Origin of the sequence: Halomonas getboli (assembly GCF_023094245.1) — a bacterium.
GTDB classification, from domain to species: Bacteria; Pseudomonadota; Gammaproteobacteria; order Pseudomonadales; family Halomonadaceae; genus Halomonas; species Halomonas getboli.
The window spans coordinates 55,646-111,699 of the sequence record NZ_JALMEW010000008.1 but is presented as its reverse complement, the minus strand read 5'-3'; the positions used below and the strand labels follow the sequence as shown (position 1 = coordinate 111,699).

Below are 56,054 nucleotides of genomic sequence, written 5' to 3'. Positions count from 1 at the left end.
TCGTCAGGAGCGGGCCGCGGCGGCGCGCCGCTCGGCCCACAGGCGCTGCAGCCGAGTCCAGCCGAGCAGCCACAGCGTGGCCGCGGCGAAGCCCAGCAGCGTGCCCGGCCACAGGCCGAGACTGTCATAGGTCAGCGAGACCACCAGCGCGTACCACAGCAGCGAGCCCAGCCCCGCGGGGTAGTGCTTGATCACCGTGGCGGTGGGCGCGGCGCCCTGGGTCAGGTGCAGGATCACCAGGAACGGATACATGGTCACCGGGAAGGCCGCCATCACCCCGGCCCAGGCCGAGGGCACCACGTGGGCGAGGCCGGTGATCAGGAAGATGATGCCCGCGGCGAGGCCGGCGCGCAGTGCCAGGGCGGGCCAGGAGAAGCCGCCCTTGGGGCTGGCCTTGATGTCCGGCACGCGGCGATAGAGCCAGCTGAACACGGCGATGGCGACCAGCGTCGTCAGGGTGCCGGTGACGCGATCGAAGTCGATCCGGGTCAGTACCAGGCTGGTGGCCAGCCAGCAGGCGAGCCCGGTCAGGGTGCCGAGGACGATACCCGCCAGGCCGTCGCGACGGCCGCCGAGCAGGTAGCCGCCGCCCAGCGCCAGGGTCGCGGTGAAGCCGGCCAGGGTGTGCACCGCGCTCTCGGCGGCGAAGGCGGGCGAGAGCTCGAGGCCGATGAAGAACAGCGCGATGGCGGTGCCCAGCGGATAGCCGGAGAGCAGCCCGGCGACGCGGGTGCTGACGCGTTCGGCGATCATCGACAGGCCGAGCACCACGCCGATCGAGACCGCGAGCTTGGCCAGTTGCCAGGTAAGCGGAACGTCCATGTGATTTTCCTTATCCTAGGGGCATGTATCGTCGTGGAGAAAGCCATGGCCGAACACGATCTGTCGCCGCCGCCCCGGCCCGAGGGCTGCGAGCTGTGCGGCCGGGCGTCGCCGCTGACCAAGCATCATCTGATTCCCCGCGCCCTGCACGGCAAGGCGCGCTATCGGCGTCGCTTCGACCGCGCCGAGCGGCTGACGGCGATCCTGTGGCTGTGTCACGCCTGCCACAAGCATATCCACGCGGTGCTCGGCGAGCGCGAGCTGGCCGAGCATTATCGCAGCCGGGAGGCGCTGCTGGCGCATCCGGAGGTTCGTGCTTTCGTCGAATGGCTGGCCACCAAACCGGCGGGCTTCAAGCCCAAGAAGGCCGCCCGCCGGCGCTGATGTGGCGGGCGGGCGTCACACCAGCCTGAGCCCCTGGCGATCCGTCCAGGCGGCCTTGAGGGCGGCGTCCAGCGGCTCGCGAAGGTGCTCGGGCAGGGCGTCGCGGGCGGCCTCGTAGCTGTCCGGGTCGCGATTGCGCAGCCAGCAGTAGGCCCAGGCGCAGGCCTCGGCGTCGTCGGCCGGCAGCGGGCGGGCCGGCATCTGCACCAGCAGGAACAGTGCGGTGCGGCCGGCCCACAGCGGCACCTCGTCAGGCGCCTCGGGATCGGCCCAGGCGTCGAGGGTCGCGGCGTCGGGCGTGGCTTCCGGCTGGCCCAGCTTGGCCACCCGGGCGGTCTCGGCGAGGATCAGCGCCAGGCGATCCGGCGAGTCGCGGCCGATCTCCTGCCAGCGGGCGATGAGGCCGGGCAGGCCGCGGCGTACCTTGGCATAGAAGCCGCCTTGCGGCATGGTTTCAGTCATTGTTCATGGCCTCTGGGAGCAGGGAACGCAATGGAGTTCGATTTTGCCACGCCCGTGGAGCGACGCCACCCGCCCGAGGGCGACTGGCCGTCACAGAAATGGCATCAGTACGGCGAGGACGTGCTGCCGCTGTGGGTCGCCGACATGGATTTCCGCTCGCCGCCGGCGGTGATCGAGGCGCTGCGCGCCCGGGTCGACCACGGCGTCTACGGCTACGGCCGGGTGTCGGACGGCCTGCGCCAGGCGCTGTGCGACTGGAGTGCCGCGCACTACGGCTGGGCTATCGAGCCCGGCTGGCAGCTGTGGCTGCCGGGCGTGGTGCCGGCGCTGCACCTGGCGAGCCTGGCGCTGACCGAGCCGGGCGACGGCGTGCTGACGGTGACGCCGATCTATCCGCCCTTCCTGCAGGTGGCCGAGCGCACCGGCCGCCTGGCCCAGCAGGCCGCGATGCGGCCGCCCGCGGCGCCGGGCGACGACTGGCGGCTGGACCTCGACGCCCTGGAGGCGGCGATCACCCCCGAGACCCGGCTGCTGCTGTGGTGCCAGCCGCACAATCCCACCGGCCGCGTGTGGCGCGAGGACGAGCTCGACGGCCTGGCCGAGCTGGTCGAGCGCCACGACCTGATCGTGGTCTCCGACGAGCTGCACGCCGACCTGATGCTCGACGAGGGCGCGCGACACCGGCCGCTGGCCGCCGCTTATCCGCAGCTCGCCGAGCGGATCCTGACGCTGTGGGCGCCGTCGAAGACCTTCAACCTGGCCGGGCTGACCGCTGCCTGCGCGGTGATTCCCGATGCCGGCCTGCGGCGCCGTTTCGCGGCCATGGCCAAGGGGCTGCAGCCGGACGGCAACGTGCTCGGCCTGGTGGCCGCCGAGGCCGCCTATCGTCACGGCGATCCCTGGCGTCAGGCGCTGCTCGAGACCCTGCGCGACCATCGGGCGCGGCTGGTCGAGCGGGTGGCCCGCTGGCCGGGGGTGACGATGACGCCGCCCGAGGCGACCTATCTGGCCTGGCTCGACCTGCGTGAGGCACCGGCGCTGCAGGGCGCCGCCTCGCCCCAGCGGGCGCTGCTCGAACGCGCAGGTGTGGCGCTGTCCGACGGCGCGCCCTTCGGCCGGCCGGGCTTCGCGCGGCTCAACTTCGGCACCACCGCGACCCAGCTGGAGGCGGCGCTGGCGCGGTTGGACGGCGTGCTGGGGGCCTGACGCGCCGCCGCCGCCCTTCCGGGGAAGGGCGGCGGCGTCAGGCTGGCCGTGTCGGGCTCAGTAGAGCAGGGCGAACAGCTTGCGGCGGTAGGCGACGGTCAGCGGATGGTCGTTGCCCAGGGCGTCGAAGACCCGCAGCAGGGTCTTGCGCGCAGCATCGTCGCCGTAGGCGCGGTCCTGCTTCATCAGCGCCAGCAGCGCCTCGAGGCCGGCCTCGTACTGGCCGTCGGCCACCTGGCGCAGGGCGCGCTGGTACTGGGCCTCACTGTCGTCGCGCCCTTCCAGGGTGGCCAGCGCCTCGCGGGACGGGGCCTCCTCACCGAACTCGATGCTGGCGCGCACGCCGCGGGCCGGCGCGGCGTCACGCTCCTCCGGCGGCAGGGCGTCGAGCAGCGCGCGGGCCTCGTCCGGCGTGCCGGCGGCGACCAGAGCACGCGCCAGCTCCACCTTGTAGGGGCCGTAATCCGGCCACTGCTGGACCAGCTCGGCGTAGATCATGCGGGCGGTCTCGGCGTCGCCGGCCTCGAGTGCGGCGGCGGCCTGCTCCTCGGGGCTCTGCTGCACGCCCTCGGGCTCGGGGAAGTACTTGCCCAGCCACTCGCGGATCTGTTTCTCCGGCAGCGCGCCCTGGAAGTGATCGACCAGGCCGCCCTGGCTGATCAGCTTGACGTCTGGCACCGAGCGCACGCCCAGCTGGGCGGCGATGTCCTGGTTGTCGTCGATGTTGAGCTTGGCCAGCAGGAAGGCGCCGTTATACTCGCGAGTGAGCTTCTCCAGCACCGGCATCAGATTCTTGCAGGGCTCGCACCAGGGCGCCCAGCAGTCGAGCAGCACCGGCACCTGCATGGAGGTCTCGAGCAGCTGCTGGATGTTGCTGCGGTCGACGTCGATGATCAGGTCATCGCGCTGGGCGACCTGGCTGCCGCCTTGGGCGGCACCGGAAGCGGCGTCGGCCTGGTTGTCGGAGGTGAGCGGCTCACCGGTACGGGGATCGACGATCGGCATGGTGATCTGGCCTTGAACGGAATGAGTTTGCTCAGTAGATGCGGGCCCGAGGCGTCGACTTCAAGGGCCGTGGGCGCTCGCCGGGGACGCGGCGCTCGGTGCGGGTGGCGGCTATGCTGCCGGTAGGAAGACGATCGTCGCCGTGCCCCCGAGCGGCACGCTGTCGTCTGCCGCTGGCAGGGAGGAGTCGACGTGGGGAGATTCGTCGTTCATGGCGCTTCGGCCGAGTGTCGGCGGCCACGCTGGCTGGCCCGATGTCTGGCGCTGCTGCTGATGGCGGGCTGTGCCGTCGCGAATGCCGCCGAGGCGCCCGGCCTCTGTATGCTACCGGAGCTTCCGACCGATGAGCGCCCTCAGCCCGACGGGCCGCCCACCACGGTCGAGGTGGGCTGGGGCGTGGTCGACGTGCTCGATATCGATGACGTCAACCAGCAGCTCGAGGGCGACTTCATTCTGACCCTGGCCTGGGTCGACCCGCGGCTCGAGGGGCTGGAGGGCTGTCGCTTTCAGCGCACGCGGGTGTGGGGGCCGCAGGTCACGCTGTTCAATTCCTTCTCGCTCACCGCCCGACGCGCCAATCTGCTCGATCAGGTGGTGATCGGTCCCGAAGGGCGGGTGGTCTATCAGCAGCGCTATGGCGGACGTATTTCCACCTACCACCCGCTGCAGGATTTTCCCTTCGATCATCAGGCGTTCCACTTCCGCATCGGCTCGATGGAGTCGGGGCCCGAGCAGCTGAGGCTGACGCCGATGCCGGAGCGCACCTTTCTGTCTCGGCGGCTCAACATCGAAGGCTGGCGGATCACCGGGCTCGAGACCGCGGCGGCGATCGAGGCGGTGCCGGCGCTCAACGCGGAGCGCAGCATCTTCACCGCGACGCTCGAGGCCGAGCGGATCGCCAGCTACTACGTGTTCAAGATCGTGCTGCCGATGGGCTTCATCGTGATGATGTCCTGGGCGATCTTCTGGGTCCCGCCCCAGCGCTACGAGTTCCAGATCGGGCTCGGCGCCACCTCGATGCTGACCCTGATCGCCTTCCAGTTCTCGATGTCCGGCTATCTGCCCAGGCTCGGCTACTTCACCATCGCCGATCGACTGGTGGTGTGGGCGACGATCTTGGTATTCCTGGCGATCCTTAATGCGATCGTTACCGGAGTGCTGGTGACGGCGAATCGCGAGGCGGCCGCGCTGCGCTTCGATCGCCAGTGTCGCTGGCTCTTTCCGTTGTTGCTGTTGCTTGGCTGGGGCAGCGTGCTGTTATAGAGAAAATGAGCCGATGACCTTTCCGGGGTTGTGAAGAGCCGAGCCCGACGATGGGGCTTATCAATCGGCGAACGAAAAAGCCGATGTCCTGAGACATCGACTTTTCTCTGATATTTGGTGGCTGGGATTGGGTATGAACCGATGGCCTTCCCGGGCCTGTGAAGCGCCGTGGCCGACGAGCGATATGCCGGCATCCAGCACAAACGAAAAAAGCCGATGTCCTGAGACATCGACTTTTTCTGATGTTTGGTAGCGGGAACCGGTCTTGAACCGATGATCTTCCTGGGCTTATCAAGAGCCGAGCCCGACGACCGTTGTCTGCATTCAGCACAAACGAAAAAAGCCAGAACCCGTAGGTTCTGGCTTTTCTCTTATGTTTGGTAGCGGGGACCGGATTTGAACCGATGACCTTCGGGTTATGAGCCCGACGAGCTACCAGACTGCTCCACCCCGCATCAACGTGAGGCGTATTATACAGAGAACCTGACCTGCGTCAACCCATCCTCGACCGGCCTCCTGAGGCCTCGTGTTGTCCGCTCGACCTGGTCCATACTCGAGGCGGGCTGTCACGAAAATGACAGCCGGGCAGACGAGACTGTCTCGAGAGGCCGGGCCGCGCCCGGCCGCAGGTTGTATACCACCAGGGAGAGCATCAATGACAACATCCACTGCCGTAGCCTGGGTCACCGGAGGAACCGGGGGGATCGGAAGCGCCATCTGCCGTGCGCTGGCCGATGCCGGTTACCAGGTCGTCGCTGGATATCACAATCCCGATAAGGCCAAGGCCTGGCTGGAACAGCAGAAGGCCGATGGCTACGAGAATATCGCCCTGTCCGGCGTGGACCTTGCCGACTTCGATGCCTGCATGGCCGGCGCCAAGGAGATCCGCGAGACCTATGGCCCGATCAGCGTGCTGGTCAACTGCGCCGGCATCACCCGCGACGGCACCCTGAAGAAGATGAGCTCGGAGCAATGGAGCGAGGTCATCGACACCAACCTCAACAGCGTCTTCAACACCTGCCGCAGCGTGATCGAGGACATGCTCGAGCAGAACTACGGGCGCATCGTGAACATTTCCTCGATCAACGGTCGCAAGGGACAGTTCGGCCAGGTGAACTACGCGGCGGCCAAGGCCGGCATGCACGGCCTGACCATGTCGCTGGCCCAGGAAACCGCCACCAAGGGCATCACCGTCAACACGGTGTCGCCAGGCTATATCGCCACCGACATGATCATGAAGATTCCCGAAAAGGTGCGCGAGGCGATCCGCGAGACCATTCCGGTGAAGCGCTATGGCACGCCGGAGGAGATTGCCCGTCTGGTGGTCTTCCTGGCCGACCAGGAGTCCGGCTTCATCACCGGCGCCAACGTCGACATCAACGGCGGCCAGTTCATGGGCTGAGCCGAGAACAACAGGCGGCCCGACGAGGCCGTGTCCGGCAGGAGAAGAACGCGAGGCCAGTGGCCTCGCGTTCTCGTTTCGGAGGGGAGAAACGCCGGCTCGGGATCAGGGCGGCGGCAGCCGCATCAGTGTCTCGAGGGTATGGTCGAGCTCACCGACCTCGCGCTCCCACAGCGTCGCCGAGACCGGCCCGGTGGCCAGCAGGTCGATCAGCACGCCACGCAGCTCCTCGGCCCGAGTGGGGGTGTGGCCGAGGTTCTCGTTGAGCCGCTCGACCTGGATGGCCAGCCGCAACGGGTCGTCCTGGCGATGGCTGGTGTCGCCGGCCAGCAGCGCCAGATGGACGCGCAGGCGGGCCAGGCGCTCCTCGACCACGGTGGCCGGCGGCGGGTCGCGGCGGGCGGCGTTGCGCGCGTCGTGGGCGTCCTTCAGCGCGTCGGGCAGCTCGGCCGGGGCCGGCACGTCCCTTGCTTCGCCGCCGCGCTGTGCGGTCGCGTCCGCTTCGAGATGGGCGTCCAGCAGCGGGCGTGCCCGACGCCAGCGCTCGACGACTTCGGCCAGCTCCAGGCGCGCCAGGCGCTCGCGTCGGGCGCGCACGATGCCCGACCAGCGGCGTCGCATGCCTTCGCTGCGTCGCCCGGCGGGTAGCGGCTCCAGCGCCGCGGCTTCCTGGATGGCCTCGTCGAGTGCTGCCGTGTCGTCGCTGCGCGCGGGCTGCCAGGCGTCCATGCGGTCGATCAGCGCCTGCATGGCGTCGAGTCGGTCGCGGTTGCGCTGTGCCTGGTCGCTGCGGTCGGCATCGCGCTGGGCGAAGATCTCGTCGCACAGGTGGCGAAACTCCCGCCACAGCGCCTGTTCCTCGCCCTTGGGCGCGCGCCCAAGCTCGCGCCAGCGGCGCTGCAGGCCCTTGGTCTGCTCGGCGCGGCGCTTGGCCGGCTGCTCGCCGTCGCGCAGGGCCCGGGCTTCATCGATCAGCCCGCGCTTGGCCTCGGCGATTTCGCCGGCGCGCTTCTCGATCAGCGCCTGGAGGGCGTGGCGGATGCGGCCGAAGCGGCGGCCGATAGCCTCGGCCTCGTCGCGCGGCACCGGCGACAGCCGCCGCCACTGCTGGCGGGCGCGGTCGCGAATCTCGCGCAGCGCGTCCGGGTCCGCCGCGGCGGCGGGCTGGTCGAGCAGGTGTTCGAGCTGGTCGCACAGGGTCTGGCGAGACGCCAGGTTGGCCTGACGCTGGTGCTCCTGATGCTGGCGCCAGTCGCGCAGGCGCTGGTGAATGCGGTCCGAGGCGGCCCGGAAGGCGGTGGACTGCTCGCGGTTGGCGGCGGCGTCGCCGAGGTCGCGCCATTCCTTGACCAGCCGACGGTGATGGCGGTCGAGCTCGGCGTCGTCCAGCTCCTCGTCCTCGGCCAGGGCCTGGATGGCCTCGCACAGCTGCGTGCGCTTGGGGCCGGCGACGAAGCCGCGCCAGTCCCGCAGCTCGGCCAGTCGAGCGCCGAGTCGCTTGAGCCGGGCGGCCGGCTCGTCGTGGCGGGCCTCGGGCAGGTGGTCGACCTGCTGGCGCAGGCTCTGGTGGAGCCGGTTGGCGCCCTTGAAGGCCCCGTTATCGAGCAGCCGCTCCAGGCGGTCCAGGTCCTCGCCGACGCGGCTCAGGCGGGCCTCGAGGTCGCCAGGCTCGGCCTCTTCGCCGGCTTCGTCGGCGAGGCGCCAGCCGGCACGCTGGAGCAGCGGCGAGGGCGGCAGGTCGTCGGGCCAGTCGCATTCCTCGACGAGCTCGGCCAGCCGGTCGTCGTCGCCGTCGCGCAGGGCCTGTTCGATGGCCTTGGCACGCTCGTCGAGGCGCTCCCGGGCCTCGACGATGCGGCCGAAATCGGCCAGCGCCGCGTCGTAGCGCTGGCGCATCGTCTCGTCGGCCAGGTGCTGTTCGGAGAGCGCCTGCCAGCGGCTGGCCAGCAGCTGCTTCTGGGCGCGCAGGCTGGCGATGTCCTGATCGGCCAGGCGTTCGCCGTGGTGCAGGCCGTCGAGGCTGTCCTCCAGCGACTCGATCAGCGCCTCACGCGTCTGGTCGGCGTCCTCGCGACGGCGCTCGGCGGCGTCCTGGGCCTGCTCGTGGGCCTCGTGGTCGCTGAGCGTCTTGCGGCAGCGTAGGCAGGCTTCCTGGTAGCGGCGCTCCTGGTCGGCGTCCGGCAGGTCGGACAGGCTCGCCCATTCGCGCATCAGGTGGCGGAAGCGGCCGCCGTATAGCGGTTCCCAGGAAGCGTTGGCGAGGGACTCGAGCTTGCTCAGCAGCGCCTCGCGACGCTGACGGGCCTCGGCCAGCGAGGCGGCATCGGCGCGGCGTTGCTGCAGGCGTTCCCGGGCCTGGCGAACCACCTGGCGGTCGCGCTTGGCGCCCTGGACCAGGCGCTGCAGGCCGGCCTCGCTTTCCACCCGCGCCGCGGCGGCCTGACGCACGGCGGCGATGCCGTTGTCGCAGGCCTGGCGGATCAGGGCGTCCTCGTCGTCGAGCCGGGCCAGGGCGGCCAGGCGTAGCTGCTGGTTGTCGCCTTCCAGGGCGATGCGTTCGGCGAGCTTGGGATCGTCCAGTGTCTCTTCGACCCAGCGGATACGCCGGTGCAGCTCGAGATGCCCGTCGCGGCCGCACAGCAGTGACAGCAGCCGCTCGCGTAGTTCGATCGTGTCGCCCCTTTCGCGGCCGATATCCAGAAGCCGCTGCGGATCCTCGAGCCTGGCCAGCGCCTCGCGGCGCACGTTGGCGTCGTCGTCGCTGGCCAGCCGCTCGAGGTGGGCCAGCTGCGCGGGCTGATCGGGATCGAGGCGAGCGATGGCCTGGCGGCGTACCTCGGGGTTCGGGTGCTGCCAGCGAGGGGCGAACAGGCGGCGAAGGAGACCTGACATGGGAGATCCTGAGATGGGCCGGCGAGCCTGAGGTGACGGACCGGTGCACGGATGACGTGAGGCGCACCGCGCCGGCGCGCCATCTTGGAATTATCTAAGCATGCGTAGTGCCGGTAGAAAAGGGGCGTCATGGCCGGGTGTAGCTGTTACGAGACACTGACAAGGTGCCTTGGCGTGACTTATGATCGGTTGCGGGATCGGGGGGACTCGCATAGCTTGGAGGCAGATCCCCGACCATCATCCGACGTGGAGTTCGGCCATGAGCCTCAAAGTGGACAGGGATGGGATGGCTTTCACCTTCAAGGGCGGCATGCTGCCGATGACGGTCATGGAACTGGCCAGCGCCGACCCCGAGCGCATCCGCGAACAGCTTGCCGGCAAGCTCAGCCAGTCACCCGCCTTCTTTCAGCATACCCCGGTGGTGCTCAGCGTCGAGCAGCTCGACGAGCCGCACCTGGCGCTGGAGAGGATCTGCGCGGTGTGCCGGGCCCACAAGCTGCTGCCGGTAGCAGTGCGCGGCGGGGCGGATCCCGTCAAGCAATCGTCCTGGGCCCTGGGGCTCGGCTGGTTTCCCCCCCAGGAGGCCGGCCGGCCGCGCACCCTGGAAAGCGTGCCGACCTCCGACGAGCCGATGGAAGAGGCCCCCGTGGTGGAAGAACCGGCCCCGGCCGCCGGCGCGGTGGGTCGCATCTATCGCGGTACGGTCCGCTCCGGGCAGCAGGTCACCGCGCCGGAAGGCGATCTGGTCGTGGTGGGGGCGGTCAACGCCGGCGCCGAGGTGCTGGCCGGTGGCAGCATCCATGTCTACGGCGCCCTGCGTGGTCGGGCCCTGGCCGGCATCCACGGCGATCACGGAGCCGCGATCTTCTGTCGCGAGCTGCGCGCCGAGCTGCTCTCGGTGGCCGGCAACTACAAGCGGCTGGAGGACATCGATCCCCGGCTGCTGGGCACCGGCGTCCAGGTGCGTCTGGACGATGACCAATTGGGCATTGCCCCGCTGGATTGAGGCGCGGGCGACGATTCGGCGGCCCGGACGGGGCGCTCTTCCATTACACGACAGACAGGATGTGACACTTGGCCAAGATCATCGTTGTGACCTCCGGCAAGGGCGGGGTCGGCAAGACAACCAGTGCGGCCGCCATCGCGACGGGCCTGGCGCTGCGGGGCCAGAAGACCGTGGTCATCGACTTCGACGTGGGGCTGCGAAATCTCGACCTGATCATGGGCTGCGAGCGGCGCGTGGTCTACGACCTGGTCAACGTCATTCAAGGAGAGGCCGGGCTCAACCAGGCGCTGATCCGTGACAAGCGAGTCGACAACCTGCATATCCTGCCGGCCTCCCAGACCCGCGACAAGGACGCCCTGACCCTGGAAGGCGTCGAGACCGTGCTCAACACGCTGAACAAGGACTTCGACTACATCGTCTGCGATTCCCCGGCGGGTATCGAGCGCGGTGCCCAGCTGGCGATGTACTTCGCCGACGAGGCGATCGTGGTCACCAACCCCGAGGTGTCCTCGGTGCGCGACTCCGACCGCATCCTGGGGCTGCTGTCCTCCAAGACCCGGCGCGCCGAACGCGGCGAGGACCCGGTCAAGGAGCACCTGCTGATCACTCGCTACAACCCGAATCGGGTGGACAGCGGCGACATGCTCAACCTCGAGGACATCCAGGAGATCCTGGCGATCAAGCTGGTCGGGCTGATTCCCGAGTCCGAAGCCGTGCTGCGGGCCTCGAACCAGGGCGTGCCGGTGACCCACGACGAGGGCAGCGATGCCGGCCAGGCCTATGCCGATACCGTGGCCCGGCTGATGGACGAGGAAGTGCCGCTGCGCTTCCACGAATACCAGAAGAAGGGACTCCTGAGCCGCATGTTCGGAGGAGGTCGCAGGTGAAGCTACTCGAATTCCTGAAGCGCGAGCGCAAGAAATCCGCCTCCGTCGCCAAGGAGCGATTGCAGATCATCGTCGCGCATCAGCGCAGCCAGCGCGGTCAGCCGGACTACATGCCGCTGCTCGAGAAGGAGCTGCTGGAGGTGATCCGCCGCTACGTCCAGGTCGACGACGAGGCGGTCAACATCTCCCTCGACAGCGAGGACAACTGTTCCGTGCTGGAGCTCAACGTGACCCTGCCCAGGGGCTGAGCGGCGGCTGAGCCGTCGTTCCCCCTGTGCTAGGCTTGGGGGCCGTTTTCCACCGCCCGCTCGGAGAGCTCGCCCATGGCGAAGTCGCAAGCCGCCCCCCTGACCTTTCTCTGGCACGACTACGAGACCTTCGGTGCCGATCCGCGCCGCGATCGGCCCTCCCAGTTCGCGGCGATTCGCACCGACGCCGAGTTCAACGAGATCGGCGAGCCCATCGAGCTGTTCTGCAAGCCTGCCGACGACTACCTGCCGCAACCCCAGGCCTGTCTGATCACGGGCATCACGCCGCAGCAGGCGCGCCGCCGAGGCCTGCCCGAGGCCGAGTTCGCCGGCCGCATCATGGACGCCATGAGCCAGCCCGGCACCTGCGCGCTGGGCTACAACAGCGTGCGCTTCGACGATGAGGTCGGCCGTCACCTGTTCTATCGCAACCTGCTCGATCCCTACGCCCGGGAGTGGCAGAACGGCAACTCGCGCTGGGACCTGATCGACGTGGTGCGGGCCTTTCACGCCCTGCGCCCCGAGGGCATCGAGTGGCCGACCCGCGAGGACGGCTCGCCGAGCTTCAAGCTCGAGCACCTGACCGCCGCCAACGGCATCGAGCACGCCGGCGCCCACGATGCCCTGGCCGACGTGCGGGCGACCATCGCCCTGGCCAGGCTGTTACGTCGCTGCAACGCCAATCTCTTCGACTACCTGCTGGCCCAGCGCGGCAAGCGCCAGGTGGCGCGCCAGCTCGATGTGCCGGGCCGCAAGCCGGTGCTGCACGTGTCGCGGCGCTATCCGGCCAGCCGCGGCTGCAGCGCGCTGGTGATGCCGCTGGCCGAGCATCCCACCAATCCCAACGGGGTGATCGTCTATGACCTCTCGGTGGACCCAGAGCCGCTGCTGACGCTCACCCCCGAGCAGATCCGCGAGCGGGTCTTCGTCAGCAACGACGACCTGGCCGAGGGTGAGTCGCGCATTCCGCTCAAGGTCATCCACATCAACAAGTGTCCGGTGGTGCTGCCGGCCAGCGCGCTTAAGGACGTCGCCGGCCCCCGCCAGGGGGAGTACGGCGACATCGTCGAACGCCTCGCGCTGGACATGGCCGCCTGCCGCCGTCACTGGAAGACCCTGGCCGACCATCCCGAGGTGGTCGCCCGGGTCAGCGAGGTGTTCGCCGCGCCGCCGCCCGAGCCGCCCCATGATCCCGACCTGATGCTCTATGCCGGCGGCTTCTTCTCGCCCTCGGATCGGCAGCAGATGGAGCGGGTGCGGGCCACCGATCCCTGGGATCTGGTGGGCGCCGGCTTCGCCTTCCAGGACCCACGTCTGGAAGAGATGCTGTTCCGCTACCGGGCGCGCAGCTATCCGGACACCCTGACCGGCGAGGAGCAGGCGCGCTGGGAGGCCTTCCGCTGGGAGCGCATGAACGACGCCGCCGTGGCCGGCTTCACGCTCAAGGAGTTCGCCCGCGAGATCGACCGCCTGAACCAGGGCGCGCTCGGCGATCGCGAGCGCCAGATCCTCGAGGAGCTGGTGATGCACGTCGAGGCGATGATGCCGGCCCAGGCCTTCGGCTGATCGCCGGGGCGCGCCTTCGCGTCGGCGCCCTTTCCACCGCTCCTGAACGACGATGCCCGGCCGAATGGCCGGGCATCGTCGTATCGGGGCACCGTGGGAAGAAGGCTCAGTCGCTGCCGTCGGGCAGTGGCGGCAGGTCGGCCTTGAGTGCCATGACGTTGCTGGCGTCGTCGCCCGGGTCGTGGGTGATCTGCACCGTGTCACCGTCGACCAGGCTCGGCCACAGCGTGCGCAGCGCCTCGGGCGTCACCGTCAGCGCACGCTCGGCCAGGCGCTGGCGCCGGGTGAAGTCGCCGTCGTTCATGGCCAGCGCCTGCCACAGCCGGTTGGTGCGAGCCGAGAGGCTGGGGTCGCGGGTCAGCAGGTCGTCGTGGACCGCCTGGCGATAGGGCGCCAGGGCCTCGTCGTCGAGCTCGCCCAGGCGGTCGCCGAAGTCGCTCAGGAAGGCGTCGATGCGTTCCTGGATGGTGTCGCTGTCGGTGCTGGGTGACTGCACCAGCAGGCTCAGGCCCGGGGCGTCGAGCAGCGGCTGATAGCCGGCGTTGACCACGTAGCCGAGCTGCTGCTCGGTGCGCAGCTGCTGGTAGAAGGGCGTCTCCAGCAGGCGGCCGAGCACCGCCAGCCGCGCCTGGCTGGCCAGGGAGCGGTCCGGGCCCTGGAGGTAGCGCATCACCAGGTACTCGTCGCGCGCGGTATCGGGCGTCAGCGTGGGCAGGTCGCCGTCGGCCTGCAGCGTGGTCAGCTCGGGAATGTCCGAGGCAGTGAGCCGTGGCGACAGCGCCTCGGCCACCGCGCGAGCCTGGCGGGTCGCCGACTCGGCGTCCTGGTTGCCCACCGCCATGGCCTCCAGATGCAGATCGGCCAGGAAGTCGTCGCGGAAGTCGCGCAGCGCCTCGGCGTCCAGCGCCTCGCTGGCGGCCAGCAGCGTCTCCGGCGACCACTGCGGGCGGATCAGGGTCTCGGCCAGGGTGCGGCCGGCCTGGCGGTAGAGGTCATCCTGGGGTGCGTTGCGCCACTGCTGGCGAAGCTGCTGGCGGACCCGGGCGACGTCGGCGGCCTCGATCGTGCCGCTCTCGAGCTGTTCGAGTACCCGCTCGATCAGCGCCTGCTGGCCGTCCCGCCAGCCGGAGAACGACAGGGTAATGCCTCGGGCGTGGGCATAGGCCTCGAAGCCCTGGCCGGCCAGGCGGGCCGGGTAGAGCGCCTCGTTGAGGCTGTCCTGCAGCCAGCCGGCCAGCAGGCGCGACAGGGCGGCCTCGCGCGGGTCCTGGCTGGCGCCGGGGTGCTGCAGGCTGAAGCGCCACTCGACGCGGGGCGTGCCGAAGCTGGCGTCGCGCATCTGCCAGAAGTCGAACGCGGGCGTGTCGATGCGCCGCAGCGGCGCTTCGTCCTGGCCGTCGAGCAGCGTCAGGTCCTGGGCGATGTAGGGATTGGGCTCGGGCAGCGCCAGGCCGGACAGGGGCTCGGCGTCGCCGGCCTCGGGCGACACTGGCGACCAGGCCACGTCGAACCAGGGCGTCTGCTCGTCGCCCTCGACCTCGGGGCCGCTGTAGAGACGCAGCATGTTCGATGGGCGCAGGGCGTCCAGCCAGTCGTCGATGCGATCGGCGTCGAAGCCGTCCATGCGATAGGGGCCGTAGGCGACGTCCTCGAGCGGATAGCGGGCCAGGCTGGTGGCCAGGCGCATGGCGGTGCCCAGGGCGCTGCCGTGCTCCTGGAAGCGGAACTCCTGCTCGGCGAGGCGGGCCTGTTCGTCATAGCGCCAGGCCTCGACGCCGTGATCGCGGATCGCATCGATGGCGGCGAACAGGCTGGCCTGGATGCGGTCGCGGTGCTTCGCGCCCTCCGGCGTCAGGCTGATATCGACGCTGAACAGTGCCTGGTGGCCGTCGCCACGAGCGGTGCCGGCGGACAGGCCGTCGGCCCAGCCGGCCTTGCGCAGGGCGTCGAGCAGGCTGCCCTCGCCCTCGTGGCCGAGCAGGTTGGCCAGGTAGCCGGCCGGCTTCAGGCGATAGGCCGTTTCCGGGTCGGGGATCGGGAAGTAGAAGGTCAGCCGCTGATCGTCGCGCAGCGAATGCAGCTCGGCGGCGGCGGGCGTCTGCTTCGGGGTCGCCAGCGGCGCGTCGATCTCGGGGCGCGACAGGCCACGGTCGGGCACCGAGGCGAAGTCGTCGCGGACCAGGGTCTCGAGCTCGTCGAGCGGCTGGGGTGCGACCACCGACAGGTGCATGACATGGGCGCCGTAGTGCTGGCGGTAGAAGGCGATCACGCGCTGGCGCAGCGGTGTCTCGCCCTCCGGCCGGTCGGCCAGGGTGGCGTTGCTGCCCACCGAGAAGCGGGTGCTCGGGTGCTCGGGGTTCAGCAGCCGGTCGAGCACGGCGGCCTGGCGCCGACCGGGATTGCGCTTGCGCGCCTGATATTCGGAGTGCACCACCTGGCGCTCGCTGGCCAGTCGATCATCGTTGAACAGCGGGTCTACGAAGAAGTGGCTGAAGCGGTCGAGGGTGCCGTCCAGGGCGTCGGGGTCTACGGCGAAGAAGTAGTTGGTGTCCTGGGAGGCGGTGTAGGCGTTGTGCTGTCCGCCGTGCTGCGACAGAAAGCGCTGGTAGGCGTCGGCCTGGGGATAGGCCTCGGTGCCCAGGAACAGCATGTGCTCGAGATAGTGAGCCAGGCCGGCCAGGTCGTCGGGGTCCTGGGCGCTGCCCACGTCCACGTTCAGCGAGGCGGCGGCCTTGTCCGCCTCGGGGTCGCTGACCAGCAGCACGGTGAGGCCGTTGTCCAGCGTCAGCGCGCGATAGTCGCGCTGATCCGCGGGGCTGATGATGGGGGCTTCGGCGGTCGTGGGCGCGTCGTCGGCGCCCGCCGGGGCGGCGGCGAACGCCGGCAGCAGGGCCGCGGCCAGGGCGAGGGGCAGCGCCGGGCGAGGGCGGGGGTGTCGGGTCATCATCACTCCTTGGCGGTCCGGCGCAGCATCGGGCCGGTCGGGTGGGCGCAGGCGTTTTCCTGGCAGCCGGGGTCGTTCACTCGTCTTGATACCGGAAACGCGCCCAACAGTTCCCCGGGGGCCGGCTCGAGCAGCGCGTGTAGCGCCGCCGGCGGCGTCGCTGGATCGAGCCATGTCTCGGCCCGCGCGGCCGGGATCACCGCCGGCAGGCGGTCGGTGAGCGGCGACAGCAGGTCGTTGGCGGGCACCGTGATCAGCGCCAGGGAATCGTGAAAGGCGGTGAGATCGGTATGGAAGCGGCACCACAGGCCGGCCAGCAGCAGCGGACCGCGGTCGCCCCGGGTCACCAGGAACGGCTGCTTGGCCCGGGGCTGAGGCTTCCAGACGTAGATGCCGCCGACCGGCACCAGGCAGCGCCGGGCGGCGAAGGCCTCGCGGAACATGGGCCGCGCGGCGATCGACTCGGCCCGGGCGCAGTGCGGCGCGTGGTCGAGCACCTCCAGCCAGGGCGGCGTCAGCCCCCAGAAGGCGTTGCCCAGCCGTGGTCGGCCGGCCTCGAGGCGGATCATCGACAGCGGGCGGCGTGGGGCCAGGTTGACGCCGGTGATCGGTGCCTCGTCCACGCGCAGCTCGGGCACCAGGCGTGGGAGATCGAGCGGCGGGATGTAGAGACGACCGGCCATGAAACCTCCGCGGAATAGGGGCGTCAGGGTACCCAAGAGCACTCGGTCAGGAAAGCGTTGTCGGCGTCGGGCTTGCGTTGCTGTTCAGGCACGATATGCTAGCGGAAACAGTGTTTTTCTATCACATGGGGCCGGTGCGCGGCGTGATATGCGTCCTGTCTTCCCGGCCTGCGAGGATGTCGATGGCTCGTCCCAGACAGCACGCCCCAGAGGCGCTTCATGCCCAGGTGATGGCGGCCTGCGATGCCTGGCTGCAGGAGCGGCCCGTGCATACGCTGTCGCTACGTTCGCTGGCGCGTGAGGTGGGCTGCGCGCCCAGCACCCTGCTTAAGCTCTACGGCAGCTTCGGCAACCTGCTGCAACACGTGAACATCGAGTCGCTGGCGAGCCTGCGCGCCGCCATCGATCCGCTGCTCGACGAGGCGGCGCCGGACGATCGGATCAAGGCGCTGGCCCGGGCCTACTGGGAGTTCGCCCGCCACGAGCCGTTCCGTTGGCAGCTGATGTTCGACTACCCGCTGGCCCAGGAGGGCGAGCTGGATCAGCGCCAGAACGACATGATCGAGGCGCTGTTCCTGCGCGTCGAGACCACGCTCAAGGAATACCAGCCGACGCTCGGCGACCTGGAGGCTCGACGCCTGGGGCGTACCCTGTGGGGCAGCGTCCACGGTCTGGTGCAGCTGGGGCTCAACGAGCGCCTCGGCTACTGGCAGAGCGAGCCGCTCGAGGTGGGGGAGCTGCTCGATCAGCTGCTGACGACGTTGCTGGCCGGCCTGAAGGCGAGGCCCGACGCCTCTTGACCGCCCAGCTGGCCTGGGGGCTTCCCGCGCTGGCGGCGCTCGCCGCCCTGGGCTGGTGGCTGCGCTCGCCGCGTCGCGTGCTGCGCCGGCTGGTGTTCCTGGTCATTCACCTGCTGTATAGGCTGCGCTTCCGCGGCCGCCGCCACATTCCCGCCCATGGCCCCGCCCTGGTGGTCTGCAATCACGTCAGCTTCGTCGATGCCCTGGTGGTGGGCGGCGCCAGCCCGCGCCCGCTGCGCTTCCTGATGGATCGGCCGATCTACGAGTCGCCCTGGTTGCACTGGCTGTTCAAGCTGGTGGGGGCGATTCCGGTGGACTCCGAACGCCGCGACCCGGGCGGTCTGCGTCGGGCGCTGGACCAGGTCAGCCAGGCGCTGTGCGCCGGCGAGGTGGTGATGCTGTTTCCCGAGGGGCGGCTGACCACGGACGGCGAGATCCAGCGCTTTCGTCGCGGATTGGATCTGATCCTGTCGCGAGATCCGGTGCCGGTGGTGCCGGCGGGGCTCGCCGGGCTGTGGGGGTCCTGGACGTCTCACTGCGGCGGGCGGGCGCTGACCAAGCCGCCGCGTCGCTTCCGCGCTCGGGTGGCGCTCTATTTCGGCGCTCCGCTGGCGCCGGCCGAGGCCGATCGCGAGCGGGTGGAGGCGCGGGTCAGGGCGCTCAAGGGCGAGGCCGACGACTGGGTGGCCGGCCGGGCCTCGCGCTGAGTCAGGCCTCGGCCGCGGCGGGCAGGCGTGCCGCCTGCCAGCAGCGCGCCGAGGTGATCAGGTTGTCGCGCACCTCGAGGATCTCCATGCGCACCGGCCCGATCTGCAGGCAGGTGGGGCCGTCGGGGAAGGATTCCAGGTGCTCCAGGATCAGCCCGTTGAGGGTCTTGGGGCCGTCGGTGGGCAGCTGCCAGCCCAGCGACTTGTTGATGTCGCGGATGTTGGCGGTGCCGTCGATGACGTGGCTGCCGTCGTCTTGGGCGTGAATCTCCTGATCCTGATCGGCCACGTCGGTGGTGAACTCGCCGACGATCTCCTCGAGGATGTCCTCTAGGGTCACCAGGCCCTCCACGTCGCCGTACTCGTCGACCACGATGCCGATGCGCCGCTTCTGCTTCTGGAAATTGAGCAGCTGGGTGTGCAGCGGCGTCGACTCGGGAATGAAGTAGGGTTCCCGGGCCTCCTGGACGATGGCCGCCTTGGTCACCTCGCTGCGGGACAGGAAGCGTGCCGCGTTGCGCAGGTGCAGCATGCCGATGATGTTGTTGATGTCGCCCTTGTAGACCGGCACCCGGGTGTGCTGGCTGGTGCGGATCTGGGTCAGGATGTCTTCCAGGTCGTCGTCCAGGTCGATGCCCATCACCTCGTGGCGGGGCACCATGATGTCGTTCACCGTGACGTTCTCGAGGTCGAGGATCGACACCAGCATGGCCTGGTGGCGGCGCGGGATCAGCGGCCCCGCCTCGTGGACCACGGTGCGCAGCTCGTCACGGGTCAGGTTGTCGCCGCCGCCCTCGAGGGTCTTGACCCCGAGCAGCCGCAGCAGGCCGTTGGAGATGGCGTTGACCAGCCACACCAGCGGGTAGAGCAGCTTGAGCAGCGGCTCCAGTATGCGCGAGGCCGGGTAGGCGATGCGCTCCGGCTTTACCGCGGCGTAGGTCTTGGGCGTGACCTCGGCGAAGATCAGGATGGTGATGGTCAGCAGGCTGGTGGCGATGGCCGGGCCGGAGACGTCGCCGAAGAAGTGAATCGCGATGATGGTGGCGATCGAGGCCGCGAGGTTGTTGACGAAGTTGTTGCCGATCAGGATCACGCCGATCAACCGGTCGGGGCGCCCCAGCAGGCGCATCACGCGACGGGCCCGGCTCTCCCCCTCGTTGGCGCGATGGCTCAGGCGGTAGCGGTTGATCGACATCATGCCGGTCTCGGAGCTCGAGAAGAAGGCGGAGAGGCAGATGAGCAGCAGCAGCAGGCCGAACAGCAATCCCAGGGGGAAATCGTCGTTCAAGTCGAAGGGTCCTCAATCGCGTATCAAGGCTTGAGTTGTAGGGACGGGGCCGGGCGGTGTCAAGGACGCGCCAGCAGGATCTCGAGCACGAACTTGCTGCCGAAGTAGGCCAGCAGCAGCATCAGGTATCCGCCCAGCGTCCAGCGTACTGCGCGCATGCCGCGCCAGCCCTGGCGATAGTGGCCGACCAGCAGGGCGGCGAAGATCACCCAGGCGACCAGCGACAGCACCGTCTTGTGGACCAGATGCTGGGCGAACATGTTGTCGACGAACACGAAGCCGCTGGCGATCGCCAGGGTCAGCAGGATCATGCCGGCCCAGATCAGCTCGAACAGCACGCGTTCCATGGTGGTCAGCGGCGGCAGCGACTGGACCACGCCGCGGATGTGATGCCGGCGCAGGGCGTGATTCTGGACGCCGAGCAGCACCGCCTGGACGGCGGCGATGGCCAGCAGGGCGAAGGCCAGCGCCGAGCTCAGGGCGTGCAGGGCGATGCCCGGCGTCATGCCCGAGGCCTTCTCGGGGCTCGGCCACTCCACCGCCAGCAGCAGCACCACGCCGGCCAGGGGGAAGAGCCCGGTGGCGACGTTGAGCACCGGCTTGAACAGGCTGACCGCCAGCAGCATCAGCACCGCCAGGGCGCCGGCCAGCACCACGCTGGTGGAGAAGCCCGGCAGCAGCGAGTCGCCTCGGTCGAGCAGGCCCACGGCCAGCGGCAGGTGGCAGAGCAGTCCGAGGGTGCCGAAGCTGCGCACCATGGCGTCGCGCGGCGGCACCCGTCGTGCTAGGGCGAGGCCCTGCCAGGAGGCAGCCGCGATATAGAGGATGAAGGCCATGAGGGCCAGGGGGAGCGCGTACATCGATGGCTTTCCGTGTGCCTTCGCCAGCGTCCAGCTAAGGAGAAATGGAGCCGCCACTATACCGAATCCTCCGCGTGGCGCCCAGCGGAGTGGTAGCGGCTGCCATGGAGACTCGCGGCCACAAGGCGTATAATTTCGCCCCATTGTGGGAAAGTCCCGCCCGGTCGCGCCATGCCGGGGGCTGATGCGGCTTCCCAGGCCATCGTTTGCGGAGAGGCCCCATGTTTCAGAATCTCAGCGATCGTCTGTCCCAGACGCTCAAATCGATCAAGGGTCAGGCGCGCCTGACCGAAGACAACGTCAAGGACACCCTGCGCGAGGTCCGGCGAGCGCTGCTCGAGGCCGACGTCGCCCTGCCGGTGGTCAAGGCGTTCATCGACCGGGTGCGCGAGCGCGCCGTGGGCCAGGAGGTCTCGAAGAGCCTCTCGCCGGGCCAGCAGTTCGTCAAGATCGTCCAGCAGGAGCTCGAGGCGATCATGGGCGAGGCCAACGAGGGGCTGGTCCTCAAGGGCCGCCCGGCGGTGGTGCTGATGGCCGGCCTGCAGGGCGCGGGCAAGACCACCTCCGTGGCCAAGCTGGCGCGCTACCTGCGCGAGCGCGAGAAGAAAAAGGTGCTGGTGGTCTCCGCGGACGTCTACCGTCCGGCGGCCATCGACCAGCTGGAGACCCTGGCCAAGGAGGTCGAGGTCGACTTCTTCCCGTCGAGCAGCGACCAGCAGCCGGTGGCCATCGCCGAGGCGGCGATCAAGCACGCCAAGATCCAGTTCCACGATGTGGTGCTGGTCGATACCGCCGGCCGCCTGGCCATCGACGAGGCCATGATGGCCGAGATCCAGGCCCTCGAGAACGCCGTGTCGCCGGACGAGACGCTGTTCGTGGTCGACTCCATGACCGGCCAGGACGCCGCCAACACCGCCAAGGCCTTCCACGAGGCGCTGCCGCTGACCGGCGTGATCCTGACCAAGGCCGACGGCGACGCCCGCGGCGGTGCGGCGCTGTCGGTGCGCCACATCACCGGCAAGCCGATCAAGTTCATGGGCGTGGGCGAGAAGGTCGACGCCCTCGAGCCCTTCCACCCGGATCGCGTGGCCTCGCGCATCCTCGGCATGGGCGACGTGCTGTCGCTGATCGAGGAGGCCGAGCGCACCGTCGACAAGGGCAAGGCCGAGAAGCTGGCCAAGAAGGTCAAGAAGGGCGACGGCTTCGACCTCGAGGACTTCCGCGACCAGCTCCAGCAGCTCAAGAAGATGGGCGGCATGGGCGGCCTGCTCGGCAAGCTGCCCGGCATGGGGCAGATGGCCGAGATGGCCCAGGGGCCGGGGCCCGAGAAGGAGATGGGCAAGCTCGAGTCGCTGATCAACTCGATGACGCCCAAGGAACGCCGCAATCCCGACATCATCAACGGCTCGCGCAAGCGCCGCATCGCCGCCGGCGCCGGCCTGCAGGTGCCCGATCTCAATCGTCTGCTCAAGCAGCACAAGCAGATGCAGAAGATGATGAAGAAGGCCGGCAAGAAGGGCGGCATGCAGAAGATGATGCGCGGCATGTCCGGGATGATGGGCGGCGGCGGCCCGGGAGGCCCCGGTGGAATGGGCGGTCCCGGCGGCATGGGCGGCCCCGGCGGCGGCATGCCGTGGCGCTGAGGCGCCCGGCCCGCGCGCCAAAAAGGTTTCCAAGCCAGGGAGATTTCCGTAGAATGCGGCGTCTTCACTGGCGGGTCCGCGTTTTGTCGCGGGCCTTGTCGTGACCGAACACCCCGGCGGCGCACCCTCCGGCGTGCGGTCGATCCGACTGTCGAGGGCCTGGCCCCGACCGACAACCTCCGTAACTCAACCGAAGGACAGTCAACGCATGGTTACCATTCGTCTGGCACGTGGTGGCGCGAAGAAGCGTCCCTTCTACCACCTCACCGTGACCGATTCTCGCAAGTCCCGCGACGGCCGCTTCATCGAGCGTCTCGGCTTCTTCAACCCGGTCGCCCGCGGCCAGGAAGAGCGTCTGCGCGTCGACCTCGACCGCATTCAGCACTGGCAGGACCAGGGCGCCCAGCTGTCCGGCCGCGTTGCCGAGCTGGTCAAGGAAGCCCGCAAGCAGGCCTGATCGGCCTGATGCCCCGAATGTCTGAGGCAGGATCGCGATGAGCGCAGGCGTCGAGCCGAGCCCGGCCAACGAACACGTGGTGCTGGGCAAGTTGACCAGCCCCTACGGTGTGAAGGGCTGGCTGAAGGTGTATTCGTACACCAGCCCGATGGAAGGCATCCTCGAGTACGACGAGTGGGTGCTGCGCCATCAGGGTCGTCTCGTGCGCTATCGTCTCGTCCAGGGACGCCCGCAGGGCAAGGGCCTGGTGGCCCGCCTGGCAGGCGTCGACGGTCGAGATCAGGCCGAGGCCCTGGCCGGCGCCGAAGTGCTGCTGCCCACGGCCGAGCTGCCCGAGCTCGACGGCGACGACGAGTTCTACTGGTACCAGCTGGAAGGCCTGCGGGTGGTGACCCGCGACGGCGTCACGCTGGGCCGCGTCGACTACCTCTTCGAGACCGGCGCCAATGACGTCATGGTCGTGAAGGGGCGTGACGGCGACGCCATCGACGATCGCGAACGACTGCTGCCCTTCCTGCCCGACGAGGTCGTGCAGAAGGTGGATCTCGAGGCCGGCGTGATGACCGTCGACTGGGATCCGGACTTTTGAGTCGCAGCGACGCCTCACTGTGGGTCGGCGTGGTATCGCTGTTCCCCGAGATGTTCGAGGCGCTGACCCGTCAGGGCGTGACGGGCAGAGCGGTGGACAAGGGGCAGATCGCCCTGGAGTTCTGGAATCCCCGGGACTACGCCACCGACCGGCATCGTACCGTGGACGACCGCCCCTACGGCGGCGGACCGGGCATGCTGATGAAGGTCGACACCCTGCGCTCGGCCATCCACGACGCCCGCGAGCGGGCCGAGGACGCCACCGGGCAACGCCCGAAGGTGATCTATCTTTCGCCCCAGGGGCGGCAGCTGGATCAGCGCGGCGCGCAGGAGCTGGCGGAAGGCCCCCCCCTGGTGGTGGTGGCCGGACGCTACGAAGGCATCGATGAGCGGGTCGTTGAAGCCGACATCGATGAGGAATGGTCGATCGGCGACTATGTGCTGAGCGGCGGCGAGCTGCCGGCGATGGTGCTGATCGATGCCGCGGCAAGGCTGGTACCCGGCGTGCTGGGCCACCAGGATTCCGCGGTCGAGGACTCCTTCAACGACGGACTGCTGGACTGTCCGCACTACACGCGCCCCGAGGTGATCGACGGGCGACGGGTGCCGGATGTCCTGCTCAGCGGCCACCATGGCGCCATCCGGCGCTGGCGGCTCAAGCAGTCCCTGGGGCGGACCTGGCTCCGGCGGCCCGACCTGCTCGAGGGCAGGACGCTGAGCGCCGAACAGCAGGCCCTGCTCGAGGAGTTCATCGAGGAGTACGCACCGGCCGACAGCGACCAGGTCGGGGCGGAGGTGCAGGACGCGCCCTGAAGGAGCGGACCTGCGTCACCAACAGCACTCCCGCGCGTCGAGCCATTCGAGCGCCGGGATCACGATTCGCCGGCCATCCACTGCCGGACCGGTGAATCATGTATGTTATCGAGGAGTTATCGTCATGAGCAGCAAGAACAAGGTGATCCAGGCGCTCGAAGCCGAGCAGATGAGCAAGGAAGTGCCGGAATTCGCCCCGGGCGACACCGTCACCGTCCAGGTCAAGGTTAAGGAAGGCAGCCGCGAGCGCCTGCAGGCCTTCGAAGGCGTCGTCATCGGCAAGCGTAACCGCGGCCTGAACTCCGCCTTCACCGTGCGCAAGGTGTCCCACGGCGTCGGCGTCGAGCGGACCTTCCAGACCTACAGCCCGCTGGTCGACTCCATCAGCGTCAAGCGTCGCGGCGACGTTCGCCAGGCCAAGCTGTACTACCTCCGCGAGCGCAGCGGCAAGTCCGCCCGCATCAAGGAAAAGCTGGCCTGAGGCAACGCCTCACCGGCCAGCGGTGACGCGGCGTGTCAGTCCGCGTGACAGCGAAACCCCGTCACCGCAGCCGCGGGGCGGGGTTTTGTCGTTCAGGGGCCGAGGAGCGCCATGATGACCATCGCTGACGAGGCCCTGGCGCTGATCGAGGCCTGCCTCGACGACCTGTGGCTGGGGGAGGGCGCCAGCGACAACACCCTGGCGGCCTACCGCCGCGACCTGACCGCCTGGGCGGCCTGGCTCGACGGGCGCGGCGCCGCGCTGCTGGCGCCAGGCGCCGAGGCCCTGCCGGCCTGGCTCGACGCCCGGCGCGAGGACGGCTACAAGCTGCGCAGCAACGCCCGGCTGCTGTCGAGCCTGCGCCGCTTCTACCGCTGGGCGCTGGCCGAGGGGCGCATCGATCACGACCCGATCGCCGAGGTGAAGCTGCCGCCGGCCCGGCCGTCGCTGCCGGACACCCTGGAAGAGGACGAGGTGGAGCGGCTGCTGGCCGCGCCGGACCTCGCCACCGACCTGGGCCTGCGCGACCGCACCATGCTCGAGGTGCTCTATGCGGCCGGGCTGCGCGTCAGCGAGCTGGTCGGGCTGACCACCGACGCCGTCAACCTGCGCCAGGGCGTGGTGCGGGTGCGCGGCAAGGGCGACAAGGAGCGCCTGGTGCCCCTCGGCGAGGAGGCGCTGGACTGGCTGTCGCGCTACCTGCGCACCGGGCGCGCGGCGCTGATGGCCGATCCGTCGCGGCCGGCGCTGTTTCCCGGCCGCGGCGACGCCTGCCTGACGCGGCAGGCCTTCTGGCACCGCATCAAGGCCCACGCCCTGGTCGCCGGCATCGACCGGCCGCTGTCGCCGCACACCCTGCGCCACGCCTTCGCCACCCATCTGTTGAATCATGGGGCCAACCTGCGTGTCGTACAGCTGTTGCTGGGTCACAGCGATCTGTCGACCACGCAGATCTATACCCATGTCGCGCAGGCCCGGCTCGAGGCCCTGCATGCCGATCACCATCCCCGAGGTTGAATCATGAGACGTAGCTTCCCCGTTCTTGCCGGTGGCGTGCTCGCCGCCCTGTCGCTCCCCGCCCTGGCCCAGGATCCGGCCATCGCGCAGCTGACCGAGCATCTCGAGGTCGACGGCCAGAAGATGCCGGTGAAGAGCGTCGAGGAGACGCCCCTGACCGGCTTCTACGAGGTGCGCCTGGAGACCGGCGAGCGCTTCTACACCGACGTCCAGGGCGACTACTTCCTGGTCGGGGATCTCTACGAGAATGCCGACGACGGTCTGGTCAATCTCTCCGAGAAGGCACGCAACGCCGAGCGCGCCGAGCGCCTGGCGGCGATTCCCGATGACGAGCGGGTGGTCTTTCGCGGCACCGATGCGCCCAAGGCGAGGATCACGGTGTTCACCGACACCACCTGCCCCTACTGCCGCCATCTGCACGAGGAGGTGCCGCGGCTCAACGAGATGGGTATCGAGGTCGATTACCTGGCCTTCCCGCGCGGCGGCATGAGCTCCCAGGGCGGGCGCGAGCTGCAGCAGGTCTGGTGCGCGGACAACGCCAGCGAGGCGCTGACGGCCGGCATGCGCGGCGAGACCATCGACGGCGACGCAAGCTGCGACAATCCGGTCGAGGAACAGTATCATCTGGGCATGGCGCTCGGTGTGCAGGGCACGCCGGCCATCGTGCTGCCCGACGGGCGCCTGGTCCCCGGCTACGTGCCGGCGGAACGCCTGGCGACCATGCTGGGCCTGAACGATCAATAAGCGCGCGGTTCGGCGCGCGGCCCCGCGGGGCCGATCATCGCTGAGACACTTGCAGTAACGAGGGGAAAGACATTGAAACCGGTGAGAGTGGGAATCTGTGGCCTGGGCACCGTCGGCGGCGGGACCTTCAACGTACTGACACGCAACGCCGACGAGATCGCCCGTCGGGCGGGGCGTCCGATCGTCATCGAACAGGTGGCCTACCGTACGCCCAATCCCGAGTGTGACGTCACCGGCATCAAGACCACCCAGGACATCTTCGAGGTCGCGGCCAACCCCGACATCGATGTGGTCGTCGAACTGATCGGCGGCTACGACGTGGCCCGCGAGCTGGTGCTGACCGCCATCGACAACGGCAAGCACGTGGTCACCGCCAACAAGGCGCTGATCGCGGTGCACGGCAACGAGATCTTCAAGGCCGCCCACGAGAAGGGCGTGATCGTGGCCTTCGAGGCCGCGGTGGCCGGCGGCATCCCGGTGATCAAGTCGCTGCGCGAGGGCCTGGGCGCCAACCGCATCGAGTGGCTGGCCGGCATCATCAACGGCACCGGCAACTTCATCCTCACCCACATGCGCGACGAAGGCCGCGCCTTCGAGGACGTGCTGGCCGAGGCCCAGGCGCTGGGCTATGCCGAGGCCGATCCGACCTTCGACGTCGAGGGCATCGACGCCGCCCACAAGCTGACCATCCTGGCCTCCATCGCCTACGGCGTGCCGCTGCAGTTCGAGAAGGCCTACACCGAGGGCATCTCCCGGGTCACCGCCGAGGACGTCGAGCAGGCCGACAACCTGGGCTACATCATCAAGCACCTGGGCATCTCCAAGCGCACCGACGAGGGCCTGGAGCTGCGCGTGCACCCGACCCTGATTCCCAAGGAGCGGCTGCTGGCCAACGTTCACGGCGTCAAGAACGCCATCGCCGTGATGGGCGATGCCGTGGGCCCGACCCTCTACTACGGCGCCGGCGCCGGCGCCGAACCGACCGCCTCCGCGGTGGTCGCCGACGTGCTCGACGTGGCCCGTGACATCGCCACCGACCACCACTACCGCGTGCCCTACCTGGCCTTCAGCGGCATCGGCGAGAACGCCGACCAGCCGCCGATCCTGGCCATGGAAGAGATCAGCACCGCCTACTACCTGCGCCTGCTGGCGGTCGACCGCCCCGGCGTGCTGGCCCGCGTCGCCACCATCCTCTCCGAGGAGGGCATCTCCATCGAGGCGCTGATCCAGAAAGAAGCGACCGAGGGCGAGCTGGTGCCGATCATCCTGATGACCCACCGCACCCGCGAGAAGCAGATGAACGAGGCGATTCGCAAGATCGAGTCCATGGCCGACATCGCCGGTTCCGTCACGCGCATTCGCGTCGAGTCGCTGGAAGAGAACCAATAACCATCGGCCGCGCGGCTATCGCTGGCAACGAGGGACGCCGGGGATAAGCCGTAGAGGAGGTCCTGCGCCAGGGATGGCGTCGGTAGCGCCCAGGGATGGGTTCACAGCGCCTCCTCGAAGGCTTGTCGCCGGGGCAGTCCCGAGCGAGCAAAGGAATCGAACAATGCGCTATATCAGTACTCGCGGGCAGGCGCCCGCGCTCTCCTTCGAGGAGGTCGTGCTCACCGGCATGGCCAGCGACGGCGGCCTCTACGTGCCAGAGACCGTCCCCCAGCTGAGCCACGAGCAGCTGGCCGACATGGCCGGCTGCTCCTACGCCGAGATCGCCTTCCGGGTGATGCAGCCCTACGTGGGCGGCGAGATCGACGACGATACCTTCCGCGAGATCGTCCGCGACGCCTACGCCACCTTCAGTCACGACGCCGTGGTGCCGCTGAACCAGCTCGACGCCAACCACTTCCTGCTCGAGCTGTTCCACGGCCCGACGCTGGCATTCAAGGACGTGGCCCTGCAGCTGCTCGGCCGGCTGCTCGACCACTTCCTCCAGAAGCGCGGCGAGCGCGCGGTGATCATGGGCGCCACCTCCGGCGACACCGGCTCGGCCGCCATCGAGGGCTGCCGCCACTGCGACAACCTGGACATCTTCATCCTGCATCCGCATCAGCGGGTGTCCGAGGTCCAGCGTCGCCAGATGACCACCGTGCTGGCGGACAACGTCTTCAACGTCGCCATCGAGGGCAACTTCGACGACGCTCAGGCCATGGTGAAGGCCAGCTTCGCCGACCAGGACTTCCTGAACGGCACCCGCCTGGTGGCGGTGAACTCGATCAACTGGGCGCGCATCATGGCCCAGATCGTCTACTACGTGGCCTCCGCCGTGGCGCTGGGCGCGCCGCACCGCAAGGTGAGCTTCTGCGTGCCGTCGGCCAACTTCGGCAACGTCTTCGCCGGCTACATGGCCTACCGCATGGGCCTGCCGGTCGAGCGCTTCGTGATCGCCACCAACGCCAACGATATCCTGCACCGCACCCTGGCCGACAACGACTTCTCCAAGAAGGAGCTGGTCGCGACCCTGGCGCCGTCCATGGACATCGTGGTGTCGTCCAACTTCGAGCGCCTGCTGTTCGAGGCCTACCAGCGCGACGGCGCCGCCGTGTCCGAACTGCTCGAGCGCTTCCAGGACGAGCCCTCGGCGCTGGCCGATGCGCCGCTGGCGCGGCTGCGCGAGATGTTCGCCAGCCACAGCATCGACGATGCCACCATCCTGGAGGTGATCCGCGAGGCGCATCACCGTACCCAGGAGATCCTCGACCCGCACACCGCCACCGGCTATCGCGCCGCCGAGCGCGAGCGCGGCGACGAGAGCGTGCCGATGGTCACCCTGGCCACCGCGCATCCGGCCAAGTTCGCCGAGGCGGTGGTCAAGGCCGGTTTCCCGGGCGTGCCGCTGCCGCCGCACATGGACGACCTGCTGGAGCGCGAGGAGCGCTACAGCGTGCTGCCGGCCGAACTCGCCGAGGTGCAGAAGTTCGTCGCCGAGAACCGTCGGTAAGGCTCGGAAAACGGTAACCTGAATCGCCACCAGGCGAGGGGCGCCGGGGCAGGCCGAAGCGGAGGTCCTACGCCAGGGGTGAGGAGTACTGCTCCGAACGGGCTGGCCAGGGATGGCCAGCACCGGCCCTGCAAGCGGCGCAGGATGCGAGAGCGCTGCAGGGCGTCGGTAGCGCCCAGGGATGGGTTCACAGCGCCTCTTCGGTGGTGCGGCACCCCGAGGCCTGTCCCCGGATCAGCCCCGGTTGACTCCCATCTGATTGAATTCGCTACCCTATCCAAAGGAGTCGGGCTTGGATGCCGTGACCGATCCCCACGACCTGCATGAACGCCTCGAAACCCGTATCCTGCCGCGCCCCCGAGACGAGGCGCTGGAGGCCCGCGCCCTGGCGGAGGGGCTGACCCCGCTGCAGGCCCGCGTGCTGGCCGGGCGTCTGCCCGGCCATGCCGGCGAGCTCGCGCCGCTGGTGTCGCCCAGCCTGCGCCACCTGGCGCATCCCGAGCGGCTCAAGGACGCCCGCCCCGCCGCCGAGCGCATCGCCCAGGCGGTGGTCGACGGCGAGCACATCGGCATCCTCACCGACTATGACGTCGACGGCATCACCTCCCACGTGGTGATCCGCCGGACCCTGAACGAGCTGTTCGGCGTGCCGGAAGACAGGCTGCACAGCCTGATCGGCCACCGCATCCACGACGGCTACGGCATCAGCCTGCCGCTGGTGGAGCGCACCCTGAAGCTCTCGCCGCGGCCGAGCCTGGTGATCACCGCCGACTGCGGCAGCTCCGACGAGCCGCGCATCGCCCGGCTCAAGGCCGCCGGCATCGACGTGGTCGTCAGCGACCACCACGCGCTGCCGGTGGAGGGCCCGCCGGCCTCGGCCTTCGCCACCGTCAACCCGACCCGCGACGACTGTGACTACCCGGACCCGACCATCGCCGGCTGCATGGTCGCCTGGCTGGTGATGTCGCTGGCCCGTTCGGTGCTGATCGAGTGGGGCGTGCTGCCGACCGCCACGCCCAAGCTCTCGCCCTGGCTCTCCTACGTGGCGCTGGGCACCGTGGCCGACTGCGTGTCGCTCGGCGGCAGCGCGGCCAACCGCGCCGTGGTCACCCAGGGCCTGGCGCTGATCAACCGCATGGAGGCGGCCTGCTGGCGGACCATGGCCGAGCGGCTGGGCGCCGACAGCGTGCCCTTCGACGCCGAGACCCTGGCCTTCCAGATGGGCCCGCGGATCAACGCCCGCTCGCGGCTCGACGACCCCTACGCCGCGCTGCACTTTATGCTCGCCGAGCAAGATCATGTCGCGCAGCGCTATCTCGAGGTGCTCGATCAGGACAACCAGTCGCGCAAGGCCATCGAGGCCGACATGGCCGAGCAGGCGAGGGCGCTGGCCCGGCCGCAGCTGGCCGACAACGCGCCGGCGCTGGTGGTCTATCTCGAGGACGGCCATCCCGGCGTGCAGGGCATCGTCGCGTCACGACTGGTGCAGGCCTTCGGTCGCCCGACCCTGGTGCTGACGCCGGCCGCCCAGGCCGGCATGCTCACCGGCTCGGGGCGCTCCATCGAGGCGCTGCACCTGCGCGATGCCCTGCAGCGCACCTTCGAGCTCGCCCCCGAGGCGCTGCCGCGCTTCGGTGGCCATCGCGGCGCCGCCGGCGTCGGCGTGCCGGTGGACGAGCTCGAGGCCTTCCGCGCCGCCTTCCTGCAGGCGGTCGGCGAGCAGCTCGGCGACACCGAGCTGTTCCCGAAGGTCTTCACCGACGGCGAGCTGGAGCCCGGGCAGCTCGCGCTTTCCACCCTCGACGAGCTGGAGGCGCTCGGGCCCTACGGCCGCGAGTTCGATCCGCCGCTGTTCGAGGGCGAGTTCCTGGTGGAGTCGCTGCGCCCGGTGGGCGCCGAGGGCAATCACCTGATGATGGAGCTCTCCGCCGGCCCGGTGTCGACGAGGGCGATCTGGTTCCGGGCGCTGACCCCGGGCGAGGTGCCGGCCTTTGGCGTCGGCGACCGGCTGCACTGCGCCTACAAGCTCAACCGCAACCGCTGGCGCGGCCGTGAATCGCTGCAGCTGATGGTCGAGCACGCCAAGGCGGTATAGCCTGACGGGCTGCGGGCTGCGGGCTGCGGGCTGCGGGCTGAGGGCTGAACGGCGCCGGGAACAGGCCGAAGAGGAGGTCCGATTCCAGGGAAGGCATCGGTAGCGTACAGGGACGTATTCACAGCGCCTCCTCGGAGGCCTGCTCCCGGGAAAGCCGCGGCGTTGTGCCCCACGACGTTGAGCCCGGTACGTTCGAGAGCTAGTAGGTCGGCCATACCCCCGGGGTCGCCAGCTCCAGCAGGTGGCCGTCGGGATCGCGGCCGAATAAGGAGCACGCTCTCCCGAGAGCGGCCTCAGTAGGTTGGCCATACCCCCGGAGTCGCCAGCTCCAGCAGGTGGCCGTCGGGGTCGCGGTCGAATAAAGAGCACGCTCTCCCGAGAGCGGCCTCAGTAGGTCGGCCATACCCCCGGCGTGGCCAGCTCCAGCAGGTGGCCGTTGGGGTCGCGGTCGAATAAAGAGCACGCTCTCCCGAGAGCGGCCTCAGTAGGTCGGCCATACCCCCGGCGTGGCCAGCTCCAGCAGGTGGCCGTCGGGGTCGCGGAAATACACGCTCTCGCCGCCCCGCGGCCAGTGGGTGCGTCCCTCGATCTCGATGCCGTGCTCACCCAGTTGAGCCTCCCAGTCGGGCAGCGTCGGCGCGGCGATGGCGAAGGCCATGTGCACCCGGCCGGCGCCGTCGTGGGGCGGGATGGTGCCCATCTCGCCGGGCAGCACCACCGTCTCGCTGGTCTCGCCGTCGAGGAACAGCAGCAGCACCGTGCCGGCGCCGGCGTCATAGGCGGTGAAGCGATGGTCGGCGGTGAAGGGGCTGAGCCCCATCACCGTCTCGAAGAAGCGTCTGGCCCGGGGCATGTCCGTCACGTAGAGGGCCGTTTCCAGCACGCCGTCGAGTTCGGGCATCGGGCGTCCTCCCTTTGGCTTCGTCTCTTAAGCGTAGCGTCGGCGGCCCCGGGCGTCGGTCAGCGCTTGCCCCAGAACCACCAGGCGATCAGGGCGATCAGCGCCAGGCCGGCGAGATTGACGATCCAGCTCATGCGGACGACTCCTGTTTGCCGGAAGGTGAGGCCTCGTCGGGCGCGTCGGCACCCTGAGGGCGGAACCAGCGCAGGCGGCTGGCGTTGCCGACCACGGTGATCGACGAGGCCGACATGGCGGCGCCGGCGATCACCGGCGACAGCAGGCTGCCGGTCAGCGGATAGAGCGCGCCGGCGGCGATGGGGATACCGAGCACGTTGTAGCCGAAGGCGCCCACCAGGTTCTGCTTGATGTTGGTCAGGGTGGCGCGGCTGATGGCGATGGCGTCGGCCACGCCGTGCAGCGAGTCGCGCATCAGGGTGATGCCGGCGCTCTCGATCGCCACATCGGTGCCCTGGCCGATGGCGAAGCCGACGTCGGCGCGGGCCAGGGCCGGGGCGTCGTTGATGCCGTCGCCGACCATGCCGACCGTCTCGCCATTAGCCTGACGCCGCTCGATCTCGGCGTGTTTGTCCTCGGGCAGCAGCCCGGCGCGGACCTCGTCGATGCCGACCTCGTCGGCGATGGCGCGGGCGGTGTGCGCGTTGTCGCCGGTCAGCATCACGAGGGCCAGCCCCTCGTCTCGCAGGCGCGCAACGGCGGCCCTGGCATCGGCGCGCAGCGGGTCGCTGACGCCGAACAGGGCGACGAGCCGGCCGTCGACGGCCAGCTGGACCACGGTGCGCGCCTGGCCTTCCAGCGCCTCGACGCGCTCCTTGCCCGCGCCAAGATCGATGCCGGCCTCCTCGAGCAGCCGGGCGTTGCCCAGCAGCAGCGTCCGGCCGTCGGTCGTGCGGGCGCGCACGCCGCCGCCGGTCACGCTGGTGAAGTCCTGGATATCGGCCGCTTCGGCGTTCTGCGCTTCGGCGTGGGCGAGCAGGGCCGCGGCCAGCGGGTGCTCGGAGCCGCGCTCTAGCGCCGCCACCCAGCCGAGCGCCTCTCGCTCGTCGCCGGCAAGGACCTCGGCCTCGGTCAGCCGCGGCTTTCCCTCTGTCAAGGTGCCGGTCTTGTCCACCACCAGGGTGGTGAGACGGCTGGCGGTTTGCAGCGCCTCGCCGCTTCTCACCAGCACGCCGTGCTCGGCGGCCTTGCCGACGCCGATCATGGTCGAGATCGGCGTGGCCAGGCCCAGCGCGCAGGGGCAGGCGATGATCAGCACCGTGCTGGCGGTGACCAGCATGTGCAGCACGCGCGGCTCGGCGCCGACGTTGAACCAGATCAGCGCGGTGAGCACGGCGATGATTATCACCGAGGGCACGAAGATGCCGGAGATGGTGTCGGCGAGCCGGCCGATGGGCGGCCGCGAGGCCTGGGCGCGGGCCACCTGCTCGGTGATGCGGCCGAGGCGGGTGTCGGCGCCCACGCGGGTGGCGCGGTAGACCAGCCCGCCCTGGCCGTTGACGGTGCCGGCGCTGACCTCGTCGCCGGCCGCCTTGGCCACCGGGGCGGGCTCGCCGGTGAGCATGGACTCGTCGAGATGGCTCTCGCCCTCGATCACCTCGCCGTCCACCGGCAGGCGCTCGCCGGGACGCACGCGCAGCCGGTCGCCCTCGCGCACCTCGTCGATCTCGATCTCCTGCTCCCGGCCGTCGCGGATCACCCGGGCGGTACGGCTCTGCAGGTCGAGCAGGCGGCGCAGGGCGTCGCTGGTGCGGCCCTTGGCCTTCAGCTCCAGGGCGTTGCCCAGCAGCACCAGGCCGATCACCATCGCCGAGGCCTCGAAGTAGAGGCCCCGGGCCATCTCGGGCAGGGCCCCGGCGAAGGCCACCACCGCCATGGAGTAGAGCCAGGCGGTGCCGGTGCCCATGGCGATCAGGGTGTCCATGTTGGCCTGGTGATGGCGCAGGTTCTTCCAGGCGTTGCGGAAGAAGTGCCGGCCGGGGCCGGCCATGACGGCCAGGGTCAGCAGGCCCACCGCCAGCCAGTACCAGCGGCCGGCGCCGAGCGGCTGGGGATGGAAGACGAACATGCTGATCATCAGCGGCACTGCCAGTGCCAGCGACAGGGCGCTGCCGCGCATCCTGCGGCGATATTCCTCGGCGTCGCGCTCGGCGCGTACCTGCTCGGCCTGGCGCAGATCGAGGATCGGCTCGGCCCCGTAGCCCACCGCATCCACCGCATCGATCAGCGCCTGGGTGTCGGCGCGGCCGCGCACCTGGGCGGTGTGGTTGCCGAGGTTGACCGTGGCCGACTCGACGCCCGGCGTGCGCTCCAGCGCCTGCTGTACGCTCTTCACGCAGCCGGCGCAGGTCATGCCGGTGATCGACAGGCGCTGGGTGGTGGCGCCGTCGTCGTCGGGGGGCTCCGCTGTCGCTGTCGGCGCGGCTTCGGGCTCGGCGTCAGGCTCGGTCTTGCTCTGGACAGCGGGGGCCGGCTCGATAGATGACGTCTCGGCAGGATAGCCGGCGTCCGCCAGCACCCGATCCAGTTCGGCGTCGTCGAGCGAGGAGATGACCTCGAGGCGATGGTCGGCCGGCGTGCCGCTGACCTCGGCTGTGGCGTCTTCGGCCTGGATGGCCTCGCGCATGCGCTTGACGCAGCCCTGGCAGCTCATGGCGGGCACGGTGCGTTCGCGCGGGGCAGGCGCACCGTCGTCGCTATCCGCGGGACCGGAAGACGACTGGGCGGGATAGCCGGCGTCGGCCAGCACGCGATCCAGGGTGGCGTCGTCGAGGGAGGTGGTGACGTCCAGACGGTGCTCGGCCAGGGTGCCGACGACCTCGGCCGCGGCGTCTTCGGCCTGGATGGCCTCGCGCATGCGCTTGACGCAGCCCTGGCAGCTCATGCCGGGCACGGTGCGCTCGAGGCGAGTCGGGGTGTTCATGACGTTGTCTCCTTGGGCGTTGCTGACTCGGACGACGTCTCCAGCGGTTCGGGAAAGTTCTCGATCAGGCGGCACAGGCTGTGACCGTCCGGGGTGCCGTCGGGCAGGTCTTCCCAGGCGGCCAGCGCCTCTTCCATGCGCCCGGCCAGGGCCTCGAGCTCGCGGATCCGGTCGCGAATTTCCGGCAGGCGCCGGGCCAGCAGGTCGCGCACCAGCGGGCAGGGCGAGTCGCCGTGGTCGGACTGCTCGAGGATCTCGCGGACCTCGGCGACGCCGAAGCCCAGGGTGCGGGCGCGCTGGATGAAGCGCAGCCGGCGCAGGTCATCGTCGTCGAACAGCTGGTAGCCGTTGTCCGGGTCGCGCTCGGGGCGCAGCAGCCCCTCGCGGGTGTAGTGGCGTACGGTCTCGGCGGTCACGCCGGCCTGTCGGGCAAGTTCGCTGACCTTCATGACTGGGTTCCTGAGAGTGGGTATGTCAGGAGTGTAAAACCCTTGGGTAACACAAGGGTCAAGGCGTTTCCCGCCAGGTAAGAGCGGCGGCGAGAGGGGGTTTCCAAGCCATTGTTCTGTATGACAATGAAACGCTCGTTCAACCAAAGTATTAGAAAAAACTAGATTTAAACGGTCGTTTGTCCTTGATCCGCGGACGAGGTTCTGACGACACTGTCGGCAGCCGCTTCATCGCCATAACAACAGCAACGCCAAGGAGCCGCGCCATGCCCCTGCCTTTCACGTCTCACAAGCTCGCCGCCGCCGTCGCCCTGGCCTCCGCGGCGCTCGTTTCCGCCCAGGCCTCCGCCACGGGCTTCCAGGTGCGCGAGCAAAGCGCCAAGACCCTGGCCAACGCCTTCGCCAACACCGCCGCCGGTGCCGAGGACGTCAGCTTCATGGCCTATAACCCGGCCGCCATCGGCAATATCGACGGCAGCCAGGTGGCCGGCGGCGTGTCCTATATCGATGCCACCTTCGAGCTGCACGATGCCGATGCCTCGAACGTGCTCGGTGCGCCCTATACGGCCGGGGCATCCGGCGAGGGCGGTGAGGGGGCTGCGGTGCCTAGCTTCGCCGCCAAGACGCAGCTCAACGAGCGCTGGGACCTGGGCCTGGCGATCTACTCGCCCTACGGGCTTGCCACCAAGTACGACGAGGACTGGATCGGCCGCTATCACGCCGTCGAGACCGAGCTCGAGACGATCGATATCCAGCCGACGCTCAACTATCGCGCCACCGATCGACTCAACCTGGCGGTGGGGCTGCGCGCCCAGTACGCCGATGCGACGCTGTCCAACATGGTCGATACCTCCCTGCAGTCGCCGGCGCCGTACACGCCGTCGGGCGAGTACGACGCCCTCGCCGAGGTCACCGGCGACGACTGGGGCTACGGCTATACCCTCGGCGCCCTCTATCAGGCCACCGAGCGCACCCGCCTCGGCATCAGCTATCGCTCCGAGATCGATCTGACGCTGGACGGCGACGTGCGCTTCTCCTCGGACAACCCCGCGGTCGATGCCACGGTCGACGCGATGAATCAGGGAGGCTCCGCCGATCTGACCACGCCGGCCAACCTGAATCTGGGCGTCTATCATCAGCTGACCGATCGGCTGGCGCTGATGGCCAACGCCGAATGGACCGAATGGAGCAGCTTCGACGAGCTGGTGGTGGAATTCGAGGACGGCTCCAACAGCACCACCACCGAGAACTGGGACGATACCTGGGCCTTTTCAGTGGGGGCGAACTACGCGCTGAACCAGCAGTGGACGCTGCGCGGCGGCCTGGGCATCGACCAGACCCCGGTGCCGAGCGCCGAGTACCGCACCCCGCGGGTGCCGGACGCCGATCGCCGCTGGGCCTCCCTCGGCGCCACCTGGATGCCGACGCCCGAGCTGGGCATCACCGCCGGCTATCTGCATATCTTCGGCGACGACGTCGACATCGATCAGGACGGCAGCAAGCCCGAGAACGCCAGTCGCGGCAACCTGTCCGGCGAGTACGAGGTGGAAGCCGACGTCTTCGCGCTGTCGGTGGACTATCGCTTCTAACGCCCCGCGATTTGCCCGGCTCGCATAGAGACTAGGGATCAGAGCCCCGGCCAATGGCCGGGGCTTTTTCGTGCTCGGTGTGAGCCCCACCGTTCGGGACGCGCCCCTCAGGCGGCGTCGTCGTCGAGGAAGGCCGCGCGCATCAGCTCGCGGGTATAGGCCTCGCGCGGGGCCTGGAACAGCGTCTCGGTATCGCCCCGTTCGACGATCTCGCCCTGTTTCATCACCAGTACGGTATCGGCCAGGGCACGGACCACGGCCAGGTCGTGGCTGATGAACAGGTAGGTGAGGCCGTGGCGGCGCTGCAGGTCGCGCAGCAGCTCGATCACCGTGGCCTGTACCGAGCGGTCCAGCGCCGAGGTGGGCTCGTCGAGCAGCAGGAACTCGGGCTTGAGCACCAGGGCGCGGGCGATGGCGATGCGCTGGCGCTGGCCGCCGGAGAACTCGTGGGGGTAGCGGTGTCGCATCGCCGGATCCAGTGCCACGTCGCGCAGGGCCTCCTGTACCCGGATGTCGCGCTCCCGGTGGCCGAGCTCCGGCGCGTGCACGCGCAGCCCTTCGCCGACGATCTCGCCCACCGTCATGCGCGGTGACAGCGAGCCGAAGGGGTCCTGAAACACTACCTGCATGCGCGAGCGCAGCGGACGCATGGCCGAGGCATCCAGGCCGTCCAGCGCCGCATCGTCGAAGCGGATGTCGCCGCGGCTGTCGAGCAGGCGCAGCAGGGCGCGCCCCAGCGTCGACTTGCCGGAGCCGGATTCGCCGACGATGCCCACCGTCTGGCCGCGCCGGATCGACAGGTCAATGCCGCGCACCGCCTCGAAGTACGCGTTCGGGCGGAACAGGCGCTTCTTGAGGGCGAAGCTCACGCGCAGGTCGCGGGCCTCTAGCAGCAGCGGCGCGTCCTCGGCCACCGCCGTCTTGCGCCCACGGGGCTCGGCGTCGATCAGCATCCGCGTGTAGTCGTGCTGCGGGGCGGCGAACAGCGCGGCGGTCTCGCCGCTCTCCACCAGCTCGCCCTGACGCATCACGCACACCCGATCGGCGAAGTGGCGCACGATGCCGAGGTCGTGGGTGATGAACAGGATGGCCATGCCGTAGCGCCGCTGAAGGTCCTTGAGCAGCGCCAGAATCTGCGCCTGGACGGTGACGTCCAGCGCCGTGGTCGGCTCGTCGGCGATCAGCAGCTTGGGTTCGCAGGCCAGCGCCATGGCGATCATCACCCGCTGGCGCTGGCCGCCGGAAAGCTCGTGGGGATAGCTGTCGATGCGTCGGGCCGGCTCGGGGATGCCGACCTGCTCGAGCAGCTCCTGCACACGGGGCCGGGCGGCCCGGCCCCGGAGGCCGCGGTGGCGCTCGAGCACCTCGGCGATCTGGCGGCCGATGCGGTGCAGCGGATTCAGCGAGGTCATCGGCTCCTGGAAGATCATCGCGATATCGTTGCCGCGCAGCCGGCGCAGGCGTTTCGGGGCGGCGGCGAGCAGGTCCTCGCCCTCGAAGCGGATGGCCCCGCGGGTGCGGGCCAGGTCCGGGAGCAGGCCCATGGCGGCGGTGGAGGACACCGACTTGCCGGAGCCGGACTCGCCGACCAGGGCCAGGGTCTCGCCCGCCTCGATGCGATAGCTGATCCGCTTCACGGCGGGCACGGTGCCCTGGGGCAGGGCGAAGTCGACGCACAGTTCGTCGACCTCGAGCAGTGGCTGTGACATGGAAGCCTCCCGGGGTTGTTATCGTGTCTTGGGGTCCAGGGCATCTCTCAGCCCGTCGCCCAGGAAGTTGAGGCAGAACAGCGTCAGCGCCAGGAACACCGAGGGCACCAGCAGCATCCAGGGGGCGGTCTGCATCATGTCGGTGCCCTCGCTGATCAGCACCCCCCAGCTGGTCAGCGGCTCCTGCACGCCGAGCCCGAGGAACGACAGGAAGCTCTCCAGCAGGATGACCTTGGGCACGGTGAGGGTGACGTAGACGATCACCGGGCCGATGGCGTTGGGGATCAGGTGGCGGGTGACGATCTTGCGGTCGCGGACGCCCAGAGCGTGGGCGGCCTCGATGAACTCGCGGCGCTTCAGCGCCAGGGTCTGGCCGCGCACGATGCGCGCCATGTCCAGCCACTCCACGGCGCCGATGGCGGCGTAGATCAGCAGGATATTGCGGCCGAACACCACCATCAGCAGGATCACCAGGAACATGAACGGCAGCGAGTAGAGGATGTCGACGAAGCGCATCATCAGGTTGTCGACGCGCCCGCCCAGATAGCCGGCGACGGCGCCGTAGAGCACGCCGATCACCAGCGAGACGAGGGTCGCCACCACCGCCACCGACAGCGAGACGCGTCCGCCGTGAAGGGTACGGGTGAGCAGGTCGCGGCCGTTGGCGTCGGTGCCCAGCCAGTGGCCGCCGTCCAGGGTCGGGGCCACGCCGAAGGCGTTCCAGTCGACGTCGGCCAGCCCCCAGGGCGTCAGCCAGGGGCCCGCCACGCAGGCCAGGGTGATCGCGCCCAGCAGCCACAGGCTGGTCATGGCGGCCTTGTTCTGCCGCAGGCGGCGCCAGGCCTCGCGGCCCAGGCTGTCGCCGGCGGCGCTGGCGGCGGAGGTCGTGGGAGTCGAGGTCATGGCGTCAGTCGTCATAGCGGATCTGCGGGTCGAGGGCGGAATAGAGCAGGTCGACGATGAGGTTCAGCAGCACGATCAGCGCGCCGTAGAACACCACCGTGCCCATCACCAGGGTGTAATCGCGGTTCAGCGCACCCTGGACGAAGTAGCGGCCGATGCCAGGAATGCCGAAGATCTGCTCGATCACCACCGAGCCGGTGATGATGCCGGCGATTGCCGGGCCCAGGTAGGAAACCACCGGCAACAGCGCCGGGCGGATGGCGTGGCGCCACACCACCAGCCGCTCGCTGAGCCCCTTGGCCCGGGCGGTGCGGATGTAGTGGCTGCCGAGCACCTCGATCATGCTGGCGCGCATGATGCGGGCGATATAGGCGATCTGCTGGATCGACAGCGCCAGCACCGGCAGCACCAGGTTGGGCAGGGCGCCGCCGTTCCAGCCGCCGGCGGGCAGCCAGCTGAGGATCACCCCGAAGACCAGCGCCAGCAGGGGGGCGACCACGAAGTTGGGAATCGCGATGCCGGCCAGGGCGGTGCCCATGACGGCGTAGTCGACGGCGCTGTTGCGCTTGAGGGCGGCGATCACCCCCAGCGGCAGGCCCAGCGCCAGCGCCAGCAGGATCGCCAGTCCGCCGATCTCGAGGCTGACCGGGAAGCCCTGCTGGATCAGGTCGGTGACGCTGAAGTCCTTGTACTTGAACGAGGGGCCGAAGTCGCCCTGCAGCAGGTCGCCGAGGTAGCGCAGGTACTGCTGGGGCAGCGGCTCGTCGAGGTGATAGGCGGCCATCAGGTTGGCCTCGATATCCGGGGGCAGGGCGCGTTCGCCGTCGAAGGGACCGCCGGGAGCCACCCGCATCAGGAAGAAGGCCAGGGTGATGACGATCAGCAGCGTCGGGATGGCCTGCAGCAGGCGCTTGAAGGCGTAGCTCAGCATGGCGGCAGGCTCCGGTGGCGGTCTCGGGATCTAGCGGGCATGGGGCGTCTCCACCCGCGCCGCGCGGCGCGGGGCATGCGAGGGAAGCGGAAGACGGGGCGGGCGGGCCGCCCCGGCGTCATGGCCGATCAGGCGGCCTAGTCGGCGAAGTGGACCCAGCGCGAGGGGTGGTCGTCCTCGATGTTGTCCTCCCAGCCTTCCAGGGCCGGATTCACCAGGTTGCGCGAGACGTAGTAGAGCATCGGGATCAGCGCGTCGTCCTCGAGGGCCAGGGCCTCGGCCCGCTGGAGCAGCTGCTGGCGCGCGTCCAGGTCCAGGGTCTCGGCGGCGCGGTCGAGCAGGGCGTCGTAGTCCGGGTTGGCGTAGGCGCCGTAGTTGTTGCCGACTCCGGTGTGCAGCAGGGTCAGGAAGTTCTCGGCGTCGTTGTAGTCGGCGATCCAGCCGGCCCGGGCGATGTCGAAGTCGCCTTCCTGGATGGTCTGATAGTGCACCGTGGCCTCGGCGTTGATCATCTCGACCTCGACGCCCAGCGGCCGCCACATGGCCGCCATGGCCACGGCGATCTTCTTGTGCTCGTCGGTGGTGTTGTAGCGCAGCCGTAGGTGCAGCGGGTGATCGGGGCCGTAGCCGGCCGCCTCGAGCAGCTCGCGGGCGCGGCTCATGCGCGCGTCCATGTCGCCCTCGAGGTTCATCGCCTGGGCGTCGTAGTGGGCGATGCCGTCCGGCACGAAGGACAGCGCCGGCTGGAAGGTGCCGCCCATGATCTGCTCGGAGAGCACGCGGCGACGGGTCGCCAGGTTGAGCGCCTCGCGCACCCGCGGGTCGGCGGTGGGATGGCCGTCGCGATGGTTGAACACGTAGTAGTAGCTGCCGAGGTAGGTGCTCATGTGGGTGGCCCCGGGCAGCTCGTCGCGGAGCAGCTCGTACATGCTCGAGGAGTACTCGCGCATGACGTCGAGCTCGCCGGCCCGGAAACGCGAGACGCCGGCGTTGCGGTCCTCGATGGTGTGGTAGGTCACGCCGTCCAGCGTCACCGCGTCGGCGTCGTAGTACTCGGGGTTGGGGCGCACGTCGATATGCGACTGCGAGACCCATTCCACCGGGGTGAAGGCGCCGTTGGTGACGATATGGTCGAGCTTGACCCAGTCGTCGCCGTAGCGCTCGAGGGTGTGCTTCGGCAGCGGATAGGCGGTGTAGTGGGTCAGCTGCTGGAGAAAGTAGGGCGTCGGTGCGTCGAGCGTCACCCGGAGGGTGCGGCCGTCGTCGAGGGAGGCCACGCCCAGCGCCTCCGGCGGCTTCTCGCCGGTGTTGACCGCTTCGGCGCCGGCCACCGGATAGAGCAGATAGGCGTACTTGGAGGCGTTGGCCGGGTCGAGCAGGTGGCGCCAGCCGAACACGAAGTCCTCGGCGGTGACCGGCTCGCCGTCGGACCAGGCCGCGTCCTCGCGCAGGTGGAAGGTGTAGGTCAGGCCGTCGTCGGAGACCTCCCAGGAGGTGGCCATGCCCGGCAGTAGTCTGCCGTCGGGAGACTTCTTCACCAGCCCCTCGTAGACATCCATGAGGATCTGTGACTCCCAGACGCCGCCGGAGACCTGAGAGGTGTCGAAGGAGGCGAGTTCGCCGGTGACGCCGATGTCGAGGGTCTCGGCAAAGGCGGCCGGGGCGAGACAGGTCGAGGCCAGCAGCAGGCTGCCGGCGATCAGGCGCGGCTTGCGCATGAGTCACTCCTTGCGATTTGTGATTGTTGTATCGTTTGTCGGCTAATAGGCCGTGTTCCAACCTTCGCGCGGGCGGCGTGCCTCGGTCCATTTGAAATTGCGCATGAGCTCATCCAGTAATTCGATACCGCCCGGGCGGGGCCGCCGGCGGGATGGCCGCTGGCGGCGCATTTCGCTACAATGCCCGTCTTTTCTCCGCCGCTGGCGCCCGGCGCCGGCGCGCGCCTCATCTCCTTGGATTCAGGCGAACCCCATGCTGGAAACCAATCCGATCAACCACCTCATCAAGGACCTGTCTGAGCGGACAGACGTCCTGAGGGGGTATCTTTGACTATGCCGAAAAGAAAGATCGGCTAGAGGAAGTCACCCGCGAGCTCGAGGATCCCGACGTCTGGAGCGATCCGGACCATGCCCAGAAACTGGGCAAGGAACGGGCGACCCTCGAGACCATCGTCGCCACCATCGATGAGCTGGATCAGGGCCTGGCGGACAGCCAGGACCTGCTGGAGCTGGCCGAGATGGAGGAGGACGAGGGCACCGTCGAGGAGGTCCAGCGCGAGCTGGAGGGCCTGCAGGCCAGCCTCGAGAAGCTCGAGTTCCGGCGCATGTTCTCCGGCGAGATGGACGAGAACAACGCCTATCTCGACATCCAGGCGGGTTCCGGCGGCACCGAGGCTCAGGACTGGGCCAACATCCTGCTGCGCATGTACCTGCGCTGGGCCGAACATCACGGCTTCAAGGCCGAGATCACCGAGCTCTCCGCCGGCGAGGTGGCGGGCATCAAGTCGGCGTCCGTGCACATTCAGGGCGAGTACGCCTTCGGCTGGCTGCGCACCGAGACCGGCGTGCACCGCCTGGTGCGCAAGAGCCCGTTCGATTCCGGCGGCCGCCGTCACACCTCCTTCGCCTCGGTGTTCCTGTCGCCGGAGGTGGACGACAGCTTCGAGATCGAGATCAATCCCTCGGATCTGCGCACCGACACCTATCGCTCCAGCGGCGCCGGCGGTCAGCACGTCAACACCACCGACTCGGCGGTGCGGATCACCCACGAGCCGACCGGCATCGTGGTGGCCTGCCAGAGCCAGCGCAGCCAGCACGCCAACCGCGACTTCGCCATGAAACAGCTCAAGGCGAAGCTGTGGGAACACGAGATGGAGAAGCGCAACGCGGCCAAGCAGGCCGCCGAGGACTCCAAGGCCGACATCGGCTGGGGCAGCCAGATCCGCTCCTACGTGCTGGACGACCAGCGCATCAAGGATCTGCGCACCGGCGTGCAGTCCAGCAACTGCGACAAGGTGCTGGACGGCGATCTGGACCAGTTCATCGAGGCGAGCCTCAAACAAGGCCTATAGCCTGCTGCGCTCGCCGATACGGCGTTGCCCCTCGGCCAGAGATGCTCATTGACGACTCGTCAACGCCGCGCTCTGTCCGAGGGGCGCCTTGTCTCGGCGTCGCTCGCGCGGCTCTAGGTGAGATGTCTCTGTATTCGACACCATGATTTAACAGGTAGCGACATGGCTAACCAGGACACTTCCCAGGACGAGAACCACCTGATCGCGGAGCGCCGCGGCAAGCTGGCCGAGCGCCGCGAGCGCGCCGCCACCGACGGCGGCAGTGCCTTCCCCAACGACTTCCGTCGCGACAGCACCGCCGCCGAGCTGGCGGTCGAGCTGGGCGACAAGGACAAGCCCGAGCTCGAGGCGCTGGCGCGCCCGGCGGCCGTGGCCGGCCGCATCATGCGCAAGCGCGGCCCGTTCATCGTCATCCAGGACGCCAGCGGCCAGATCCAGCTCTACGTCGACAAGAAGGGCCTGCCGGCCGAGGTGCTCGAGGACATCAAGGGCTGGGACATCGGCGACATCGTCGCCGGCCGCGGCCCGGTGCACAAGTCGGGCAAGGGCGACCTCTACGTGATGATGGAAGAGGCGCGCCTGCTGACCAAGAGCCTGCGCCCGCTGCCGGACAAGTTCCACGGCCTGACCGACATGGAAGCCCGCTATCGCCAGCGCTACGTGGACCTGATCATGAACCCGGACTCCCGCGAGGTCTTCCAGACCCGCGCCGGCGTGATCAGCGCCATGCGCCGCTTCTTCGAGGATCACGGCTTCATGGAAGTCGAGACCCCGATGCTGCAGCCGATCCCCGGCGGCGCCACGGCCCGGCCCTTCATCACCCACCACAACGCGCTGGACATCGACATGTACCTGCGCATCGCGCCGGAGCTCTATCTCAAGCGCCTGGTGGTGGGCGGCTTCGAGCGGGTGTTCGAGATCAACCGCAACTTCCGCAACGAGGGGCTGTCGACCCGGCACAACCCCGAGTTCACCATGGTCGAGTTCTACCAGGCCTATGCCGACTACCAGGACCTGATGGACCTCACCGAGGCCATGCTGCGCGAGGTCACCCAGCGGGTGCTGGGTAGCACCGTGGTCACCAACACCGTGCGCGACGCCGAGGGCGAGGTGCTGGAGAGCTACGAATACGACTTCGGCCAGCCGCTGCGCCGGCTCAGCGTGTTCGACGCCATCCTCGAGTACAACCCGGACATCCACGCCGAGTCGCTGGCCGACGAGAGCGCCGCGCGCCAGATCGCCGAGCGCCTGGACATCGACGTCAAGGACGGCTGGGGCCTGGGCAAGGTGCAGATCGAGATCTTCGAGAAGACCGTCGAGCATCGTCTGCAGCAGCCGACCTTCATTACCGACTACCCGACCGAGGTCAGCCCGCTGGCGCGGCGCAAAGACAGCGATCCCTTCGTCACCGAGCGCTTCGAGTTCTTCGTCGGCGGCCGCGAGATCGCCAACGGCTTCTCAGAGCTCAACGACGCCGAGGACCAGGCCGAGCGTTTCGCCGCCCAGGTGGCCGAGAAGGAGGCCGGCGACGACGAGGCCATGTACTACGACGCCGACTACGTGCGCGCGCTGGAGTATGGCCTGCCGCCGACCGCCGGCCAGGGCATCGGCATCGACCGCCTGGTGATGCTGCTGACCGACAGTGCTTCGATCCGGGACGTGTTGCTGTTCCCGGCCATGCGCCCTTCAGGGGATTGAAGGCGCTGCGCGTCGGCCAGGCGGCGTTGCGCGGGGGTTCGCTTTGCTCATGTACAAACTCGTACATTCCGCCAGCGACCCCCCGCGCGCCTAGCCTGGCCCTAGCTCGCCGCCTTCCGCGTGTTCCGGTGGGGCCGCGTATGCCCGCATAAGATGGTTCGGTCGGGAAGTGTTGGTAAGGAGCGCCGCTGGCGCCCATAATGGCAGCGTTTCGACGTCGAGGAGACCGTGATGAAACTGCTCAACCGTTCCGCCCTGAGCATCAGGCCGACCCAGCACTTCGTCGACTGGGTCAACGCCCTGGAGCCCACCCTGGGCGACGACGACCTCTCGCTCGGCGACGTCGAAAGGGAAAGCACCGTCTATCTGATCCCGGAGATGGACACCCCGGAGGCCCTCGAGGCCTTCGTCCGCGAGCGCTACCTCGAGATCCTCGAGACCGAGCTGCGCGCCTGGGAAGAAGACGAGCGCCAGTGGCCCGAGACGCTCGACTGGGCGCTGTTCCAGCGCTTCCTGCGCTTCGAGTACAGCTACCTGGCCGTCGACCTCGATGACGAGGCGGCCCTCGAAGTGGCCGAAGTGGACGATAACCTGCTGCTGGAAACGGATCAGGACTAGCAAGACAGCGATTCACTGCTGCGCTCGACGACCCACATGGATGTGGGAAGTGCGATGGTTCGTCGGGAGCGAACCTCGCCAATCTGACTGCCGGCGGTGCCGAAGCGTCGGACCGTCGCAATCCTCATTGAGCGGCAAGTCAACTCCGGTTGCTCTGCTCCGGCGTCAGCCAGGCTAGGCGCCTCCGCTTATCTTCGCTCGTGACGTGACTCGATGCCTTGCGGCTTCGGAGTTCCACGAGTGTTTCGGAACCGGCTTCGGCCGGTTTTCTTGTCAGCGACGATCACACATGAGCCGACTCTTCTCGAACCGCCCCGGCGACGATGGCCTGCCGGGTTCCGAACGCCGTCTCGCCGTGCTGGCGCTGATCCTCGGCACCACCATGGCGGTGATGGACAACTCCATGGTCAACCTGGCGCTGCCGTCGATCGCCGCCGATCTCGAGGTGGCCTCGGCCGATGCGGTGTGGGTGACCAACCTCTTCCAGGTGACCTGCGCGGGGTTCCTGCTGGTGTTCGCCGCCTTGAGCGAGCTGGTCGGCCGGCGTCGTATCTACATGGGCGGGCTGGTGCTGTTCGCCGTCGCCGCTCTGGGCTGTGCGCTGTCGCGCAGCCTGGAGGCGCTGCTGGCATTTCGCGCCCTGCAGGGCGTGGCGGCGGCGGCGACGCTGTCGATCGGCCCGTCGCTGTATCGCGTCATCTTTCCCTCGCGGCTGCTGGGCAGCGCCCTGGGGCTGAGCTCGCTGGTGGTCGGCATCGGCTACGCCGCGGGTCCCGCCCTGGGCGGTGCGATCCTCTCGGTGGCCAGCTGGCCGTGGCTGTTCGCGCTGCCGGCGCTGCCGGCGATGGGGGCCGTCGCGCTGGCCTGGCGGGCGTTGCCCAGGGAGCCGGGGCGCCGCGGCGGCTTCGACGTCTCGGGTGCGCTGCTGGCCATGGCCACGCTGGGTGGCTTCTTCGCGGCGCTGGACGGCAGCGGAGCGGCGCTGCCCGGGCTCGAGACCCTCGGCTGGCTGGCTCTCAGCGTGAGCGCCGGCGCCGCCTTCCTGGCACGCCAGCGCCGCGCGCCCTATCCGCTGCTGGCGCTGTCGATGTTCGCCGAGCGCCGCTTCACCCTGGCCGTGTCCTCCCAGGGACTGGCCTTCGTCGGCCAGGGGCTGGCCTTCGTCGCGCTCTCCTTTCTCTACCAGCAGCAGATGGGCTTCTCGCCGCTGGAGACCGCCTGGCTGTTCACGCCCTGGCCGCTGACCATCATGGTGGCCGGCCCGCTCGCCGGGCGCCTGGCCGACCGTTTCAACCCCAGCCTGCTGAGCTCGGCGGGGCTGGTGCTGCTGATGGCCGGCCTGGCCAGCCTGGCGCTGCTCGAGACCGATGCCGAGGTGATCGATTGCCTGTGGCGCACGGCGCTGTGCGGGCTCGGCTTCGGCTTCTTCCAGCCGCCCAACAATCGCGAGCTGATGGGCAGCGTGCCGGCCGAGAAGAGCGCCAACGCCTCCGGCGTGATGAGCACCACCCGCACCGTGGGGCAGTCGCTGGGCGTGGCCATGGTCGGCGCCTGCCTGGCCGCCGGCGCCTCGGTGCAGGTGACGCTGTGGGCCGGCGTGGCCGCCGGCGGGCTGTCGCTGTTGGCCAGCCTCGGGCGCGTGTCGCTGGCGGGTGAGGCGCAGCGCGCCCGTCGTCGCGCCGCGGCCGAAAGCGTACAATGACCCCGACACTCACCAGCGGAACGCCGAGATGAGCATCCAGTCGACCATCGAGCACAAGCTCCAGGCCCTCGAGCCCACCTTCCTCAAGGTGGAGAACGAGAGCCACATGCATCACGTGCCGCCCAACTCCGAGACCCACTTCAAGGTGACCGTGGTGTCGCCGCGGTTTGCCGGCATCATGCCGGTCAAGCGTCACCAGCAGATCTACGCCCTGCTGACCGACGAGCTGGCCGGCCCGGTTCACGCCCTGGCGCTGCATCCCTACACCCCCGAGGAGTGGCAGGCCCGCGGCGAAGCGCGCCCGGACTCCCCGAACTGTCGGGGCGGCGGCAACTCGTGACCACCGAGCCCCAGCGGCTGCAGTATCTGGAGGCCATGGGCCTGACGGCCTGGACGGCGCGCTACCAGCTGCCCAACGCCCGGCCGACCGAGGCCTGCGAGTGGGAGCTGCCGACGCCGGACGACAGCGCTCGCCAAGCCCCCGGCGAGCGTCTCCAGGCGCTGCTGGACACGCCGGTCGAGCCGTCGTCTCCCCCCCCGTCGCCGGCCGCTCCCGTCTCGCCGGCGGCCGAGGCTCCTGCGCGTCCGCCGGCGGGCGAGCGCAAGGCGCGCGCGCTGCTCGGCGGCCTGGTGTCCGAGGCGGCCGGCGACGAGATCGCACCGACCACGGCGCCCGAGCCGGCGCCGAGCGTCGCGTCGGGCGAGCCCCAGGAGGCGCTGCGCTTCGCCCTGCAGGTGGCCTGCCTGGACGGCCGCTGGCTGGTGGTGCAGCCCGGCGAAGCCGCGCCGTCGCCGCTGGCGCAGCGGCTGCTGGTCAACCTGCTGCGCGCCGCCGGCGTCACGCCGGAGCATCCGCCGGCCTTCGAGCCCTTCCACTGGCCCCAGATCGAGGGGCTCCACGTGCAGGCGCCGCTGGACGAGGCGCGTCAGGGGCTCTCCGCCTTCCTGGCCGGCCGGGCGCGTCGCGGCTGGGCGCCGGAGCGGCTGCTGGTATTCGGTGACGAGGCGACCCTGACGCGGGTGCTGGCGATCGAGGACGAGCGCTCGACGGCGCTGGGCCTGCCGGCCTGGCAGGGGCCGGCGCTGGATGCCCTGGCGGCGAGCGCCGAGGCCAAGCGCGATCTCTGGCCGAGGCTCGTCGACTGGGGGCGCGCCTGGCAAGGCGAGGCGGGGAACGAGGCGAAGGGGGAGGCAGGCGGCGATGCCTGAGCCGCGCCTGCGCGAGCTCGGTCCCGCCGATCTGGCGTCGCTGGTCGAGCTGGAAGGGCGCGGCCAGGCCCATCCCTGGCCGGCGTCGCGGCTCGAGCAGGCGCTGATGGCGGAGGAATATGCCGTACTGGGACTGGATGATACCACGGGGCTGATCGGCCACGCGGTGGTGGCGCGCCAGCCCTTCGACGCCGAGCTCGAGAGCATTCTCATCGCCCCGGCGCGGCGCGGCGAGGGGCTGGCGGGACGGCTGCTGGCCGCGGTGATCGAGCGTGCCCGGGAAGGGAGCGCCGAGCGGTTGCTGCTGGAGGTCCGGGCGGGCAATGCCCCGGCGATCGCGCTGTATCGGCGGGCGGGTTTCGCGGAGGACGGGCGCCGGCGCGGCTACTATCCGCCGCTGGCCGGCACCGAACGCGAGGACGCGCTGCTGATGTCCCGCCCCCTGGCCTGATGCCCGACGGGCCGGCCAGGGGCGGCGACGCTCGGCTCGTCAGCCGGCCTGCTGCTCGGCGGTGCTACCGGTCTCGACATCGTCGAACTTGCCCAGCAGCGCGGACAGGCGGCGCTCCCACTCCTCGTGCTCCTGCTTGAGGCGGGCGTTTTCCTCGCGCAGCTCCTCGGCTTCCATCTTCATCAATTCCAGGGCCTCGACGGCGCTGGCGACCTTCTGTTCGAGCTGGTTGAAGAGTTCGATGCTCATCCGTTTCTCCTGACGATGTCGGCGGGGCGGCTGGCCCCGTGATTGGCGTCCTGCAGCGGCAGACTAACGCCGCGGGCAGGGCTCAGCAAGCGTCGCCGTCGGACGACTCCTCGGCTTCGCCTGGGCGGTGATAGAGCCGCCCGGTGCTGTCCCCGGCCCGCACCTCGCGATGCAGCCGCCAGCCGCTCGGCACCTCCGGCGCGAGCTCCGACTCCGTCTCCACGTAGATCCAGGCGTCCGCCGCCAGCCAGCCGGCCTCGAGGGCCCGGCAGCAGGGCGCGGCGAGGCCCTGCCGGAAGGGCGGGTCGAGGAACGCCAGGGAGAAGGGCGACCGTGCCTCGGCGAGCCCGGCCTCGAGATAGCCGAGCGCATCGGCGACGCTGACCTCGGCGGACGCGATGCCAAGCGTCGCCAGGTTGTCGGACAGCGCCCGGGCGACCCGCGCGTCGCGCTCCACCAGCGTGGCTGCGGCGGCGCCACGCGAGAGCGCCTCCAGGCCCAGCGCGCCGGTGCCGGCGAACAGGTCCAGCACCCGGGCGCCGGGCGTGGCCATGCCCAGCCAGTTGAACAGCGTCTCGCGGACGCGGTCCGGCGTCGGGCGCAGGCCCGGGCTGTCCAGCACCGGCAGCCGGCGGCGGCGATGCTCGCCGCCGATGATGCGCAGCTGCCCGGCGGGGCGGGCGGTCGCCTGCTTGCCGCGGCCGCGGCCGCGGGCAGGCGTCGAGGATCGGGAGGAGGGGCGTCGTCGGCTCATGGGCGCCGATTGTAGCGGGCGCCTTGTCCACAGTCATGGTGCGCGATGGTAGGATGTGGCGATTCGTTCACCCGCGAGGCTGAATCCCCCCATGTTCGGTTTTTTCAAGCGAAAGAAGAAGCAGCAAGAGCAGCAGCAGGAGCCCCAGCAGGCCCCCGAGGTCGAGCAGGAAGGGGCGCCTGATGCCGCGACGGCCGAGCCGGAGGCCGAGGCGCAGCCCGCCCCGGCGACCGAGCCTGCCCCCGTCGCCGAGCGCGACGATGAATCCGAGGCGTCCGCAGCGCCCGAGCCGGTCGAGGAGCCCGAGACGCCCGCGGCAGACGCCGAACCCGCGCCCGTCGAGGCGCCTGACACGTCCCGGGCAGTCGACGTCGAACCGGATGCGCCCGAGGTAGAAGACACCGAGCCGGCCACGGAGCCCGAGGCAGAACCCGCCCAGTCGCCAGTCGAGCCGGAACACGCGTCTGCTTCCGAGCCCGAACAGGCCGCCGCGCCCGAGCCTGTCGTTGAGCCCGAGCGCGAACCGGAGCCGGAACTCGAGCCCGCTCCAGCGCCGGTGGAGACGTCCAGGGCCGAGACCCGCGAGAAACCCAAGGGCAAGAAGAAGGGCCTGTTCGCGCGCATGCGCGAGGGGCTGGGCAAGACCCGCGCCAACCTGACCGAGGGGCTCGCCGGCCTGTTCATGGGCCGCAAGCAGATCGACGACGATCTGATGGAGGAACTCGAGACCCAGCTGCTGATGGCGGACGTGGGCATCGAGGCCACCACCCAGATCATCGATCGCCTCACCGACCGCGTCTCGCGCAAGGAACTCAAGGATCCCGAGGCGCTCTACAAGGCGCTGCAGGAGGAGCTGGCCACCCTGCTCGACGGCGTCACCGCGCCGCTTCAGCTTCCGCCCAAGGGCGAGGGCCCGTTCGTGATCCTGGTCGTCGGCGTCAATGGCGTCGGCAAGACCACTACCATCGGCAAGCTGACCCAGCGCTTCCAGCGCGAGGGCCGTAGCGTGATGCTGGCCGCCGGCGACACCTTCCGCGCCGCCGCGGTAGAGCAGCTCAAGGTCTGGGGCGAGCGCAACGACGTGCCGGTGGTGGCCCAGCACACCGGCGCCGACAGCGCCTCGGTGGTCTATGACGCCCTGGCCGCGGCCCGCGCCCGCGGCGTCGACGTGCTGATCGCCGATACCGCCGGTCGCCTGCACAACAAGGCTCACCTGATGGAGGAGCTCAAGAAGGTACGCCGGGTGATGGGCAAGCTCGACCCGCAGGCGCCCCACGAGGTGATGCTGGTGCTCGACGCCGGCACCGGCCAGAACGCGCTGTCCCAGGCGTCCACCTTCAACGAGGCGGTGCCGGTCTCCGGCATCACCCTGACCAAGCTCGATGGCACCGCCAAGGGCGGCGTCATCTTCGCCCTGGCCCAGCAGCTGGGCACGCCGATCCGCTTCATCGGCGTCGGCGAGACCCTCGACGACCTGCGCCCCTTCGATGCCCGGGAGTTCGTCGACGCCCTGTTCGACCGCGACGACGAGGCGGCATGATCGCCTTCGAGCACGTCGGCAAGCGCTACGGCGGGCGCTTCGAGGCACTCGCCAATCTCGACTTCCGCGTGCGTCGCGGCGAGATGGTGTTTCTCACCGGCCACTCCGGGGCCGGCAAGAGCTCGCTGCTGCGGCTGCTGATGCGCCTGGAGCGACCCAGCCGCGGGCGCATCCTGGTCGCCGGTCATGACATCGACCGCCTGCACCACAGCCAGGTGCCGTTCTACCGCCGCCAGATCGGCGTGGTGTTCCAGGATCACCAGCTGCTGTTCGACCGCTCGATCTATCACAACGTGGCGCTGCCGCTCGAGATCCAGGGCGCCGAGCCGCGCGAGGCGGCGCGCCGGGCCCGCGCGGCGCTGGACAAGGTCGGGCTGCTGCACCGCGAGAAGGCGCTGCCCATCGAGCTCTCCGGCGGCGAGCAGCAGCGCGTGGGCATCGCCCGGGCGGTGGTCAACAAGCCGGCCCTGCTGCTGGCCGACGAGCCCACCGGCAACCTCGACCCCCAGCTCTCGGCGGACATCATGCGGCTGTTCGAGGACTTCCACCGCATCGGCACCACGGTGATGATCGCCAGCCACGATCTGGCGCTGATCGCCCGCCTGCGCCATCGCACCCTGCGCCTGCACGAGGGGCGCCTGGTCGCCGACGAGGAGGCGTCATGAGCCGAGACCGATCCCCCCGCCGCGGCGCCCGCGCTCAGCGGCCCTCCACCGGCGGTCGCTGGCGCAGCTGGCTTCGCCATCATCGCGCCATGGCGCTGGACAGCGCCCGCCGGCTGCTGCGCCATCCGCTGAGCAGCCTGCTGACCATGCTGGCGATCGCCATCGCCCTGGTGCTGCCCGCCGGCCTGTGGCTGACCCTGGACGGCGCGCGGCTGCTCGATGCCGAGCTCGACGAGAGCGCGACCCTCACCGTCTATCTGGAGGAGGACGTCGGCGACGCCGAGGCCGGGCGCATCGTCGAGGCGCTGGCCGCCCATGACGGCGTGGCCGACACGCGCCTGATCACCGCCGATGAGGGCATGGCCGAGTTCCAGCAGTCGTTGGGGCTGGAGGACGCCCTGGCGCGACTGCCGGACAATCCGTTGCCGGCCAGCGTGGTGGTGCGCCCCGACGACCCGTCGCCGGCGGCGGTCAAGCGCCTGGCCGGTGGCCTGGGGGACATGGCCGGGGTCGAGGAGGTGCGCCTGGACCTGGCGTGGCTGGAGCGGCTCGGTCAGCTGGCCGAGCTGGGGCGCCGGGTCGGCCTGGGGCTTGCGGTGCTGTTCGGCCTCGGGGTGCTGCTGGTGGTGGGCAATACCATTCGCCTGGCGGTGGAGAACCGGCGCCAGGAGATCGAGGTGGTGACCCTGATCGGCGCCACCCATGCCTTCGTGCGCCGCCCCTTCCTCTACAGCGGGGCCTGGTACGGGCTGGGCGGCGGCGTGCTCGCCTGCCTGCTGCTGACCCTCGGCGGCAACTGGCTGGCCACGCCGATCGCCGCGCTAGCGGCCAGCTACGGCGCGGGTTTCACGCTGCCGGGGCTGGGTGGCGCGGGGTCGGCAACCCTGCTCGGCTGTAGTACACTGCTGGGCTGGGTGGGCGCCTGGATCGCCGTGAGCCGTCACCTGGCTCAGATCCGCCCCCGCTAGCGACGCATTTCCGAATCGGGAATACTGCGGGAACCAAATCGGTAAGCCGCTATCCAATGCGGCGACTCAGGTTCCAAGTACGGGTTTCCATACAAGGGATTCCACACACGGGCTTCAACGGAGACATCCTGCACATGAGCACCAGTCTTCTGCCGGTGGGCCACCTTTCCCCGGGCCACGACCTCAACGGCTACATCCAGGCGGTGAACGGCATTCCCATGCTGACCGTCGACGAGGAGCGTGACCTGGCCTTCCGTCTGCACGACGAGGGCGATCTCGAGGCGGCACGCCGTCTGGTGATGTCGCATCTGCGCTTCGTGGTACACATTGCGCGCAGCTATTCCGGCTATGGCCTGGCCCAGGCCGATCTGATCCAGGAAGGCAACGTCGGCCTGATGAAGGCGGTCAAGCGCTTCGACCCGAACCAGGGCGTGCGCCTGGTCTCCTTCGCCGTGCACTGGATCAAGGCCGAGATTCACGAGTTCGTGCTGCGCAACTGGCGGATCGTCAAGATCGCCACCACCAAGGCCCAGCGCAAGCTGTTCTTCAACCTGCGCAGCGCCAAGAAGCGCCTGGCCTGGCTGAACACCGACGAGGTCGAGGCCATCGCCAAGGACCTCGACGTCAAGCCCGAGGTCGTGCGTGAGATGGAAGGTCGTCTCTCCGCCCACGACGCCGGCTTCGACGCCGCGCCGGGCGAGGACGAGGAAACCGCCTACCAGGCGCCGGTCCACTATCTGGACGACGCCAGCCAGGACCCGGCGACCCAGCTCGAGGACAGCGACTGGGAGGCCGACGCCACTCGCCGCCTGCAGATGGCGCTGGAGGGGCTCGACGAGCGCTCCCGCGACATCCTCCAGCAGCGCTGGCTGAGCGACGACAAGTCGACCCTGCACGAGCTGGCCGACGTCTATGGCGTGTCCGCCGAGCGCATCCGTCAGCTCGAGAAGAACGCCATGAAGAAGATCAAGCAGCAGATCGGCGAGACCCTGGCGGCCTGACGGTACGGGCTGCCGCGCCGCACGAAGAAAACCCCGAAGGCTGGTGCCTTCGGGGTTTTTTGTTGCCGTCTCTCGCGGCGAGCGGCATCAGGCGGTCTGTACCGCCTCGCGCAATAGTCCTGCCGATAATACCGGCCACTGGTCGTCCCAGTGCTCGGTGGGTCGGTGGCGGAAGTCGCTGCGCACGTACTGGGCGATGCGCCCCTCGACCTGGGCGACCAGCAGGTTGGCGGCGGCGGGGATCGGCAGCGACGGACGACGCCCCTCGCGCAGTTCCGCCTCCCGCAGCACCTGCTTGAGCTGGGTCTCGAGGCGCTCGAACAGCTGGTGGATGCGCTGGCGCAGCCGCGCCGTCTCGCCGGTCAGGGCATCGCCGCCGAGCAGCCGCGACAGGCCCGGGTTCTTCTCGGCGAAGGCCAGCACCAGGGTGAGGATCTGGCCGCAGCGAGGCAGTGCCTCGGGCGCCTCCTCGAGGATGCGGCCGATGCGTTCGAACAGCGTCTGTTCGATGAACTCGATGAGCCCCTCGAACATGCGCGCCTTGCTGGGGAAGTGGCGGTAGAGGGCGGCTTCGGAGACGCCGACCTGGCGCGCCAGGGCGGCGATGGTGATGCGCTTGCCGCTGTCTTCCTCCAGCATCAGCGCCAGCCCCTGGAGGATCTGCTCCCGGCGGCTGGGGGTGTGGGTTGCCTGCGTCATGATGTTCTTTTCTTGTCGGTCCTTGATAAGAGGGGCAGCCGGGGCCGAAGCCCCGGCATCGTCATCGGTTCGCGTTGGTGATCAGCGTGCCCACTCCGGCGTTGGTGAAGATTTCCAGCAGAGTCGCATGGGGCACCCGGCCGTCGACGATGTGAGCGCTCGCCACGCCGCCCTTGACGGCATCCAGGGCGCAGCGGATCTTCGGCAGCATGCCGCCATGAATGGTGCCATCGGCAATCAGGGCGTCGACTTGAGCGGTGGTCAGCCCGGTGAGCACCTCGCCCTCGGCGTTCATCAGCCCGGAGACGTTGGTCAGCAGCATCAGCTTCTCGGCGTCCAGCGCCTCGGCCACCTTGCCGGCCACCAGGTCGGCGTTGATATTGTAGCTGCGCCCGGCCTCGTCCACGCCGATCGGCGCGATCACCGGGATGAAGTCGCGCTCGGCGAGCATCTCGATCAGGTCGGTGGAGATGTGCTCGACCTCGCCGACGTGGCCGATGTCGATGATCTCGGAGGCGGCCATGTCCGGCGTCTGCTGCTCGACCTGGAGCTGGCGGGCGCGGATCTGCCCGCCGTCCTTGCCGGTCAGGCCGATGGCCTTGCCGCCGCTCTGGTTGATCAGGTTGACGATGCCCTTGTTGACCAGCCCGCCCAGGACCATCTCCACCACGTCCATGGTCTCGGCGTCGGTGACGCGCATGCCGTTGACGAAGCGCGACTCGATCTTGAGCTTGCCGAGCAGCTCGCCGATCTGCGGGCCGCCGCCGTGGACCACCACCGGATTGATGCCGACCTCCTTCATCAGC

General features: G+C 69.4%; 51 protein-coding genes and 1 tRNA gene (1 of these 52 cut by a window edge). 32 read left to right on the top strand and 20 right to left on the bottom strand.

Translation table 11 applies throughout. The annotated features are described in order from the left end of the window. Positions 1–3: 3 nt before the first annotated feature. On the bottom strand, positions 4–822 hold the full coding sequence (locus tag MYL53_RS15430; protein WP_247854833.1) for a hypothetical protein: 819 nt from the start codon (positions 820–822) through the stop codon (positions 4–6). Between the two features lie 45 nt (positions 823–867). Between MYL53_RS15430 and MYL53_RS15425 the strand changes: the two genes are divergently transcribed. Then, entirely contained in the window at positions 868–1,206 is a 339-nt protein-coding gene (locus tag MYL53_RS15425) for a hypothetical protein (RefSeq protein ID WP_247854832.1), read from the top strand. A gap of 15 nt (positions 1,207–1,221) precedes the next feature. Here MYL53_RS15425 and MYL53_RS15420 read toward each other — a convergent pair whose 3' ends face one another. Next, positions 1,222–1,656 carry a hypothetical protein gene (locus MYL53_RS15420; RefSeq protein WP_247854851.1) on the bottom strand — a complete coding sequence of 145 codons (435 nt, stop codon included), beginning with the start codon at positions 1,654–1,656 and terminating at the stop codon, positions 1,222–1,224. Positions 1,657–1,698: 42 nt separating this feature from the next. Here MYL53_RS15420 and MYL53_RS15415 point away from each other — a divergent pair, with 42 nt between their 5' ends. Further along, positions 1,699–2,874 carry a MalY/PatB family protein gene (locus tag MYL53_RS15415; RefSeq protein WP_247854831.1) on the top strand — a complete coding sequence of 392 codons (1,176 nt, stop codon included), beginning with the start codon at positions 1,699–1,701 and terminating at the stop codon, positions 2,872–2,874. Positions 2,875–2,931: 57 nt separating this feature from the next. Here MYL53_RS15415 and MYL53_RS15410 read toward each other — a convergent pair whose 3' ends face one another. After that, positions 2,932–3,879, bottom strand: coding sequence for a tetratricopeptide repeat protein (locus MYL53_RS15410; RefSeq protein WP_247854830.1), 948 nt, complete (start codon positions 3,877–3,879; stop codon positions 2,932–2,934). A gap of 321 nt (positions 3,880–4,200) precedes the next feature. Here MYL53_RS15410 and MYL53_RS15405 point away from each other — a divergent pair, with 321 nt between their 5' ends. Next, on the top strand, positions 4,201–5,142 hold the full coding sequence (locus MYL53_RS15405) for a ligand-gated ion channel (protein WP_247854829.1): 942 nt from the start codon (positions 4,201–4,203) through the stop codon (positions 5,140–5,142). Between the two features lie 378 nt (positions 5,143–5,520). Here MYL53_RS15405 and MYL53_RS15400 read toward each other — a convergent pair. Next, a tRNA-Met gene (locus MYL53_RS15400) sits at positions 5,521–5,597 on the bottom strand. Positions 5,598–5,797: 200 nt separating this feature from the next. On the opposite strand from MYL53_RS15400, the gene phbB reads away from it, so the two are divergent. Continuing rightward, positions 5,798–6,544 (top strand): acetoacetyl-CoA reductase, encoded by a 747-nt coding sequence (phbB, locus tag MYL53_RS15395; protein WP_247854828.1) that lies wholly within the window; start codon positions 5,798–5,800, stop codon positions 6,542–6,544. 105 nt (positions 6,545–6,649) lie between these two features. Here phbB and MYL53_RS15390 read toward each other — a convergent pair whose 3' ends face one another. Beyond that, on the bottom strand, positions 6,650–9,436 hold the full coding sequence (locus MYL53_RS15390) for a DUF349 domain-containing protein (RefSeq protein ID WP_247854827.1): 2,787 nt from the start codon (positions 9,434–9,436) through the stop codon (positions 6,650–6,652). Positions 9,437–9,695: 259 nt separating this feature from the next. On the opposite strand from MYL53_RS15390, the gene minC reads away from it, so the two are divergent. The 4 genes from minC (at position 9,696) to sbcB (ending at position 13,143) form a co-directional block, all read left to right on the top strand. Continuing rightward, positions 9,696–10,442, top strand: a complete 747-nt coding sequence (gene minC, locus MYL53_RS15385) for a septum site-determining protein MinC (RefSeq protein WP_247854826.1) — start codon at positions 9,696–9,698, stop codon at positions 10,440–10,442. A 68-nt stretch (positions 10,443–10,510) separates the two neighbouring features. Then, a complete protein-coding gene (minD, locus tag MYL53_RS15380) occupies positions 10,511–11,329 on the top strand; it encodes a septum site-determining protein MinD (RefSeq protein ID WP_247854825.1) in 819 nt (272 codons plus the stop codon). Further along, positions 11,326–11,577, top strand: a complete 252-nt coding sequence (gene minE, locus MYL53_RS15375; protein WP_247854824.1) for a cell division topological specificity factor MinE — start codon at positions 11,326–11,328, stop codon at positions 11,575–11,577. The genes minD and minE overlap by 4 nt, the downstream gene beginning before the upstream one ends. Before the next feature lie 75 nt (positions 11,578–11,652). After that, a complete protein-coding gene (sbcB, locus tag MYL53_RS15370) occupies positions 11,653–13,143 on the top strand; it encodes an exodeoxyribonuclease I (protein WP_247854823.1) in 1,491 nt (496 codons plus the stop codon). A 106-nt stretch (positions 13,144–13,249) separates the two neighbouring features. Here the strand turns inward: sbcB and MYL53_RS15365 are convergent, their stop codons facing one another. Together MYL53_RS15365 and MYL53_RS15360 are read right to left on the bottom strand one after the other, a co-directional pair. Continuing rightward, the gene (locus MYL53_RS15365; RefSeq protein ID WP_247854822.1) at positions 13,250–16,087 is read right to left on the bottom strand and encodes an insulinase family protein; all 2,838 of its coding nucleotides are present in this window, start codon (positions 16,085–16,087) and stop codon (positions 13,250–13,252) included. 2 nt (positions 16,088–16,089) lie between these two features. Then, positions 16,090–16,770, bottom strand: a complete 681-nt coding sequence (locus MYL53_RS15360; RefSeq protein WP_247854821.1) for an SOS response-associated peptidase — start codon at positions 16,768–16,770, stop codon at positions 16,090–16,092. Between the two features lie 182 nt (positions 16,771–16,952). Between MYL53_RS15360 and MYL53_RS15355 the strand changes: the two genes are divergently transcribed. Both MYL53_RS15355 and MYL53_RS15350 read left to right on the top strand, forming a co-directional pair. Beyond that, the gene (locus tag MYL53_RS15355) at positions 16,953–17,570 is read left to right on the top strand and encodes a TetR/AcrR family transcriptional regulator (RefSeq protein ID WP_247854820.1); all 618 of its coding nucleotides are present in this window, start codon (positions 16,953–16,955) and stop codon (positions 17,568–17,570) included. An 8-nt stretch (positions 17,571–17,578) separates the two neighbouring features. Further along, positions 17,579–18,277 carry a 1-acyl-sn-glycerol-3-phosphate acyltransferase gene (locus MYL53_RS15350; RefSeq protein ID WP_247854850.1) on the top strand — a complete coding sequence of 233 codons (699 nt, stop codon included), beginning with the start codon at positions 17,579–17,581 and terminating at the stop codon, positions 18,275–18,277. A 1-nt stretch (position 18,278) separates the two neighbouring features. Here MYL53_RS15350 and MYL53_RS15345 read toward each other — a convergent pair whose 3' ends face one another. Together MYL53_RS15345 and MYL53_RS15340 are read right to left on the bottom strand one after the other, a co-directional pair. Beyond that, a complete protein-coding gene (locus MYL53_RS15345; protein WP_247854819.1) occupies positions 18,279–19,565 on the bottom strand; it encodes an HlyC/CorC family transporter in 1,287 nt (428 codons plus the stop codon). 59 nt (positions 19,566–19,624) lie between these two features. Then, entirely contained in the window at positions 19,625–20,425 is an 801-nt protein-coding gene (locus MYL53_RS15340; protein ID WP_247854818.1) for a cytochrome C assembly family protein, read from the bottom strand. A gap of 221 nt (positions 20,426–20,646) precedes the next feature. Between MYL53_RS15340 and ffh the strand changes: the two genes are divergently transcribed. The 10 genes from ffh to MYL53_RS15290 all read left to right on the top strand — a co-directional run bounded on the left by ffh (position 20,647) and on the right by MYL53_RS15290 (position 31,204). Continuing rightward, positions 20,647–22,068, top strand: a complete 1,422-nt coding sequence (ffh, locus tag MYL53_RS15335) for a signal recognition particle protein (RefSeq protein WP_247854817.1) — start codon at positions 20,647–20,649, stop codon at positions 22,066–22,068. Between the two features lie 208 nt (positions 22,069–22,276). Beyond that, on the top strand, positions 22,277–22,525 hold the full coding sequence (rpsP, locus tag MYL53_RS15330) for a 30S ribosomal protein S16 (protein WP_247854816.1): 249 nt from the start codon (positions 22,277–22,279) through the stop codon (positions 22,523–22,525). Positions 22,526–22,562: 37 nt separating this feature from the next. Further along, on the top strand, positions 22,563–23,114 hold the full coding sequence (rimM, locus tag MYL53_RS15325) for a ribosome maturation factor RimM (RefSeq protein WP_247854815.1): 552 nt from the start codon (positions 22,563–22,565) through the stop codon (positions 23,112–23,114). A gap of 17 nt (positions 23,115–23,131) precedes the next feature. Continuing rightward, positions 23,132–23,926 carry a tRNA (guanosine(37)-N1)-methyltransferase TrmD gene (gene trmD, locus MYL53_RS15320; protein WP_247854849.1) on the top strand — a complete coding sequence of 265 codons (795 nt, stop codon included), beginning with the start codon at positions 23,132–23,134 and terminating at the stop codon, positions 23,924–23,926. Between the two features lie 124 nt (positions 23,927–24,050). Then, on the top strand, positions 24,051–24,407 hold the full coding sequence (gene rplS / locus MYL53_RS15315) for a 50S ribosomal protein L19 (RefSeq protein WP_016856358.1): 357 nt from the start codon (positions 24,051–24,053) through the stop codon (positions 24,405–24,407). Positions 24,408–24,518: 111 nt separating this feature from the next. Next, the gene (gene xerD, locus MYL53_RS15310; protein WP_247854814.1) at positions 24,519–25,424 is read left to right on the top strand and encodes a site-specific tyrosine recombinase XerD; all 906 of its coding nucleotides are present in this window, start codon (positions 24,519–24,521) and stop codon (positions 25,422–25,424) included. Between the two features lie 3 nt (positions 25,425–25,427). Continuing rightward, positions 25,428–26,168 (top strand): DsbC family protein, encoded by a 741-nt coding sequence (locus MYL53_RS15305; protein ID WP_247854813.1) that lies wholly within the window; start codon positions 25,428–25,430, stop codon positions 26,166–26,168. A gap of 72 nt (positions 26,169–26,240) precedes the next feature. Beyond that, the gene (locus MYL53_RS15300; protein ID WP_247854812.1) at positions 26,241–27,557 is read left to right on the top strand and encodes a homoserine dehydrogenase; all 1,317 of its coding nucleotides are present in this window, start codon (positions 26,241–26,243) and stop codon (positions 27,555–27,557) included. A gap of 163 nt (positions 27,558–27,720) precedes the next feature. Next, a complete protein-coding gene (gene thrC / locus MYL53_RS15295) occupies positions 27,721–29,109 on the top strand; it encodes a threonine synthase (RefSeq protein ID WP_247854811.1) in 1,389 nt (462 codons plus the stop codon). Positions 29,110–29,401: 292 nt separating this feature from the next. Further along, the gene (locus tag MYL53_RS15290; RefSeq protein WP_282103620.1) at positions 29,402–31,204 is read left to right on the top strand and encodes a single-stranded-DNA-specific exonuclease RecJ; all 1,803 of its coding nucleotides are present in this window, start codon (positions 29,402–29,404) and stop codon (positions 31,202–31,204) included. A gap of 481 nt (positions 31,205–31,685) precedes the next feature. On the opposite strand, the gene MYL53_RS15285 is transcribed toward MYL53_RS15290, so the two are convergent. The 3 genes from MYL53_RS15285 to MYL53_RS15275 all read right to left on the bottom strand — a co-directional run bounded on the left by MYL53_RS15285 (position 31,686) and on the right by MYL53_RS15275 (position 35,492). Next, positions 31,686–32,105 carry a VOC family protein gene (locus MYL53_RS15285; RefSeq protein WP_247854810.1) on the bottom strand — a complete coding sequence of 140 codons (420 nt, stop codon included), beginning with the start codon at positions 32,103–32,105 and terminating at the stop codon, positions 31,686–31,688. Between the two features lie 130 nt (positions 32,106–32,235). Then, a complete protein-coding gene (locus tag MYL53_RS15280; protein WP_247854809.1) occupies positions 32,236–35,043 on the bottom strand; it encodes a heavy metal translocating P-type ATPase in 2,808 nt (935 codons plus the stop codon). After that, positions 35,040–35,492 (bottom strand): MerR family transcriptional regulator, encoded by a 453-nt coding sequence (locus MYL53_RS15275; protein ID WP_247854808.1) that lies wholly within the window; start codon positions 35,490–35,492, stop codon positions 35,040–35,042. The genes MYL53_RS15280 and MYL53_RS15275 overlap by 4 nt, the downstream gene beginning before the upstream one ends. A 266-nt stretch (positions 35,493–35,758) precedes the next feature. Here MYL53_RS15275 and MYL53_RS15270 point away from each other — a divergent pair, with 266 nt between their 5' ends. After that, positions 35,759–37,081, top strand: a complete 1,323-nt coding sequence (locus tag MYL53_RS15270; RefSeq protein WP_247854807.1) for an OmpP1/FadL family transporter — start codon at positions 35,759–35,761, stop codon at positions 37,079–37,081. Positions 37,082–37,188: 107 nt separating this feature from the next. Here the strand turns inward: MYL53_RS15270 and MYL53_RS15265 are convergent, their stop codons facing one another. The 4 genes from MYL53_RS15265 to MYL53_RS15250 all read right to left on the bottom strand — a co-directional run bounded on the left by MYL53_RS15265 (position 37,189) and on the right by MYL53_RS15250 (position 42,342). Then, positions 37,189–38,790 (bottom strand): ABC transporter ATP-binding protein, encoded by a 1,602-nt coding sequence (locus MYL53_RS15265; RefSeq protein WP_247854806.1) that lies wholly within the window; start codon positions 38,788–38,790, stop codon positions 37,189–37,191. Positions 38,791–38,808: 18 nt separating this feature from the next. Continuing rightward, positions 38,809–39,693 (bottom strand): ABC transporter permease subunit, encoded by an 885-nt coding sequence (locus tag MYL53_RS15260; RefSeq protein WP_425591764.1) that lies wholly within the window; start codon positions 39,691–39,693, stop codon positions 38,809–38,811. A gap of 4 nt (positions 39,694–39,697) precedes the next feature. Continuing rightward, positions 39,698–40,624: an oligopeptide ABC transporter permease OppB gene (gene oppB, locus MYL53_RS15255; RefSeq protein ID WP_247854804.1), complete on the bottom strand. Its 927-nt coding sequence runs from the start codon at positions 40,622–40,624 to the stop codon at positions 39,698–39,700. 137 nt (positions 40,625–40,761) lie between these two features. Further along, entirely contained in the window at positions 40,762–42,342 is a 1,581-nt protein-coding gene (locus MYL53_RS15250) for a peptide ABC transporter substrate-binding protein (protein ID WP_247854803.1), read from the bottom strand. A 253-nt stretch (positions 42,343–42,595) separates the two neighbouring features. Here MYL53_RS15250 and prfB point away from each other — a divergent pair. From prfB to rimI, 7 genes are all read left to right on the top strand, one after another. Then, positions 42,596–43,694 (top strand): peptide chain release factor 2 gene (prfB, locus tag MYL53_RS15245; RefSeq protein WP_345740387.1). Its coding sequence is split into 2 segments (ribosomal slippage): positions 42,596–42,670 and positions 42,672–43,694, totalling 1,098 coding nucleotides; the frame shifts between segments, so codons are not numbered across the junction. A 162-nt stretch (positions 43,695–43,856) separates the two neighbouring features. Continuing rightward, positions 43,857–45,392 carry a lysine--tRNA ligase gene (gene lysS / locus MYL53_RS15240; protein WP_247854802.1) on the top strand — a complete coding sequence of 512 codons (1,536 nt, stop codon included), beginning with the start codon at positions 43,857–43,859 and terminating at the stop codon, positions 45,390–45,392. 231 nt (positions 45,393–45,623) lie between these two features. After that, positions 45,624–46,010 (top strand): P-loop NTPase family protein, encoded by a 387-nt coding sequence (locus MYL53_RS15235; protein ID WP_247854801.1) that lies wholly within the window; start codon positions 45,624–45,626, stop codon positions 46,008–46,010. Positions 46,011–46,299: 289 nt separating this feature from the next. Continuing rightward, a complete protein-coding gene (locus MYL53_RS15230; RefSeq protein WP_247854800.1) occupies positions 46,300–47,712 on the top strand; it encodes an MFS transporter in 1,413 nt (470 codons plus the stop codon). Positions 47,713–47,740: 28 nt separating this feature from the next. Further along, positions 47,741–48,052 carry a BolA family protein gene (locus MYL53_RS15225; protein ID WP_247854799.1) on the top strand — a complete coding sequence of 104 codons (312 nt, stop codon included), beginning with the start codon at positions 47,741–47,743 and terminating at the stop codon, positions 48,050–48,052. Beyond that, positions 48,049–48,921: a hypothetical protein gene (locus tag MYL53_RS15220; RefSeq protein ID WP_247854798.1), complete on the top strand. Its 873-nt coding sequence runs from the start codon at positions 48,049–48,051 to the stop codon at positions 48,919–48,921. Before MYL53_RS15225 ends, MYL53_RS15220 begins: the two co-directional genes overlap by 4 nt. After that, entirely contained in the window at positions 48,914–49,372 is a 459-nt protein-coding gene (gene rimI / locus MYL53_RS15215) for a ribosomal protein S18-alanine N-acetyltransferase (RefSeq protein ID WP_247854797.1), read from the top strand. Before MYL53_RS15220 ends, rimI begins: the two co-directional genes overlap by 8 nt. Positions 49,373–49,411: 39 nt before the next feature. On the opposite strand, the gene MYL53_RS15210 is transcribed toward rimI, so the two are convergent. Both MYL53_RS15210 and rsmD read right to left on the bottom strand, forming a co-directional pair. Next, positions 49,412–49,621 carry a cell division protein ZapB gene (locus MYL53_RS15210; protein ID WP_247854796.1) on the bottom strand — a complete coding sequence of 70 codons (210 nt, stop codon included), beginning with the start codon at positions 49,619–49,621 and terminating at the stop codon, positions 49,412–49,414. An 82-nt stretch (positions 49,622–49,703) separates the two neighbouring features. Continuing rightward, positions 49,704–50,375: a 16S rRNA (guanine(966)-N(2))-methyltransferase RsmD gene (rsmD, locus tag MYL53_RS15205; RefSeq protein ID WP_247854795.1), complete on the bottom strand. Its 672-nt coding sequence runs from the start codon at positions 50,373–50,375 to the stop codon at positions 49,704–49,706. 91 nt (positions 50,376–50,466) lie between these two features. Between rsmD and ftsY the strand changes: the two genes are divergently transcribed. The 4 genes from ftsY (at position 50,467) to rpoH (ending at position 54,549) form a co-directional block, all read left to right on the top strand. Further along, entirely contained in the window at positions 50,467–51,915 is a 1,449-nt protein-coding gene (gene ftsY, locus MYL53_RS15200) for a signal recognition particle-docking protein FtsY (RefSeq protein WP_247854794.1), read from the top strand. Continuing rightward, entirely contained in the window at positions 51,912–52,580 is a 669-nt protein-coding gene (gene ftsE, locus MYL53_RS15195) for a cell division ATP-binding protein FtsE (protein ID WP_247854793.1), read from the top strand. The genes ftsY and ftsE overlap by 4 nt, the downstream gene beginning before the upstream one ends. Next, the gene (gene ftsX, locus MYL53_RS15190) at positions 52,577–53,548 is read left to right on the top strand and encodes a permease-like cell division protein FtsX (protein ID WP_247854792.1); all 972 of its coding nucleotides are present in this window, start codon (positions 52,577–52,579) and stop codon (positions 53,546–53,548) included. Before ftsE ends, ftsX begins: the two co-directional genes overlap by 4 nt. 134 nt (positions 53,549–53,682) lie before the next feature. Beyond that, positions 53,683–54,549: an RNA polymerase sigma factor RpoH gene (gene rpoH / locus MYL53_RS15185; RefSeq protein ID WP_247854791.1), complete on the top strand. Its 867-nt coding sequence runs from the start codon at positions 53,683–53,685 to the stop codon at positions 54,547–54,549. Positions 54,550–54,636: 87 nt separating this feature from the next. Here rpoH and slmA read toward each other — a convergent pair whose 3' ends face one another. Continuing rightward, positions 54,637–55,248: a nucleoid occlusion factor SlmA gene (slmA, locus tag MYL53_RS15180; protein WP_247854790.1), complete on the bottom strand. Its 612-nt coding sequence runs from the start codon at positions 55,246–55,248 to the stop codon at positions 54,637–54,639. A gap of 61 nt (positions 55,249–55,309) precedes the next feature. Continuing rightward, on the bottom strand, positions 55,310–56,054 hold the 3' portion of the coding sequence (gene argB / locus MYL53_RS15175) for an acetylglutamate kinase (protein ID WP_247854789.1). The gene runs 158 nt beyond the window's last position; the window shows 745 of its 903 coding nt (coding positions 159–903); its start codon lies off the right edge, out of view; it ends in the stop codon at positions 55,310–55,312.

Excerpts from the sequence above, each read along its gene's own strand:
- MYL53_RS15430 (WP_247854833.1), bottom strand. The coding sequence starts at position 822 with ATGGACGTTCCGCTTACCTGGCAACTGGCCAAGCTCGCGGTCTCGATC.
- MYL53_RS15425 (WP_247854832.1), top strand. The coding sequence starts at position 868 with ATGGCCGAACACGATCTGTCGCCGCCGCCCCGGCCCGAGGGCTGCGAG.
- MYL53_RS15420 (WP_247854851.1), bottom strand. The coding sequence starts at position 1,656 with ATGCCGCAAGGCGGCTTCTATGCCAAGGTACGCCGCGGCCTGCCCGGC.
- MYL53_RS15415 (WP_247854831.1), top strand. The coding sequence starts at position 1,699 with ATGGAGTTCGATTTTGCCACGCCCGTGGAGCGACGCCACCCGCCCGAG.
- MYL53_RS15410 (WP_247854830.1), bottom strand. The coding sequence starts at position 3,879 with ATGCCGATCGTCGATCCCCGTACCGGTGAGCCGCTCACCTCCGACAAC.
- MYL53_RS15405 (WP_247854829.1), top strand. The coding sequence starts at position 4,201 with ATGCTACCGGAGCTTCCGACCGATGAGCGCCCTCAGCCCGACGGGCCG.
- phbB (WP_247854828.1), top strand. The coding sequence starts at position 5,798 with ATGACAACATCCACTGCCGTAGCCTGGGTCACCGGAGGAACCGGGGGG.
- MYL53_RS15390 (WP_247854827.1), bottom strand. The coding sequence starts at position 9,436 with ATGTCAGGTCTCCTTCGCCGCCTGTTCGCCCCTCGCTGGCAGCACCCG.
- minC (WP_247854826.1), top strand. The coding sequence starts at position 9,696 with ATGAGCCTCAAAGTGGACAGGGATGGGATGGCTTTCACCTTCAAGGGC.
- sbcB (WP_247854823.1), top strand. The coding sequence starts at position 11,653 with ATGGCGAAGTCGCAAGCCGCCCCCCTGACCTTTCTCTGGCACGACTAC.
- MYL53_RS15365 (WP_247854822.1), bottom strand. The coding sequence starts at position 16,087 with ATGACCCGACACCCCCGCCCTCGCCCGGCGCTGCCCCTCGCCCTGGCC.
- MYL53_RS15360 (WP_247854821.1), bottom strand. The coding sequence starts at position 16,770 with ATGGCCGGTCGTCTCTACATCCCGCCGCTCGATCTCCCACGCCTGGTG.
- MYL53_RS15355 (WP_247854820.1), top strand. The coding sequence starts at position 16,953 with ATGGCTCGTCCCAGACAGCACGCCCCAGAGGCGCTTCATGCCCAGGTG.
- MYL53_RS15340 (WP_247854818.1), bottom strand. The coding sequence starts at position 20,425 with ATGTACGCGCTCCCCCTGGCCCTCATGGCCTTCATCCTCTATATCGCG.
- ffh (WP_247854817.1), top strand. The coding sequence starts at position 20,647 with ATGTTTCAGAATCTCAGCGATCGTCTGTCCCAGACGCTCAAATCGATC.
- rpsP (WP_247854816.1), top strand. The coding sequence starts at position 22,277 with ATGGTTACCATTCGTCTGGCACGTGGTGGCGCGAAGAAGCGTCCCTTC.
- rimM (WP_247854815.1), top strand. The coding sequence starts at position 22,563 with ATGAGCGCAGGCGTCGAGCCGAGCCCGGCCAACGAACACGTGGTGCTG.
- rplS (WP_016856358.1), top strand. The coding sequence starts at position 24,051 with ATGAGCAGCAAGAACAAGGTGATCCAGGCGCTCGAAGCCGAGCAGATG.
- xerD (WP_247854814.1), top strand. The coding sequence starts at position 24,519 with ATGATGACCATCGCTGACGAGGCCCTGGCGCTGATCGAGGCCTGCCTC.
- MYL53_RS15305 (WP_247854813.1), top strand. The coding sequence starts at position 25,428 with ATGAGACGTAGCTTCCCCGTTCTTGCCGGTGGCGTGCTCGCCGCCCTG.
- thrC (WP_247854811.1), top strand. The coding sequence starts at position 27,721 with ATGCGCTATATCAGTACTCGCGGGCAGGCGCCCGCGCTCTCCTTCGAG.
- MYL53_RS15285 (WP_247854810.1), bottom strand. The coding sequence starts at position 32,105 with ATGCCCGAACTCGACGGCGTGCTGGAAACGGCCCTCTACGTGACGGAC.
- MYL53_RS15280 (WP_247854809.1), bottom strand. The coding sequence starts at position 35,043 with ATGAACACCCCGACTCGCCTCGAGCGCACCGTGCCCGGCATGAGCTGC.
- MYL53_RS15275 (WP_247854808.1), bottom strand. The coding sequence starts at position 35,492 with ATGAAGGTCAGCGAACTTGCCCGACAGGCCGGCGTGACCGCCGAGACC.
- MYL53_RS15270 (WP_247854807.1), top strand. The coding sequence starts at position 35,759 with ATGCCCCTGCCTTTCACGTCTCACAAGCTCGCCGCCGCCGTCGCCCTG.
- MYL53_RS15265 (WP_247854806.1), bottom strand. The coding sequence starts at position 38,790 with ATGTCACAGCCACTGCTCGAGGTCGACGAACTGTGCGTCGACTTCGCC.
- MYL53_RS15260 (WP_425591764.1), bottom strand. The coding sequence starts at position 39,693 with ATGACCTCGACTCCCACGACCTCCGCCGCCAGCGCCGCCGGCGACAGC.
- oppB (WP_247854804.1), bottom strand. The coding sequence starts at position 40,624 with ATGCTGAGCTACGCCTTCAAGCGCCTGCTGCAGGCCATCCCGACGCTG.
- MYL53_RS15250 (WP_247854803.1), bottom strand. The coding sequence starts at position 42,342 with ATGCGCAAGCCGCGCCTGATCGCCGGCAGCCTGCTGCTGGCCTCGACC.
- lysS (WP_247854802.1), top strand. The coding sequence starts at position 43,857 with ATGGCTAACCAGGACACTTCCCAGGACGAGAACCACCTGATCGCGGAG.
- MYL53_RS15235 (WP_247854801.1), top strand. The coding sequence starts at position 45,624 with ATGAAACTGCTCAACCGTTCCGCCCTGAGCATCAGGCCGACCCAGCAC.
- MYL53_RS15230 (WP_247854800.1), top strand. The coding sequence starts at position 46,300 with ATGAGCCGACTCTTCTCGAACCGCCCCGGCGACGATGGCCTGCCGGGT.
- MYL53_RS15225 (WP_247854799.1), top strand. The coding sequence starts at position 47,741 with ATGAGCATCCAGTCGACCATCGAGCACAAGCTCCAGGCCCTCGAGCCC.
- rimI (WP_247854797.1), top strand. The coding sequence starts at position 48,914 with ATGCCTGAGCCGCGCCTGCGCGAGCTCGGTCCCGCCGATCTGGCGTCG.
- MYL53_RS15210 (WP_247854796.1), bottom strand. The coding sequence starts at position 49,621 with ATGAGCATCGAACTCTTCAACCAGCTCGAACAGAAGGTCGCCAGCGCC.
- rsmD (WP_247854795.1), bottom strand. The coding sequence starts at position 50,375 with ATGAGCCGACGACGCCCCTCCTCCCGATCCTCGACGCCTGCCCGCGGC.
- ftsY (WP_247854794.1), top strand. The coding sequence starts at position 50,467 with ATGTTCGGTTTTTTCAAGCGAAAGAAGAAGCAGCAAGAGCAGCAGCAG.
- ftsE (WP_247854793.1), top strand. The coding sequence starts at position 51,912 with ATGATCGCCTTCGAGCACGTCGGCAAGCGCTACGGCGGGCGCTTCGAG.
- ftsX (WP_247854792.1), top strand. The coding sequence starts at position 52,577 with ATGAGCCGAGACCGATCCCCCCGCCGCGGCGCCCGCGCTCAGCGGCCC.
- rpoH (WP_247854791.1), top strand. The coding sequence starts at position 53,683 with ATGAGCACCAGTCTTCTGCCGGTGGGCCACCTTTCCCCGGGCCACGAC.
- slmA (WP_247854790.1), bottom strand. The coding sequence starts at position 55,248 with ATGACGCAGGCAACCCACACCCCCAGCCGCCGGGAGCAGATCCTCCAG.